We start from the raw sequence: 55,484 nt of genomic DNA, 5'->3' as shown, positions 1-55,484 counted from the left end.
CCCTGGGGGCGATCTACAGCGTGTTCCTCCTGGCGCTGGTGGTGATTCCGATTGCCGGGCGCCTGAGCAAGTCCCGACCCCAGGCCGAGCTGCTGGTCGCCGCGGCCCTGCTCGGGGTCAGCGGTTCGGCCCTGACCCTGTTGCCCTCGCTGTGGCTGATCGTGCTGGGCCTGGCCCTGAGTTCCACCGGGGTGTTCCTGGCCCAGGCCGCGGCTAACGCCTTCACCACCGCCACCGCTGGCCACAACAAGGCCGGCGCGGTGGGCCTGTACCTGACGTTCTATTACCTGGGAGGCAGTTTCGGCGCCGTGATCCCGGCCTTGCTCTGGAGTCGCTGGGGCTGGCAGGGCTGCGTGGCGTTGATCGTGGTCTTCCAGTTGCTGTCGCTGTTGATCGCGTGGGGCGGCTGGAAGCCCCTCAAACCCGAAACGCCAGCCGCCATTGGGCCGCTGAACCCGCTTGATTCATCATCCAACAAGGAATACGTGAGGTGACCATGAATAACGTACTGACCCGGCAGAGCGAATTGCTGAAGATCGTCGAACCTGTGTTGAACGACATGCCGGCCAGTGTCTTGAAGCATGCGCTGTTCGAAGCCTTCTGGAGCGAGGAAAACGCTCTGCTGGACATCGAGAATGCTTTCGAGAAGCTCACCTCGCGCCGCCACGAACCGGCGGTGCTGCGCAAGTTCTTCGCCAGCTGGTCGAAGACCAACAACTCCGCCACCAGCGTCTCCGGCCTGGCCAATCGCATCACCTTGCTGGCCCGTTCCGAGCAGGGTTCGCAAGCCGCCGAGGGCCTCTATCGGGCCTGCGGCAGCCTGCAGCGGATCACCGACGAAGACCTGGGCGCGCTGGGCAACACCCTGCACTCGGACCTGTTCTACAACATGGCCACGCCCATCTGTGGCGACGATCGGTGGCTGCTCAAGGAAAACTGCCTGCCTTCGGCCCAGGCGTTCAAGGACTGGACCGACTTCCGCCGCCTGCGCGACCGGGACCTGCTGCAAGGCCTGCTGACCACTCTGGTCCACGAGGTCTATACCCACGGCGAGGTGGAGTACATCCATCCGCTGTACAAGCAGTGGTTCGTCCGCGACATGGGCGTGCCGGCGGAAAAGGCCCGCACCACTGTGGCCTGGGTCACCGTCCACACTGGCGGCACCGAGAGCAACCACTTCGCCCATGCGGTGGCAGCGGTCAACGAGTTCGTCGAGGCCATGCAGGTGCAGGTCGACCCGCAGGCCGCGCGGGAAATCTTCGCCGAATACCTGCAGCGCAAGGCGCGGGTGATGCGCGACTGCGCCCAGGCACTGCGCTGAGGGGGCGCCGGCCCGGCCCCGCAAGCGGGGTTGTGGCCGGCTCCGGCTTGCCTATCCTGTGACTGACCCGCTTCCTTTCCCACCTCGCAACCTGGCCGACAATGAATGATCTGAAACACAGCGCCTCCCTGGAGGCCGCGCCAATGAGCGATGCCAGCGTGCGTCGTCGCTCCCTGTTCGCCGGTTGCAGCGCCCATGCGGTGCATGACGGCCTGACCGACGTGATCTATGTGCTGCTGCCGATCTGGCAGGCGCAGTTCGCCATGAGCTATGCCCAGATCGGCCTGCTGCGTGGGGTCTATTCCGGAATGATGGCCGGCTTCCAGTTGCTGGCCAGTCGCGCCGCCCGGCGCTGGGGGCGCGAGCGCCTGCTGGTGGGTGGCACCGCTCTGGCCGGGCTAGCCTACCTGCTGGCGGGGCAGGCCGCAGGCCTGGGCATGCTGCTGCTGGCACTGCTGCTCGGTGGCCTGGGGGCCAGTACCCAGCACCCGCTGGCCTCCTCGCTGATCACCGATACCCATGAAGCCGGTGGCGGGGTCAAGGAGGCCCTGTCCCAGTACAACTTCGCCGGGGATATCGGCAAGACCCTGGTCCCGGGCCTGGTGGGCCTGTTGCTGACCCTGATCAGCTGGCGCGCCAGCGTCACCCTGATCGGTCTTCTGGGGCTGGCCGCCGCGCTGCTGCTGTGGTGGCTGATTCCCTCCCGGGCCAGCACCCTGGCCATCAGCGAGAAAGCGCCCAAGACGGTCAAGGGCCAGGGCTCGGCCAGCGGGATGCGCGCGCTGATCCTCACCGGCACCCTGGACAGCGCGGTGCGCATGGGCTTTCTGACCTTCCTGCCGTTCCTGCTCAAGGCCAAGGGCGCCGGCACCGCCGGTATCGGCCTGGCCTTGACCCTGCTGTTCGTCGGCGGTGCCTTCGGCAAGTTGCTGTGCGGTTACCTCGGCGCGCGCATCGGCATGATGAAAACCGTGTGGATCACCGAGTTCACCACCGCCAGCCTGATCGTGCTGGCGGTGTTCCTGCCCTATGGCGGGCTGATGCTGATGTTGCCGCTGCTGGGCCTGGCCCTGAACGGCACGTCCTCGGTGCTGTATGGCGCGGTGCCGGACCTGGCCGGCGCCGGCAAGCGCGAACAGGCGTTCTCGCTGTTCTACACCGGCACCATCGGCGGTGGGGCCCTGGCTCCGGTGCTGTTCGGCGGCCTGGGGGATGTCACCGGGATACCCCTGGCGGTGATGGCCCTGTCCGCCACGCTGCTGCTGACGCTGCCCCTGTCCTGGTACGTGCAACGGGGCATGGACGCCGACGCGAGATCCGTTTCCAGCGCCTCCTGAACCCGCTGTCGCGCCAGAAAACATCAGGCCCGGGGCTGTTCTGCCCGGGCCTGATGCGTTCTGCGTAAGGGCGCGTGGCAGGGGCCTCGCAGCCATCAGATATTTCTTACTTTTGCAGTATCAATCACGACGCAATCGGTATTGGCCGGTGTTTGCGACTGTCATCAGAATGTAAGAAGACCTGGCTGGGGGCCTTGGCCGGGTTGGCTGCGCAAGGTGTTTTCCCGACTCCGGGGCGCCTTGCTTCCAGATCGTTTTCGCAGGTAACAACATGAATAAAAGCGAAGCCACTGCAAGCCGCTTGTCTTTGTCCAACCGTGCCCTGGGCCTCAGCGCGCCGGGCACATCCAGCATGCGCAGCAAAGCCAACGCCCTGAAGGAAAGCGGGGTCAAGGTGATCAATTTCGCCGCCGGTGAACTGTCCTTCGATGCCTGCCAGGACATGCGTACCGGGGCCATCGAAGCCATTGAGAACGCACGCAATCGCTACACCCCGCCCATCGGCCTGCCGGCCCTGCGGGAGAAGCTCGCCCAGCGGGTCAGCCAGCGCACCGGCGTGACCTTCGCCGCCAATGAAGTGGCGGTCACCGCCGGGGCCAAGCAGGCCCTGTACAACGCCTGCATGGTGCTGCTCAACCCCGGTGACGAGGTGATAGTGCCGAGCCCGTACTGGGAAACCTTTCCCACCCAGATCCGTCTGGCGGGCGCCACCCCGGTACTGGTGCCGACCCGCGACGACGACTACCGGCTGACCCTGGAAGCGGTGCAGGGGGCGCTGAGCGAACGCACGCGGATGATCGTCATCAACACCCCGAACAACCCCACCGGCACCGTCTATCAGCGGCAGCAACTGCTGGCGATCGCCCAGCTGGCCTTCGAGCGCGGGCTGTGGGTGATGTTCGACGAGTGCTATCGCGGCCTGGTGCGCGAACCCCACGAACACCACAACATCCTGGCGCTGTTCCCGGCGCTCAAGGCCCAGACCGTGCTGATCGACTCGTTCTCCAAGAGCCAGGCGGTGACTGGCTGGCGGGTCGGCTACGCCTGCGCCCCGGCGCCGGTGATCGCGGCCATGCACAACCTTCAGGGCCACACCACCTCCAACCCCAGCAGCCTGTCGCAATACGCCGCGCTCAATACCTTGAATGCCGACTCGACGCAGTTCGCCGACCAGGTCAATCCGTTCCTGCAGCGCCAACTGCACGCCGCGCGCACCTACCTGGATCGTCTGGAAGGCATCCGCTATGCGCCGCCGGAGGGAGCGTTCTACCTGTACATCGACATCGCTTCGCGCCTGGGCGGCTACTACCGCGGCCAGCCGATCCGCGACGTCGACCACCTCGCCGACCTGCTGCTGACCGAGGCACACATTGCCGTGGTCCCCGGCTCCGGTTGTGGCGACCCTCACTGCATCCGCATTTCCTACGCCGTCGAGTACCAGGAACTGATCGAAGGCCTGAGCCGCTTCGCCCAGTTCATGTCGGCGATCGTCATGGATTAGCGCCGCCGTCACCCGCATCTGCCACCGCGTTATCGCGCTTCCCGAGCCCGTCCAGAGGCCCGGGGCGGCGACGCCTGGCTTGTTGTCCGTGAACCCAAGAGTCAATACAGGAGAGAAACATGGAGAGTTCCCGCGAGGCGTTCATCGGCTATGTGCATCAGGCACTGGTGGATGTCGAGGACCGCAATCTGGTGGAAGCCCTGCTTACCGGCTTTGAAAACAACCCCGGCCTGTTGGACGGTTATTGCCTGACCTACCAGCGCATGACCTCCCGCCCGTGGTCCGAGGATTCGCTGTGCACCTTCTTCTGCGGCTGGCGCAGCCCCGACGGCGCCGCCCATGCGGTGTCGAGCATCATCGTGCGGTTGCTGCAGGAATCCGCGGAGCTGCCCGGCGACGACAACCAGCTCAAGCTGCTGGCGGCGGCCCGGCATTGCGGCGAGATCATCGTCGAGGACGTCGGCCTCGGTGAAATGCACGGCCATCCCCACCATTCCAAGCTCTACCAGCGCATGGCCTCGGCCATCTGCGGCTCGGACAACTGGCGCCTGCAGGACAAGTACCTGAACCCCATCACCAAGGAGTTCTCCACCTGGGTCGGGGCGAAGCGCCCGCTGGCGCCGAACCTGGTGGAAGCCCTGGAGATGATGGCCCTGACCGAGCTGTTCAATACCGGCGAATACAACCTGATGACCCCGCTGTGGAAGAACTGGCTGCGCGAGTCCTGCGGGTATCCGGCGGGGGAGGCCAACCGCATCGCCGGCTTCCTCAGCGTTCACTGCGGCGCCGTCGAGGCCCGGCACTTCCGCCACGCCACCGAGGCCCTGCGGCTCTATACCCAGGCCACCGGCCAGCAGATCGACTACCGGCGCATCGCCGCGCTGTCCGACGAGTACGTGGTGCGGGCCTGCGCGCACCTGGAAAAAATGGCTTCCGTACTCAAGGAGTAGGGCGCCCGTGCACCCCGCCGGGCAGGGCGCCTGCCCGGCAACCCTGAACTGATCGCGCTTTGCGCCAACCACTGGAGCACCTTGAACATGCGTCATGAATCCGACTCGATGGGGACCATCGCTGTACCGTCCAACCGCTACTGGGGCGCTCAGACCGAGCGCTCCATCCACAACTTCCCCATCGGCCGTGCGCGCTTCCAGTGGGGCGCGCCGATGATCCGCTCCCTGGGCATCCTGAAGAAGGCCGCGGCCCTGGCCAACCTCAAGCTTGGCGAGCTGCCGCAAGCCATCGCCCAGCCCATCGTCAAGGCCGCGGACGAAGTCATCAGCGGGCAACTGGACGAACACTTCCCGCTGGTGGTGTTCCAGACCGGCTCCGGCACCCAGTCCAACATGAACGCCAACGAAGTGATCGCCAACCGGGCGATCGAGATGCTCGGCGGCGAGCTGGGCAGCAAGCAACCCATCCACCCCAATGACCATGTCAACCGCGGGCAGTCGTCCAACGACACCTTTCCCACGGCCATGTACATGGTGGTGGTCAGCGAGATCCACGAAACCCTGCTGCCGGGCGTGTCGCTCCTGCGCGACACCCTGGCCGACAAGGCCGAGCAGTTTGCCGACGTGGTCAAGGTCGGCCGCACCCACCTGCAGGACGCCACCCCGATCACCCTCGGCCAGGAGATCGGCGGCTGGGTCGAGCAGATCGACTACGCCCTGGGCGCTATCCAGCTCAACCTCGACGGCCTCTACGACCTGGCCATCGGCGGCACGGCGGTGGGCACCGGACTCAATTCCCATCCGCAGTTCGGCGACGAATGCGCCAGGGTCATCGCCGAGCTCACCGGCTACCCGTTCAGGTCGTGCAGCAACAAGTTCTTCGCCCTCTCGGCCCATGACGCGCTGGTCAACACCTCGGCGGCGATCCGCACCCTGGCCATGGCCCTGATGAAGATCGCCAACGATGTGCGCTGGCTGGCCAGCGGCCCGCGCTGCGGCATCGGCGAGATCGATATTCCCGAGAACGAGCCGGGCTCCTCGATCATGCCGGGCAAGGTCAACCCGACCCAGTGCGAGGCGCTGACCATGGTCTGCACCCAGGTCTTCGGCAACGACGCCTGCGTGGCCTTCGCCGGCAGCCAGGGCAACTTCCAGCTCAACGTCTACAAGCCGGTGATGGTGCACAACGTGCTGGAAAGCATCACCTTGCTGGCCGAATCCTGCCGCGCCTTCAACGACCACTGCGCGCTGGGCATCGAGCCGAACCGGGCGCGGATCGAGGCCAACATCGAGAAGAACCTGATGCTGGTGACCGCCCTCAACCGCCACATCGGCTACGACAAGGCGGCCATCATCGCCAAGACCGCCCACCAGCAGGGCAAGTCCCTGCGGGAAGTGGCGCAACAGCTGGGCTACGTCTCGGCCGCGGATTTCGACCGGTACGTGGTGGCCCTGGACATGACCCACCCCTGAGGCGGCCCGGCCGCCGCGACCCCGGAGTTCCCCAACCACAAGAGGCGTGTGAATCCCATGCAGGACGCTGATATTCGCCGAACCAACCTCAGCCAGTTGCTGCGCCGCAAGCGCTGTCTGCGGGTGCTTGAAGCCCACAGCCCGATCTCCGCGCTGCTGGCCGAACAATCCCGGCTGGAGCGCGGGGCCGGGCCCAGCCTGAGCTACGACGCCATCTGGTCCAGCTCCCTGACCGACTCGACCCACAAGGGCCTGCCGGACATCGAGATCCTCTCGCCGAGCAACCGCTTGCACGGCATTCGCGAGATCTTCGATGTCTGCTCGCTGCCGATGATTTTCGACGGCGACACCGGCGGCAAGGCCGAGCATTTCGCGATCCACGTGAAGATGCTCGATCGGGCCGGGGTGTCGGCCGTGGTCATCGAGGACAAGTGCGGGCTGAAGAAGAACTCGCTGTTCGGCAACGCGGTGAGCCAGCTTCAGGACTCCATCGAGGAGTTCTGCGACAAGATCCGCGTCGGCTGCAGCAGCCGCAGCCACGAGGACCTGCTGATCATCGCCCGCTGTGAAAGCCTGATCCTCGACAAGGGCATGGACGACGCCATCGAGCGCTGCCTGGCCTATGTCGCCGCCGGCGCCGACGGGATCATGATTCACAGCCGGAAAAAGGACGGTCTGGAAATCCTCGAATTCGCCCGGCTGTTCCGCCGCCACTGCCCGCGGGTGCCGCTGATCTGCGTGCCGACCAGCTATGCCCACTTGAGTTTCGACGAGCTGGAAGGGGCCGGCTTCAACGCGGTGATCTACGCCAACCACATGTTGCGCAGTGCCTACATGGCCATGCGCGATGTGGCGGTGGGCATCCTCGAACACGGCCGGACCCTGGAGGTGGAACCCCGTTGCCTGGGCATCGACGAGATTCTCGATCTGGTGCCGGGCACCCGTTGACTGCGCAGTTCTTGGAAATGGCCTGTTTCGTCTTGGTGGGGCAGAGGATTCAGGCGGTTTAGGAATAAGAATTTTCTTACATACGCTGTCTGGACGGATGCCTAGAATGGGCCCCGTTCGCCCGGCCAGGTATCACAGTGAACCGCAACATGGCGGTGCCTGGTCAGGGCGGGCTGCAACACGCGGTACCCGCCCGCCCGGCCTTCGTTGTACTGCCTACTGCCCTTGGCTGGCCGGGTTGGCCCTATCTCCTCATCACGCATTCCCTCCTCAAGCATCTCCCCTCAAGCATTGCTCCCGGCATCCGCCAGGCTTGCGCCTAACCCTGTTCGTTTCCCCTATGCATTCCTGCACTATTTTTCACACAGATTTACAGCTCTCGGAAAACCCTCGCGCTAGCCTGTGATCGCGGCATGTACCGGCACCCGAGCGCGATTACAGCGTCGGCCAGTGAGCGGACTGCGGCCCAATACTAGATCGATCAGTCAGTCTATGAATCGCGCCGGCAAGGCCGGTGGCGCCAGGGTGGGCAATGAGAACGGTAGATCCCTACAAGGTGGAAGCACGGCGCCAGCAGATACTCGGCGCGGCGCTGACCTGCTTCGCCCAGAACGGCTTTCACGCCACCCGTACCGCGCAGATCTGCGCGGCCGCCGGCATGAGTCCGGGCAACCTGTTCCATTACTTTCCCAGCAAGGCGGCGATCATCGCGGCGATTGCCGAGGAAGACTGCAAGGCCATGACGCGCCTGTTCTCCCAGTGGGACACCGCCGAGAACGTCCTGGACGCCGTCGAGCACATCGCCCTGGCGATGATGCAGGCGTCCAGTGATCCGCAGCAGGCGCGAATCAGTATCGAGGTGGCGGCCGAGGCCTCCCGCAACCCGCAGATGAGGGCGTTGTTCGCCGCCAACGATGCGCAGGTCAAGGCAGACCTGGCGGCCTTGCTCCGGCGCGGCATGGCCGCCGGCCAGATCGACCCGCACCTGGACCCGGCGATGGCCGCGGTGTGGCTGGTGGCGCTGACCGAAGGCGCCATCGCCCGGGTGGTGCTGGAGGCGGATTTCCAGGCCCGGGCCCACCAGCCGATGCTGCGCTTGATCATTCGCCGCTTCCTGTGTCCACCGCAGCCCGAGTCTGGTTGAGCGCCACCTTGCAACGGCTCTGTCGGCCGTTGCCCCGCTTGCGTCATGGCGTCTCGGACCGCTTTCAGGTCACGGGGCAGGGTGCCCGCGTTCCGGGCGCAGATGAATCCTTGAGTAGCCGACACATGAACCCGACCGACCCCACTGCCGAGCAATGTCGCAGCCAGCGCTTGCGGCGCCTGGCCAAACATACCCCCAGGTTGTTGCTGGTGACGTTGCTGACCCTGGCGGGCACGCTGCTGGCCCTGTGGTTACCGCAGACCCAACTGCCGGCCAGCCACAGCCAGGAACCACCGCCCGGGCTGAAAGTCAGCAGCGTGCAGGTCCGTACCGGCAGCGTCGGGCAGCGCATCTTCATCAGCGGCACCCTGGTGCCCCAGGAAGAGATTGCCGTCGGCACCGCCCTGCAGGATCAGCGCCTGGCCTCGATCCGGGTGGAGGAGGGCGACCGGGTCAGTGCCGGGCAGGTTCTCGCCGAGCTGGAAACCACCACCCTGGATGCCCAGGTGCAGCAGGCCGAGGCCGCGCTGGAGCGGGCGACGGCGTTGATTCGTCAGCAGCAGGCGTTGAGCGTCGAGGCCCGGACCAGTCACCAGCGTCTGGAACAACTGGGCGGCATCGGCGCCGCCAGCGCCCAGCAAGTGGATCAGCAACGGGCCCAGGCGCATACCACCCAGGCCGCCCTGGCGGCGGCCCGGGCCGAACAGGCCCAGGCCCGGGCGCAACTGGCGGACGTCCGGGCGCAACGCCAGAAGGCCACGCTGCGAGCGCCGGTGGCCGGCGTGGTGTCGGAACGGCATGCCCGGGTTGGCGCCCTCGCCGGCGCCGAGCCGCTGTTCCGGCTGATCCGCGACAACCGTCTGGAGCTGGATGGCGAGGTGACCGAAAGTGCCTTGCGCGCCCTGCAGGTCGGCACCCGGGTGGTGGTCCAGGTGACGGGACTGCCGACCCCGGTGGCAGGCCAGGTGCGCCTGCTGGCGGCGAAAGTCGACCCCGTCAGCCGTCGCGGTCGGGTGCGCATCACCCTGGCGGCCGACCCCGAGCTGCGCGCCGGCAGTTTTGCCAGCAGCAGCCTGGAGCTGCCGGCCCAGAGCCTTGAATTGCCGGCCCAGAGCCTGGTGCTGCCGCAACGGGCGCTGACGTTTGCCAGTGACGAGCAGGCCACGGTGGTGGTGCTGGACCCGGAGGGCAGGGCCAGCCTGCGGCAGATTCGCGTCGGCCGGCGTGATGGCATCCAGGTGCAGGTGCTGTCCGGGCTGGTGGAGGGCGAGCGGGTGGTGGCCCGGGCCTCGGCCTTCGTGCGTGACGGCGACCAGGTCCGGCCAGCCGACGACGAGGAGCTGGAACCATGAGCCTGCGCCTTTCCTCCTGGGCGATCCGCCGGCCGATTCCGACCCTGGTGCTGTTCCTGGTGCTCAGCGTGGGCGGCTGGTTGTCCTTCCTGCAGTTGCCGATCAACGCCAACCCGCGGGTCGAGTTCCCGGTGATCACTGTGCTGATATCCCAGGTCGGCGCCGCGCCCACCGAGCTCGAACACTCGGTGACCCTGCGGGTGGAACGCGCGGTGTCGGGCCTGGCCGGCATCCGTCATATCACCTCGACGGTGGCCGACGGCATTTCGGTGACCACCGTGGAGTTCCAGCTCGGAACCGATCCCGGGCGCGCCGCCAACGACATTCGCGATGCCATCGCGCTGATCCGCGCCGACCTGCCGCAGACCATCGAGGAGCCGATGATCACCCGCATCGACGTCGAGGGCGGGGCCATCCTCAACTACGCCGTGAAGGGCAGCGCGCGAAGCCTGGTGGAGCTGTCCTGGTTCGTCGACGACCAGCTCGGCCGCGAACTGCTGGCGGTACCCGGGGTGCAGAAAGTGCAGCGCCTGGGCGGGGTCGAGCGCGAGGTCAAGGTCGAGCTCATGGCCGAGCGCCTGCAAGCCCTGGGCATTACCGCCGAGCAGGTCAACGGACAACTGGTGCAGAGCAACATCAATGTGCCCGGCGGGCGGACTCAGCTGGCCAGCCGCGAACAGTCGATCCGCACCCTGGGCAGCGCGCTCACGGTGCAGGCCCTGAGCGATACCCCGATAGCCCTGGGCGAGGGGCGCTGGGCGCGCCTGGGGGAGTTGGCCAGGGTCCACGACGGCGCCAGCCAGGCCCGTTCCCTGGCGCGCCTGGACGGCGAGGAAGTGGTGGGCTTCGCGGTGTTCCGCGCCAAGGGCTCCAGCGACACCCGGGTCGCGGCCGGGGTCGAAACGGTCATCCAGCGCCTGCAGCAACAGCACCCGGAGCTGGAGATCCGCCAGATCTCGTCCTCGGTGGACTACACCCTGGCCAGCTACGACGCGGCGCTCATGACCCTGGTCGAAGGTGCGCTGCTGACCGTCCTGGTGGTCCTGGTGTTCCTCAGGAGCTGGCGTGCCACCCTGGTGGCCGCCATTGCCCTGCCGCTGTCGATCCTGCCGACCTTCGCCGTCATGGCCGGATTCGGTTATTCGCTGAACAGCATCACCCTGCTGGCCCTGACCCTGGTGATCGGCATCCTGGTGGACGATGCCATCGTCGAGATCGAGAACATCGAACGGCATCTGGACCAGGGCAAGCGTCCCTACCAGGCGGCCATCGATGCCAGCGACGCCATCGGCTTTGCCGTGGTGGCGATCACCGCGACCCTGGTCGCGGTGTTCCTGCCGGTGAGTTTCATCGGTGGCTTCATCGGCCAGTACTTCACCCCGTTTGGCATCACCGTCTCGGCAGCGGTACTGGCGTCGCTGCTGGTGGCGCGCCTGGTCACCCCGTTGCTCGCCGCCTACCTGCTCAAGCCCAAGACCTCGGGCCATGGCCCGCGGCCGGTGGCGCCCGGTGGCCTGCTGGGGCGCTACCTGAAACTGCTGGAGTGGGCGCTGCAACACCGGCGCCAGAGCCTGGGGCTGGCCGGGCTGTTCCTCGTCGGCTCGTTCGCCCTGGTGCCGCTCCTGCCCTCGGGATTCATGCCGGTGAATGATCTGAGCCTGTCGCGCATCGACGTCTCGCTGCCGCCCGGCACGCCCCTGGCGCAGACCGACAAGGCGCTGGCCGACATGGCCCGGCAGATTCGCCAGCGCCCCGAGGTGCTCTCGGTGTTCGTCACCGCCGGCGGCGAGGACGCCTCCGGAGCCACGGACGTGGCCAGCGGCCAGTTGCTCGTGCGCTTGCTCCCGGCGGACCAGCGCGAGCTCGGCCAGAAGGCCTTCGAACAGTCCCTGCGGCCGCTGCTCAACGGCTTTGCCGACCTGCGCTACGCCTTCCGTGGCGAAACCGCGGCGCGGGATCTCTCGATCATCCTGGTGGGCCCCGACGGGGCGGCGCTGAGCCAGGCGGCCCATGCCGTGCAGCGCGACATGCGGGCGATTCAAGGCATCGCCAACGTCCAGGTCAACGAGCCGCTGCCGCGTCCGGAACTGCTGATCCAGCCGCGGGCGGACGAAGCGGCGCGGGCCGGGGTCAGTGCCCAGGCCATCGGCAGCGTGGCGCGGATCGCCACCGTGGGCGAGATCAACGCCGGTTCCGCGCGCTTCAATTTCCCTGACCGCCAGGTGCCGATCCGGGTGCTGCTGCCGGCCATCGAGCAGGGCGACCTGAATGCCCTGGGCAACCTCGGCGTCAGCACGGACCGGGGCACGGTGCTGCCCCTCAGCGCGGTGGCGGATATCGGCTATGGCAGCGGGCCGGCGCGGATCGAGCGCTTCGCGAGGCTGCGCCGGGTGTCGGTGGATGCCGATCTGGCCGGGCTGACCCTGGGCGCGGCCCTGGACGCCGTCGGCCAGCTGCCGGCGCTGCAGCAGCTGCCCGACGGCGTGCGCAACGTCGAGTACGGCGATGCCGAATACATGAATGAGATGTTCGACAAATTCAGCATGGTCATGGGGCTGGGCATCATGATGGTGTTCGCCGTGCTGGTGCTGCTGTTTCGCGATTTCCTGCAACCCTTGACCATCCTCACCGCGCTGCCGCTGTCGGTCGGTGGGGCGCTTGGCGGGTTGTTGCTGTATGGCGCCGCGATCGACTTGCCGGTGGTCATCGGCTTGCTGATGCTGATGGGCATCGTCACCAAGAACTCGATCCTGATGGTGGAGTTCACCCTTGAGAAGCGCCGCCTCGGCGTACCCCGGCAGCAGGCCCTGATCCAGTCGGGGGCCGAGCGCGCGCGGCCGATCGTGATGACCACCATCGCCATGGTCGCCGGCATGCTCCCGGCGGCACTCGGCAGCGGCGCCGATGCCGGGTTCCGCGCGCCGATGGCGGTGGCGGTGATCGGCGGGCTGATCACCTCGACCCTGCTGAGCCTGGTGCTGGTGCCGGTGGTCTTCAGTTGCATGGACGACCTCAGGCAATGGCTGGCGCCGCGCCTGGCGCGGCTGACCTCGGTCACCGCGCAGGACCGCGCGCAAGCGCAGCCACAAAAGCCATGAGGCGCGCTCTGCGGCAATCGGCCCGACGGCAACCCGGTGGGCAGCGACGCGCCCACCGGCAGGTCAGGTTGTTCGGATCCTGGGCATCTGGCGCTGGTGCGGGCCTGGGCCACGTCCAGCGCCGACACTTTGCCGGCGCTGCCGTTGCGCATGCTCTGTTCGTCCGCCGCCAGGGTCCGTGGGGAGCTACGCATTGATCAGCTTCGTGACAGCAGATCCTGATGCGGACGGGGCGACTTCAGGCGCCGACCATCCACTTGGCCAATCCGTGACGACCGCTAACCCCGAGCTTGGCGGCGGCGCGCTTGAGATAGGTTTCCACGGAGCTGTTCTTGACGCTCAGGCGCTGGGCCATTTCCGGCACGGTGCCGCCAGTGAGCAGCCCCAGGCACACCTCTTTTTCCCGAGCCGAGAGGCTGATGTCGCCCAGCGACAGACGCTCGTCGAACTCCCGTTGCAACGGATTCTGCTGCGTCGCAGCGACGGGCCTGGCACTCCAGCTGCACAGGTTCTTCAGGGCCTGTTGCCGGTGCAGTTGAGCGTGGCGCTCCAGCAGCGGCAGCAGGGTTTGCGACAGGCTCTTGAGGAACGACAGCTCGGAGAGGGAAAAGCCGCCCTGCTCGGCGTCGCGGTAGAGGCCGATGACACAGCGGCGATTGGCTTTGCGCGAGACCAAGTGGCATTGATGTGCGGTGGTGCGGGAGTGGCCACTGCGGGCCTGGGCATTCATTTGAATCAGCAGCGAGTCGTCCATTTCCAGCATCTTGTGCAGCAGCGGGTCATGACGTCGCGGCGGCTCCGGCAGCGGCAGATCCTTCTGCAGCCCGGCACGCCCCAACAGGGTAATGGACAGGGAACTGGCCTGGCGCTCGTCCAGGGTCCATTCACTGAGCACCAGATGGCCCGCCGGCACTCGCTTGTCCACCAGTTGCAGCATCTCGCTGGCGAACTGTGGGTGGCCGGTGTGGGAAATCAATTGTCCCAGTTCGAAGTAGAAGTGCGGCATTTCCATGTTCGCAATACTGCTGGTCAGACTCATATCCTTAATCATCCTTGATTGAGACAAATCGCTGATCTAAGCGCGCTTGCCACGCTGTGCGTGGCAGATTCCCGATGAACCTGAACCGCTCTTCGGAGCTGAATTTAAGCCTATGGCTTTGCCCGGCGTCTGTAGGGGGAAACGGGGACAGGCAAGCCATGCCAGAGCCTTGTCCAGGTATTGCGCCAAGCCTCTGCAACAACCCTTTGGCGCCAGCCGGCGGGGTTTTCGGCGGGTTCGCGCGGGCCCGGGTGGCTCGTCCGGGGCAAGGGGGCGAAGACCCACGCCAGGCCATGAGCGTCGTCGACGGATAGCCAATTTCCTACAGCTGAATCAGCCGATCCGCAAGGCGTGCCAGGGTGACTCGCCGCTGTACACCATCGGTGGCTATGCGGTGCTCAAGGGGCCGTTCCGGCCCGGGCTGATGCAGCGCGCCTGCAGTCGATCGACGCGTTGGCCCGGGACTGATCCGCGCCCGGACAACCCCGCCGGCGCTGGGGCCGGCAGGGTCGGGTCAGCGGGTCAGGACCGGTGGCGGATCAGGCCGGTGCACCATCGTTGCTGCCCGGCGCGTCTTCCTGGGGCGAGTACATCCAGCGCAGCAGCGAGTGGCGGCCACTGATCCCGAGCTTGATGGCGGCGCGCTTCAGGTAGCTCTCCACGGTATTGACCTTGAGCTTGAGCTGCTCGGCCAGCTGCGGCGCGGTACGCCCGGCCAGCAGCCCGACACAGACCTCCAGCTCGCGGTTGGACAGGTGCAGCCCGGACTGCTCCAGGCGCTCGGCAAAACGCAGGCGCAGGGTCGTCAGGCCCTCGATGGCGGCACCGTTCTGCTCGGCGCTGTCGCCGTGGGGCTGCAGGGCGCTGATGTGCTTTTCCACCATGGGCAGCAGCAGCGGCGAGATGTCTTCCAGCAACAGCCGCTCCTGGGGGGAGAAGCTCTGGGCCTGGCTGCTGCGGTACACCGAGAGCACGTAGTGGTACGAGTCCTTGCGGCCGGTCAGGTGCAGTTGCGCCGGATTCAGGTTGCCGCGTTGGCGATGCAGCAGCGGGCCCTGGACCGGCTGCTCGGGCTGCTCGGGAAAAGCGGCGCACAGCAGCGGATCGTTACTGGCATGAAGCGGATGGCGGGTCTGCATGAGGGGCTTGCCGGGTCTGTCGGCGCCCGCCTGCGGGTCGGCCCGCAGTTGGGTGATATGGGTGGCGTCTACAGCCAGTTGGGTGAGTATCAGGTCGTGCAGCATGCGCGGAAAACTGCGGCTTCCGGTGCTGGCGATGACCTTGCCAATGTGTGGAAACAGTATTTGTGAGTTCATCATTTCATCCATGAATGAGGAGGTGTGGAAGGGCTGCCTTATAGCAACGAGTTTGGATAGCGGTTGATTTAGCTCCTGTTTACGCTGAGCGACGAAGGGTCGCCTCGTATCCTAGTACAGGGTGCTGATGGCTGTTTGATGAAGTGCGCAAAATCTTTCACAGCAGGCGTGGCGGTGGGTGCCGCAGGGCACGGCACCCGAGGAGTGGGACGCAGTGGGCCGGGCTATTGGCGCTTCTCGCAGTTGACCATCCATGGCACGCCAAAACGGTCTACCAGCATGCCGAAGCGCTCGGCCCAGAAGGTGGCTTCCAGTGGCATCTGCACCTTGCCTTCCTCGGCGAGGGCGGCGAACACCCGTTCGGCTTCGGCAGGATTGTCGATGTTCAACGAGATCGAACAGCCGTGGATGCCCAGGTAGGGCCGTTCCGGGGTAGTGTCCGAGCCCATCAGCCACTGGTCACCGACGCTCAGGCGGGTGTGCATGATGCGTTCGTGGCAGTCGGCGCTGATGTGCTCGCGAGCCGGGCTTTCGCCGAAGGTCATCATCATTTCCAGGGTGCCGTTCAGGCATTTTGCATAGAAGGTGAAGGCGGCCTTGCAGTCGCCGTTGAACACCAGGTAGGGATTTACTTTCATGCTGTGCTCCAGTCGCAGGGGGCGCGCGGGCCTGTGGACGAACTTCTTTAGCAAAGCCCTTATCCGCCTGGTTCGGAGGTTTTTTATAGATGGTTTTTCGATGCTTGCCCGGGCTGCTATAACCGCCGCCGCGCCAGGATCGGGCGCGGCGGCGGGACTGGCGGCGATTACAGGCGCGGCTGCTCCGGGGGCAGGCCCAGCAACTGGTGCAGGGTGTTGATCAGGGCCTGCTGGCGCAGCCGGTCCTCCTGGTGCCGGGCTTCGGCGGCGGCGACATCGGCGTGGCAGTGCGGGCAGGTGCTCTCGACGGCGTGGATGTACTCCAGGCAATTGCGACACAGGGCCAGGCGCGGCGGGATGCGGCCTTCGGCGGGGGAGGCCAGGCCCTGATTGACCCAGGCCAGCTTGATCACCTGACCGCTGTCGCTGACGCTGGCCACGGCTTCGCCGGTGTCGATGCGCTCGGTGATCAGGTCGAAGCGGCCCACGGAGAAGGGCGCCGGGCCCGCATCTTCGAGCTTGACGATGCGCTCGCGCAGGCCCTTTTTCTGCAGGTCCAGGGCCCGGTAGTGGCAATAGGGGTTGTTCCCCGGCTTGCCCAGCAGCGAGTGCGAAGTCCAGGTGCAGCCGCCGCGACAGACGTCGTTGTAGTAGCAGCTGCGGCAATAGCCCCATAGGTCGTCCACCGAGCGCAGGCGGCCGAAATGAATGCCTTCGCTGTAGTGCCAGATGTCGTGCAGGCTCATGTTGCGTACGTTGCCGCCGGAGAAGCCCACGGTGGCCAGGGACGGGCAGCCCTTGACCGTGCCGTCGGCCTCCAGGGCCAGCACCGTCTGCCCGGCGGCGCAGCCGGTCCAGTGCACCCGGTCGTCGCCGAAGCCGCGCCACATGTGTTCGTAGGGGCCGTAGTAGCCGATGTTGTTGCCGATGTTCATCAGCAGGCCGCGCTCGTTGCCTTCGCGGTACAGGCGTGCCAGCAGCGGCATGACTTCCAGCAGCTGGTAGGGCTGCATCAAGAGTTCGGGGTGATCCACGGCGTTGCCCATGGCCACCGTCAGCTGGATCTGCCAGTGCTTGGCGCCGGCGTCGATGATCAGGTCCATCAGGGCCGGCAGATCGGGCAGGGTGGCGGCGCCGATCTGCGTGTTGACGCTGATCTTCAGCCCGGCCTGCCTGGCCCGGCGCAGCGTGTCCAGGGCCTTGTCGAAGGAGCCCGGCACATTGCGCACCGCGTCGTGCAGCGGCGCCAGACCGTCCAGGGACACGCCGACGCCATCGAGCCCGGCGTCCACCGCGGCCTGCATCTTGGCCGGCGTCAGGTTGCGTCCGCCGGTCTGGATCGCCACGTACATGCCGTGGTCGTGGATGGCCTGGATCAGTCGCGTCCAGTCCTTGCGCAAATAGGCTTCGCCCCCGATCAGGGTGATTTCCCGGGTGCCCAGGGCGGCCAGTGAATCGATCACCGCCAGGCATTCCTCGGTGCTCAGTTCACCGGGGCGCCGGTGCCCGGCGCGGGAACCGCAGTGCAGGCACTTGAGGTCGCAGGCGAGGGTGATTTCCCAGACCACATGCACCGGCACATAGCGCTTGAGGTCGTTTTCGCTGAGGTAGCGGGCGGGGAGACGGTCTGACATGAGAGATCCTTGCGCACCCAGCGGTGCGCGGCAGCAACCCATCGAAACAGGCGCACCTTCCGTGGGTGGCGAGGGCGCGATCGGTTTGGCGCAAGTCGGGGCCGGCCGATGACGGCCGGCCCCGCTGGCCTGGACTCAGCGGCGCTCCAGGCGGCTGATTTCCGCCTGCAGCTGCTGCACCGCCTGGCTCAGGTTTTCACTGTTGGCCAGTTGCTGCTCGCCCTGGGCCACCAGCGCCTTGAGCCGCGCCAGGTCGCCGCTGGTCTGGGCCTCCTGCAGCGCCACCGCGTACAGCGGGTGGGGATGCATATGCGGCAGGCCGATCTGGGCCGTGCGTTCGCTTTGTTTCTGCTCCACCGGTGCCTGGCTCACGGCGGCGTGTTGCACCACATGCCAATGACCCTGGTACTGGTACTTGTAGCTGGCAAAGCCGCTGGCCCAGTCGAGGCCGAGGATGCCCTGCAGATGGAACGTCTCGGCGATCTGGCTGTTGGGACCGCTGGGGTTGCCGGCCAGGCTGAGGATGATATGGCCCTCGCTGGACGGATCGAGCTTGACCTGGGAGTAGTCGCCCCAGACGTCCGCCCGGAACTGCAGCGGTGGCGAGGTGCTCTGGGTGATCCGGGCCACGCCGCTGACTCTTTTCTGCGGGGTGTTGACCAGCAGGTCGAGGGTCAGCACCGGCGCTCCGATCACAGGATTGGCGACGATGATGCGGGTATGGAACAGTCCGATTGTCATGCTGCAACTCCTTATCTGGATAGAAAGCATCAGGTGTGATGGATGGCCTTGATCAGCGGCGTTCCTGCTTCTTGATCTCGGCCTTGGCTGCATCCAGCGCGGTGCGGATCAGCGGTAGCTGCTCCAGTTGCTGGGTGGCCACCCGATGCAGGCTCTTCATCTGGGCCAGATCGCCGCTGGCGATGGCGCCGTGGATCGGTCCGCCGTACAACGCGGCGCTGGTGCTGTTCACGGCGCTGTACTGGCCCGAGAGCTCTGGCGTCGACAGGGAGCTGGACTGCACCGACTCCTGCAGGCGGGCCGGCACCTGATTGACCGAAACCCAGTCGTGGCCGTTGAAGTACTGGTAGTTGGCGATGCCTTCCTTCCAGTTTTCGCCGACTACCAGGTGCAGCTTGAAGGTGATGATGGAATTGGAGCCGGGGCCGCCCTGATTGCCCTGGGCGGTGATGAGGATCTTGCTGGCGCTGGGGGGCATGACCGTGAGGTAGGTGTACTGACCCCAGACATCGCTGTGCAGGTTCAGGGGCGGGTTGACCGCCTGGGTGATGGTCGAACCGCCGCGCACACTTTGGTCGGGGGTGTAGACCAGCAGGTTGAGGATCAGACTGGGCGCCCCGTCCTGAGCAGTACCGATGCGATAGCTCAGGGGGAACAGACCTTCGGCTTGGGAATTGGAACCGGACATATGCTTTGCCTCCATTCAATGACGGGGAAACAGCGATCAGTGCTGCTCCAGCCGGGCGACTTCCCTGGCCAGTTGTTCGTAGGCGTTTTTCAGATCTTTGGGTTCGTCGCCCTTCTGATTGCGCTTGGCCAGCAGGGCTTTCATCTGGGGTAGCTTGCCTTCGGCGATTGCCGACTGGATCGCTACCCCATAGGGAACAACCGTGTGTTGCGAGGTGGGGCTCATGGTGTGTGCCTTCCGTGGGGTTTAGGGGGGCTGCGGTACTTGGCAGCCTTTGCAGTTAAGCAGCGCGGATGGAAATAGCCGGGTAATGGCACATTGATTTTGTGGGTTTCCGACAGGTGGATTCACAGGGGTAAGGGATTGATTTTGTGGAAATTCCAAAGGGCGATATGCAGGGGGCAGGTGATTGCGGATGGCGATAGTAGGGGGGATTTGGAGGGAGGGTTGGGGGCCTATCCGGCCCGGCAAAAAGGAACTCAAAACGCTTGCCCCTCCATAGGGCCTGCTGGAAAGGGGCCGGAAGATCAAGATCAGAAGCCAAGCGTTACGCGCTGTTCGTAGGAGCCGGCTTGCCGGCGAAGAGGCCCGCGAGGCATGCAGCGCTTGGGTGGACGCCTTCGCTGGCAAGCCAGCTCCTACCGGGGAGGCGTTCGCTCAATGCATCCTCAGGCCGGCATGTCGCTGTCAGAGCGAAACCCTAAGTGGCCATGACCGCAGCAATGGATATGTACCCCATCTCCCCAGCCCCTCAAACCACCCCCAACTCCCCCAACTGCCTCCGCGTCTCCCCCGCGGCCACATGATGAATCGCCCGCCAGCCCAGCGCCCTGGCCGCGACGATATTCGGCGCATGGTCATCGATGAACACCAGCTCCTCAGGCGCCACTCCCGGCAAATGCGCGCGAATCCGTCCCAGGGTGGTGTGGTAGATCTCGGCATCCGGCTTGATCTGCCGTTCCTGCCCCGACACCACGATGTCGCGAAATTTCTGCAAGAACGGGTAGTGCTCCCAGGCATAGGGAAAGGTTTCCTGGGACCAGTTGGTCAAGCCGAACAGCGGCACCTGCGCCTGGTGCAGTTCCTCCAGCAGGGCCACGCCTTCGTCCAGTGGCCCCTTGAGCATCTCCGGCCAGCGCCCGTAATAGGCCTCGATCAACGGCGCATGCTCGGGATACTCTGCCACCAGGCTGCGGGTGGCTTCGGCCAGGGGCCGGCCGGCGTCTTGCAGGGTGTTCCAGGCCTGGGTACAGACGGTGTCGAGGAACCACTGGCGACGCTCATCGTCGGTGATCAGTTGGCGGTACAGGTGATGCGGGCTCCAGTCGAACAGCACGCCACCAAAATCGAAAACCACGGCACGAATCGTCATCAGCACTTCCTTTTGAGCGGTTGTGGGCCAGGGCGTCATCCTGCGACGCTGCTCGCTGCAATGCAATTTGCCGGTGGCCATTGGTCCGCTGGCCGGCACCCTGGGAACGGATCGCGATCCAACGGCTGTCCCCGCCTTTTTGCGGGCTAGCACAGGAGCTGACCATGGCTGCCAAGACCCCCACGGGGCCGCGCTCGTCCGAGCACGCCTCGAATCACCACGACCCGGGCTTCGACCCTGATTCGCCAGACCTCGCCGATCCCCAGGTCGATCCGGTGGGCCCGGCCAGGGCGCCCCTGGATCAGCCGGAACCTGAGCACCAGCGCAAGCGCTCGCGCGCCTACGACCCTCTGGCGAACCTGAGGAAATGACCGCGTCGCGCCGACATGCGGCCGTCGCCGGAGGGTGCTGCGGGTGTAAGGTAAAGCGCCCAAGCCCCAGCCACGCTGACAAAAGGGAGGTGTCCATGAGTACGCCGCTGCTGAACAAGTTGCAGATCAACGGTTATCAGGTATTGAGCGTCAACCACGGGCCCTGGAAGGTCTGTACGGCGGGTGATCGGCTCGCTAGTTTCGGCACCCGGGAAGAGGCCATGGCTTTCGCCGCCGCCTTGCCGGTGCGCAGAGCGTCACCGGCCACCAGGCATCGATAGTACCGCACAGAAAAAAGCCCCGATCGCTCCGGGGCTTTTTTCTGTGCGGGCTGCTGCCAGCGTCGGTTCAGTCGACAATGACCGGCTCGTTCGGATCATCGCTCAGGCATACGGTCAATTGCTCCCCGGCCTTGTTGAACGCACAGCGGGGCAGGGATTGCTGCTTGATGAAGCTCAGCGGTGGCAGGATGAACGCCGCCGCCAGGACCAGCGCCCACACGGTTTGCAGAAACAGCACATCGGCGCTGGTGGCGGCGGGCCGTGAGACGAGGCGTCGGCGCCAGTAGAAGTACAGGCCGCTGATAACGAACAGGCACAGGATGCCCAGCATGTAGTCCAGCTCCCAGTCCTGGGGGCTGAACGCGCGGCTGCCATCTTCATCATCCGGGTAGGTGAGCCGCCACCAGGCTCCGAGCAGCAATGGCACCAGCCCGGCCAGCAGCCATGCCATGCGCGCGCCGGGCATCCGAGTCAGCAGGGCCAGGACCAGGCCGATCAGGCACAGCACCCAGGCAAACAGGTACAACTGAAAACCCATGGCCCCGCCGAACAAGGTGCCGCTGACATCCCGCGGTTGCATCATCTGCACGTCGCACAACAGCATCACCGACAGCGGGATGGCGACGACGATCCAGCACAGGGGGCGGTACAGCCACAACCACAGGGTAAACAGGCGAGACATGGGCACACTCATCAAGGTCGAGAAAAGGAGGAACGAAGTCGGGGGGACGCTCAGTCGACAATTACCCGGCTGCCAGGGCCCAGGCATACGCTCAACTGATTGCCGGCCCGGTCGAAGGCGCAGTAGGGCAGGGGCTTGCGGGTGATGGCCAGCAGCGGCGGGAGGATGAAGGTCGCCGCCAGCACCAGGGCCCACAGGGTGCGCAGCAACAGCCCATTGCGAGTGGCGGGTGGGCGCGGCTTGAGCCGCTGCTGACGCAACAGGTGGACGCCGCCGTAGACCAGGGTAAAGCCGAAGACCATCACATAGTCCAGCTCCCGGGGCTGGATGCTGAAGATCAGGTTGCCGTCGAAATCATCCGGGTAGTTGATCCGCCACCACAGGCCCAGCAGCCCTTGCACCAGCCCGGCGACGATCAGGGCCAGACGTGCACTGGGCATCCGGGTCAGCAGCGCCAGCACCAGGCCCAGCACGCTGAGGGCCCAGCCGCCCAGGTACATCAGAAACCCCATGGAACCGCCGAACAGCGTGCCGCCGACCTCCCGGGGCACGATCAGGTGCAGGTTGCAATGGATCATGCTGGCCGCCGGCGCGGCCACGGCGATCCAGCACAGCGGGTAGTAGAGCCGGGACCAGAAGGTGTACAGGGGCGACATGCAGGGACTCGAAAATGACAGGGCCGATGATGGTTGGATTCAGATGAACAGCAAACCGCAGGCAACCGCGAACAGCATCAGGGCGAGGCTGATGCCCGCCAGGGGAATGCGAAACCAGTAACGGATCGCCAGCAGCCACAGGCCGGCGAGAAAGCCCAGGCCGATCAGCAGCAGGCCGCGGGCTTCCAGCAGCAGGGCCGGGTGCAGCCAGGCCAGGTAGCCGTAGACCAGGCCGAACAGCATCGTCCCCAGGCTATGGCTGGCATTGAAGCCGACCCAGGCGCGCCACAGGCTGGTCTGGCGGGTGATCAGCGGCGACACCTGGCGCATGCGTTCGGCCAGGGCCGGATCACGGGGCTGGAATTTGTCGGTGGCGAAGGTGTAGATCAGGTGCAGGCTGCCAAGCAGCAGCATGATGGCTGAGCTGGCGATGATCAGGGCGGGGGCCAACACGTTTCTTCCTTGGGCGGTGTCCGGGTGCGAAGTATGCCGGGCCGGTTGAGGTTTTGCATCCGTGGGGTGTGCTGTTGCCTGAGCTTGGAGCTTGGAGCTTGGAGCTTGGAGCTTGGAGCTTGGAGCTTGGCGCTTGGCGCTTGGCGCTGAAGCTGGGGCAGGGCGGCGGGCGCCCTGCCCAGGCACTCAGAACTGCTCGGCCTCCAGGCCGAACAGCGGGGAACTGCCGGCGCGGATGCTCTGCTCCAGGCTGAGGATGCGCGGCAACAGGCGGCTGAAGTAGAAGCGCGCGGTGGCCAGCTTGGCGCCATAGAAGCCGTCGTCCTCGGCGCGCCGGTGCTCGGCCACCTGGGCCATGCGCGCCCACAGGTAGGCGTAGGCCACGTAGCCGAACAGCTGCAGGTATTCGACGCAGGCGCTGCCCACCGCGTTGGGGTTCTGCGCGGCCTGCTCGCGCAGCCAGTCGCTGAGGTCTTCCAGGCGCTGCACTGCGTCCAGCAGCTCGGCGGCGTAGGCGGCGCCGGGCAGGTAGGCATAGTCGCGGATCTCGCCGGTGAACAGGCGCAGGGCCACGCCGCCGTTGCCCACCACCTTGCGCCCCAAGAGGTCCAGGGCCTGGATGCCATTGGTGCCTTCGTAGATTTGGGCGATGCGCACGTCGCGCACCAGTTGCTCCTGGCCCCATTCGCGAATGTAGCCGTGGCCGCCGAAGATCTGCTGGCCGAGCACGCAGCTGTCCAGCCCGGTGTCGGTGAAGAAGGCCTTGGCCACCGGGGTCAGCAGCGCCACCAGGGCTTCGGCGTTGTGCCGCTCGTGGGGCTGGTCGGCGAACTTGGCCAGGTCCAGTTGCTGGCCGACGTAGCTGGCAAACGCCCGGCCGCCCTCGGTCATGGCCTTCATGCTTAGCAGCATGCGCCGCACATCGGGGTGGACGATGATCGGGTCGGCGATCTGGTCCTTGGCCACCGGACCTGCCGGGGAGCGGCTCTGGATGCGCTGGCGGGCATAGGTACGGGCGTTCTGGTAGGAGTTCTCGGCGCAGCCGATGCCCTGGATGCCGATCGACAGGCGCTCGTAGTTCATCATGGTGAACATCGCCGCCAGGCCCTTGTTGGCCTCGCCGATCAGCCAGCCGCTGGCGCCGTCGAAGTTCAGCACGCAGGTGGCCGAGGCCTTGATGCCCATCTTGTGTTCGATGGAGCCGCAGCTCACCGCGTTGGCCGCACCGAGATTGCCATTGGCGTCGACATGGATCTTCGGCACCAGGAACAGCGAGATCCCCTTGGGCCCGGCCGGGGCGTCCGGCAGCTTGGCCAGCACCAGGTGGACGATGTTCTCGGTCAGGTCCTGTTCGCCGCCGGTGATGAAGATCTTGCTGCCGCTGATGCGGTAGCTGCCGTCGGCCTGGGGTTCGGCGCGGGTGCGGATGATCCCCAGGTCGGTGCCGGCATGGGCTTCGGTCAGGCACATGGAGCCGGCCCAGCGGCCTTCGTACATCGGCGGCAGGTAGCGCTGCTTGAGTTCCTCGCTGGCGTGGGCGTCGATGGCCAGGCAGGCCCCGGAACTCAGGGCCGAATACAGGGCGAAACTGGAATTGGCGGCGTAGAGCATCTCTTCGAACTGCACCGCGAGCATCTTCGGCATGCCCATGCCGCCGTAGGCCGGGTTGCCGCTCAGGCCGACCCAGCCGCCCTCGATGTAGGTGCGGTAGGCCTCCTTGAAACCGGCCGGGGTGCGCACCTGCCCGGCGTGCCAGCTGGCGCCTTCCTCGTCGCCGCTGCGGTTGAGCGGGGCGATCAGGTTGGCGGTGACCTTGGCCGCTTCTTCGAGAATCGCGTCGGCGGTGTCGGCGTCCACGGTGTCGGCCAGGGCCGGCAGGCGCGCCCAGAGCTTTGGCGCGTTGAACACTTCATGCAGGACAAAGCGCATGTCGCGCAGCGGAGCATTGAATTCGGGCATTGCAGGAACCTCGGGCAAAAGGGGAGGTTGAACGGCCGTGGCCGCATGAATCGAAAACCCAGACCCCGCCACCTGGTAGGAGCCGGCTTGCCGGCGAACAGGCCCGCGAGCCAGGCATCGCCCTGGCCAAGGCCTTCGCTGGCAAGCGGAGCGCCGCCCGGCCAGCTCCTGCGAGGGATGGGCCGGTGAGAGCGCCTTCGCTGGCAAGCCAGCTCCTACAAGGGCTGGGTCGGTGTATTCAGGCTAGAGGTTTTTCGCCAGGTCGCGCAGGACGAACTTCTGGATCTTGCCGGTGGAGGTCTTGGGCAAGGTGCTGAAGACCACGGTGCGCGGCACCTTGAAGCCCGCCAGGTGTTCGCGGCAGAAGGCGATGATCTCGGCTTCGCTCACGTCCTGGTGGTCGGCCTTGAGGGTGACGAAGGCGCAGGGCGTTTCCCCCCATTTTTCGTCGGGCCGGGCCACCACCGCCGCTTCCAGCACCGCCGGGTGGCGATAGAGCACGCCTTCCAGCTCAATGGTGGAGATGTTCTCGCCGCCGGAAATGATGATGTCCTTGAGCCGGTCGCGGATCTCGATATAGCCGTCCGGGTGGGTCACCCCCAGGTCGCCGGTGTGGAACCAGCCGCCCTCGAAGGCCTCGGCGGTGGCGCTGGGGTTCTTCAGGTAGCCCTTCATCACGGTGTTGCCGCGCATGAAGATCTCGCCGATGGTCTGGCCGTCTCGGGGCGTGGGTTCGAGGCTTTTCGGGTCGGCCACCATCAGCCCTTCCAGGGTCGGATAGCGCACCCCCTGGCGTGACTTGATCTGCGCCCGCTGTTCCAGGGGCAGCTCATCCCAGGCGGCGTGCCATGCACACAGCGTCACCGGGCCATAGACCTCGGTCAGGCCGTAGACGTGAGTGACCTTGATGCCCATTTCCTCCACCGCGCCGATCACCTTGGCCGGTGGCGCGGCCCCGGCGACCATGGCGTTGACCGGGTGGTCGATGGCCGCCTTGGCCGATTCCGGCATGTTCACCAGGGCATTGAGCACAATCGGCGCGCCGCACAGGTGAGTGACCTGATGCTCGCGGATCAGGTTGAGGATCTTCTGCGGATCGACCCGGCGCAGGAACACATGCACGCCGCCCAGGGCGGTGACGATCCACGGGTAGCACCAGCCGTTGCAGTGGAACATCGGCAGGGTCCAGAGGTACACCGGGTGGTTGCCCATGGCCCAGATCATCTGGTTGCCCAGGGAATTGAGGTAGGCGCCGCGGTGGTGATAGACCACGCCCTTGGGGTTGCCGGTGGTGCCCGAGGTGTAGTTCAGGGCGATGGCTTGCCATTCGTCCTGCGGCCACTGCCAGGGATACACCGGGTCGCCCTCGGCGAGAAAGGCCTCGTAGTCCAGATCGCTGACCGCCTGGCCTTCGCCATATTCCGGGTCGTCGACATCGATCACCAGCGGTGGGTGATCGAGCATCGCCACCGCGGCGTGGATCACCCCGTGGAATTCGCGATCGGCGATCAGCACCTTGGCTTCGCCGTGGGCCAGCATGAAGGCGATGGCCTCGGCATCCAGGCGCACGTTGAGGGCATTGAGCACGGCGCCGATCATCGGCACGCCAAAATGCGCCTCGAGCATCGCCGGGATGTTCGGCAGCATCACCGCCACCGTGTCGTTCTGGCCGATGCCACGGCCGGCCAGGGCCGAAGCCAGGCGCCGGCAGCGGCTGTAGGTCTGGGCCCAGGTGCGGCGGATCGAACCGTGGATCACCGCCGGATATTCGGGGTAAACCGCAGCGGTGCGCTCGATGAAGCTCAAGGGGGAGAGGGCGATATGGTTGACGGCAGACGGCGCGAGGCCTTGCTCGTAGATGGACATGGTTCGGGTACCCGGTGGCTGATTATTAGCTCTATTGGCCGATGCTTGCGGTGCGCGTGCTGTGTACCCGGAGCCCTGATCTCACCGACACCTTCACCTGCAGGAGCCGGCTTGCCGGCGAAGGCGATCTCAAGAACACCACCACTCGTAGGAGCCGGCTTGCCGGCGAAGGCGATCTCAAGAACACCTTCACTCGTAGGAGCCGGCTTGCCGGCGAAAGCGATCTCACGGGCCCCTTCGCTGGCAAGCCAGCTCCTACGATCAGGCGATTCCTATCAGGCGTTCCTTGCAGGTACGCAACACACCCAGCGAAAGCTCGGTGACTTATCCGGGGTCTTTTATATACTGTTTGTCGATTGATATGGAAGTACTACCTGGGTTGTATAGTAATTGTACTATATTAAAAAGCCGCTATTGCCTCCCACAGGTTGATCGACGATGCCCACCTCCACCCACCTGAGCCGCTGGTTGCAGCTACAGCGCGAAGGCCAGCTGCCGGACTCGCCCTGGCTGGGCCACGACCCGCAGCCCAGCCTGCTGCTGGACGCCCAGGCGCAGCCGCTGGACCTCAACCCGGCGTTGCGCCAGTGGCTGGACGATGCGGCCACTGGCGATCTCGCGGCCCTGCTGCCGATCAACCACCCGGCCCTGGTGCGCGCCTGCCTGGAGCAGCAGCGCGCCATCGAACAGGTGGAAGCCCAGTGCGGCGAACGCATCCTGCTCTGGAGCTTCATCCCCGACCCCCTGCGCCAGCGGGTGCTGGCGCGCTGTCAGGAGGCCACCGCCCAGGTCCAGGCCGAGCGCGACTCGGCCCGGGCCCGGCGCCTGTACCGGTTGATCACCGAGAACACCACCGACCTGATTTCCCGGCACACCCCGGACGGCACCTTCCTCGACGCTTCGCCGGCGTCCTGGACCCTGCTCGGCTACTGGCCCGAACAACTGCGCGGCCTGCTGGCCCGCAGCCTGTTCCACAGCAAGGGCCTGGCCGGGCTGATGCAGCGTACCCGCGACGCCCTGGAGCAGGACGGCTACCACACCATGACCTACCGCATCCGCCACCGCGACGGCCATTACCTGTGGTTCGAAACCGCCTGCAGGGGCATCCGCGATACCTACACCGGCACCGTGGTGGAAGTGGTGGCGGTGTCCCGGGACATCACTGCCCGGGTCCAGGCCGAAGAGAACAAGCGGCGCCTGGCGGAAGTGGTGGAAGCCAACCCCGACCCGGTGCTGTTCATCCAGCCCGGTGGCGCCGTGACCTACCTCAACCCGGCGGCGCGGCGCACCCTGGGGCTCGCGGCTGATCAGGCGATGCCCGGTCTGGCCTCGATACTCAGCGCTCAAGTGCTGGACAGCCTGCAGCGCGAGGGCTGGGAGCGCGCCGAGCGCAGCGGCCGCTGGAGCATCGAGGCGCGCCTGCAACCGCCGGCCGGCGGCGCCTCGGTGCCGGTGTCGCTGATGCTCCTGGCCCACCGCGCGGCCAGTGGCGAGCGCTTCTATTCCCTGGTGGCCCACGACCAGAGCGAGCGCGAACTGCGCGAGGCCCAGCAGCGCCATCACCAGGACGAGCTGGCCCACAGCGCGCGGCTGGTGACCCTGGGCGAACTGGCCTCGGGCATCGCCCACGAGATCAACCAGCCACTGGCGGCGGTGGTCAACTACGCCAATGCCAGCCAACGCTATTTGCAGGCCCTGGACACTCAGCCCGAGGCCGCCGGCAAGGTCGCCCAGGGCCTGGAGCGGATCGCCGAACAGGCGACCCACGCCGCCGAAGTGATCAAGCGCCTGCGGGCCTTTTTGCGCAAGGGCGGGCGCCGGGTGCAGGCCCTGGATATCGCCGAGGTGGCCCGGGAAACCGTGCGCCTGTGTGCCTGGGAAGCCCAGTCCTGTGAGGTGGCGATCGAGTTGCGCCTGGCGGATAATCTGCCGCCGGTGTACGCCGACCGGGTGCTGCTGGAGCAGGTGCTGCTGAACCTGTTGCGCAACGCCATCGAGGCCAACCGCGAAGTGCATCCACAGCAAGGCTCGAACATTGTGCTGGGCGCCGAAGCAGCGGCCGAGGGCGGGGTGCGGATCAGCGTCAGCGACCAGGGGCCGGGCGTCTCGGCCGAGCAACTGCCGCAACTGTTCACCCCGTTCTACACCAGCAAGGCCAACGGCCTGGGGCTCGGATTGTCCATGAGCCGCAGCATCGTCGAAGGCTTTGGCGGCGACTTGCAGGCCAAGCCCCAGGACCGTGGCTTGACGATGTGCTGCTACCTGCCGGCCACGGCCCCGGCCGATCCCGGTGCAACTTCCCACCCAACCACAGGAGCAAGGCAATGACCCGTGAGGCGCAGCAGTTGGTGTATGTGGTCGACGACGACCCGGGCATGCTCGACTCCACCGTCTGGCTCCTGGAGTCGGTGGGCCTCAAGGCCGTGCCCTTCACCAGCGGCCGCGAGTTTCTCGAACACTGCGACCCCAGCCTCAATGCCTGCGTGCTGCTGGATGTGCGCATGCCCGGCATGGGCGGGCTGAATGTCCAGGAAGAACTGCGCCAGCGCGATATCCACCTGCCGCTGATCTTTGTCAGCGGCCACGCCGACGTGCCCATCGTGGTGCGCGCGTTCAAGGCCGGAGCGGTGGATTTCATCGAAAAGCCCTACAACCAACAGCTGCTGCTGGACAGCGTGCAGCAGGCCCTGAGCCGCGCCGACCGCCATCAGAGCCAGAGCGCCGGGCAGGCCCGGGTGCAGGCGTTGCTGCAGAGCCTGACGCCACGGGAGCAGGACGTGTTGCTGCCCCTGGTGCAGGGCTACACCAACCGCGAGATCGCCGAACAGCTGGGGGTCAGCATCAAGACCATCGACCTGTATCGCTCACGGGTGATGAAGCGCATGCAGGCCGAGCACCTGCCCGCGCTGGTGGGCATGGCGATTGCCGCTGGCCTGGTGGACCCGCTGCAGCTGCGCTGAGGCTCAGGCCACGTTGCTGTGCAGCGGTGCGCCCCCCATTAGCCGCTCGATGGCGCCGCTGAGCAGGTTTTCCAGCAGGACCTCGCGTTCACGCTCGGGCAGCGGTTGCTCACTCAACCAGCCGGGGGCGCTGTTGAGCAGGTTGGCCAGGGCATGGGCAGCGGCGCGCTGGGCCGCCGCACCGAGGCCGGGCGGGGTACCCAGCAGTTGCAGCAACTGCTGCTCGTAACGCTCGCGCAATTGCCCGACCCGCACCTGCTGGTCGGGATTGAGGCAGCCGCTGTCACGCTCCACCAGGCGAAAATGCCGTGGCAATTCCCGGTGCAGCTTCAGGTGGGCGCGGATCAGCGCTGGCAGGCAGTCACCCTGCAGCTTGCGTCGCTGCAGGCGCTTGAGGGTGCTGTGCAGCTCATCGAAGAACTCCTCGATCAGGTCCAGCAGCAGGTGCTGCTTGCTCGGGTAATGGTGGTACAGCGAGCCCGGGGTCAGCCCCAGGTGGCTCGCCAGCTCACGCATGCCGACCTGGCCGAAGCCCTTGCTGGCGAACAGCTCCAGGGCCTTGTCGCGGCTTTCGGCAAAGCGTGAGCAGCGCTCAGCCATAGTGATGGAAACCCCGACCGGTCTTGCGCCCCAGGTAACCGGCGGCAACCATTTCCTTGAGCAGCGGCGCGGGGCGGTACTTGCTGTCGTTGAAGCCATCGTAGAAGGCCTCAAGGATCGCCAGCAGGGTGTCCAGGCCGATCAGGTCGGCCAGGGCCAGCGGGCCGATCGGCTGGTTGCAGCCCAGGCGCATGCCGGCGTCGATGTCCTCGGCGCTGGCCAGGCCTTCCTGGAACACCAGGATCGCCTCGTTGATCATCGGCACCAGGATGCGGTTGACCACAAAACCCGGGCGGTTGCCGGCGGTGATCGCGGTCTTGCCCAGGCGCTGGGCCATGTCCATGGCCAGGGCATGGGTCGCGTCGCTGGTCTGCAGGCCGCGGATCACCTCGATCAGGCCCATCACCGGCACCGGGTTGAAAAAATGCAGGCCGATAAAGCGCTCCGGCGCGCCGACGCTGGCCGCCAGTTGGGTGATCGACAGCGACGAGGTGTTGGAGGCGATCACGCACTCGGCGCCGACCTGGGCTGCGATCTGCTGCAGCACCTTGAGCTTGAGGTCCAGGTTCTCGGTGGCGGCTTCGATCACCAGTTGCGCGTCCTTGAGCACGCTGTAGTCGGTGCTGATGCGGATCCGGCCGAGGGCGGCGCGCTTGTCGTCTTCGCCGAGGGTGCCCTTGCTCACCTGGCGGTCGAGGTTCTTGCCGATGGTGGCCAGGGCCTTGTCCAGGGCGCCCTGGGCGATGTCCAGCAGGGTCACGTCAAAGCCCGCCTGGGCGCAGACCTGGGCGATGCCGTTGCCCATGGTGCCGGCGCCGATCACCCCGATAGTCGCAAGATTCATCTTCAGCTCTTCCTTTGTTCATGGCCTTCGCGGAGCATGGCGCGGTTGCCTTGCCCTGCGGGTTATCCAGCGCGAGTCTAGAGCCGCACACGGTGGCCGGCCTATGCCGAAAGCGGTCAAGGGTGCTGGCGTTTTTTGCCATAGGTCCTGCTACGGGAGTACAGCCTCTACATGCGTGAAACGGATTCGGTCGCGGTCTACTTTGTCCGGGTGATGACCCACGCCCTGCGCCAGCAGCCGGCGCGGCTGGCGGCGGTATTGAGCGAGGCCGGCATCGACCCGGCGTTGCTCGACCAGCCCCGGGCGCGGGTGTCCGGCAGTGCCTTCGCGGCCTTGTGGCTGATCCAGATCCGCGAGTTGCAGGACGAATTCTTCCAGCTCGACTCCCGCGGCATGCCGCCGGGGGCCTTTGCCCTGATCTGCCGCGGGCTGATCCAGGAGCCCAACCTGGAGAAGGCCCTGCGCCAGTGCCTGAACAACTTTGGCCTGTTTTTGCGGGACGTCGGCGCCAGCCTCGGCGTGCGCGGCAAGCGCGCGGTGATCAGCGTTGAAAGCCGCTGCACCGACCCGCTGCGCAGCCACTACGCCGAAGAAACCCTGCTGGTGCTGATCATCAGCCTGCTTTGCTGGCTGGGCGGGCGGCGGATCCCCATCGATCGCGCCGATTTTCGCCATTCGCGCCTGAGCCTCAGCGACGATGCGCTGCTGTGGGGCAGCAACCTGAGCTGGAGTGCCGGGCGCACCGAGATCGAATTCGCCAGCCGCTTCCTGCGCCTGCCGGTGGTCCAGGACCTGGCCTCGCTCAAGGTGTTCCTGCGCAGCGCCCCGCAATGGCTGGTGATCCGTTTTCGCAACCAGCACGGTCTGACCCGCCAGGTGCATCAGCGCCTGCGGGGCAGCCACTACAGCCAGTGGCCGACCCTGGAAGCCTTCGCCCGCGAGGTGCAGATGAGCGCCAGCACCCTGCGCCGGCGCCTGGAGCGCGAGGGCGGCTCCTATCAAGAGATCAAGGACGAAGTGCGCCGCGGCGTTGCGGTCGAACTGCTGCGCCGCACCGGCGTCAGCATCAGCGAGATTGCCGAACTGACCGGCTTCCAGGAACCCAGCGCCTTCCACCGCGCGTTCAAGAAATGGACCGGCGAAAGCCCCGGACGCTACCGCGCCCGTTTCCAGCCCGCCCTGCCTGATTCCACGACATCACGGCAACCGTAGGAGCTGGCTTGCCAGCGAAGGCGCCCGCAAGATCGGCGCGCAATCGGAGGGCCTGTTCGCCGGCAAGCCGGCTCCTACAGAAACGCCGCAACACTCCGAAGCACCGTGTAGGAGCTGGCTTGCCAGCGAAGGCGCCCGCAAGATCGGCGCTCAATCGGAGGGCCTGTTCGCCGGCAAGCCGGCTCCTACAGAAACGCCGCAACGCTCCGGAGCACCGTGTAGGAGCTGGCTTGCCAGCGAAGGCGTCCGCAAGATCGGCGCGCAATTCGAGGGCCTGTTCGCCGGCAAGCCGGCGCTCGCGGCTGGTGTGGTTCAGACCGGGCTTCTGCCGGGCATCTGGATGCCGTGCTGCTGCACGCGGCGGTACAGGGTGGCGCGGGAAATGCCCAGGGCCTTGGCCGCCGCCAGCGGTTTCCAGCGGTGGCGCACCAGGGCGTCGAGCAGGACCTGGCGCTCGGGGCTGGTGGCGCTTTCCTGGGCGGGCAGGGCGCCTTCGGCTGTGGTGCCGCGCAGTTGCTCGGGCAAATCCTGCAACTGGATCAGCGGCCCTTCGCACACCGCGCAGGCGTAGCGCAGTACATGCCGCAGTTGCCGCACGTTGCCCGGCCAGCGGTAGCCCAGCAGGCACTCCAGCGCCGCATTGCCCAGTTGCACCGGCGCGCCGCAGCGCTGGGATTCCTCTTCGACTATCTGTGTGATCAATGCCAGCCGGTCGCTGCGTTCGCGCAGCGGCGGCAGTTGAAAGCGCGCGCCACCGAGGCGGAAATACAGGTCCTCGCGAAAACTGCCCGCGGCCACCAGGGCTTCCAGGTCGCGGTGGGTGGCGCAGATCACCTGGATATCCACCGCCTTGCGTTGCGCGGCCCCCAGCGGCGCCACTTCACCCTCGGCCAGCACCCGCAGCAGGCGGGTCTGCAAGGCCAGGGGCATGTCGCCGATCTCGTCGAGGAACAGGGTGCCGCCATCGGCCTGTTGCAGCAGGCCCTGCATGCCCTTGTTCGAGGCCCCGGTAAAGGCCCCGGCGACATAGCCGAACAGCTCGCTCTCGATCAGGTTCTCGGGAATCGCCGCGCAGTTCAGCGCAACGAAGGGCCGCTCCCGACGCTGGCTGGCCTGGTGCAACTGGCGGGCGAAGACTTCCTTGCCGGAGCCGGTTTCGCCCTGGATCAACACCGGCAGATGCCGGTCCTTGACTCGCACCGCCAGGCGCAGGCTCTGTTCCACTCGCGGGTCCAGCTGTTCACCGGCCAGGCTCCGGCGCGGGCGGCTCTGGGGCCGGCGCGGCGCCTGCAAGCGGCCATGCAGCTCGGCGGACAGCGGGCACAGGATCTCGTCCCGGGCGCGCTGCAACAGCTGCGGATCGAACACCTGGGCGATGTGTTGCGGCAGCCGCCCGAAGCGTTGCAACAGGTAGTGACGCGCCGCCGGGTTCAGGGCCCGCAGGCAGCCGTCGTCATCCCAGGCCAGTAGGTAGTCCGGCTGGCTATCGACATAACCCGGGCTGGCATGGGCCCGCAGCACCCAGTAGCCCTGGGCGCTGTTCATGAAGAACGCCTGTTCGATCTCCCGGGCGCTCTGCACCACCATCTGGCGGATCAGGTGCTGGGAGCGGCGGTCGTCCGGGGAGCGCACCGCCGACACGTCCAGCACCCCCAGCAGCTCGCCCTGGGGATCGAACACCGGAGCGGCGGAGCAGGTCAGGCCGATGAACGCGGCGCGAAAATGGTCGCGCTTGTGCACGGTGATCGGGGTGCGCGCGGTGAGCACCGCAGCCACGCCGCAGGTGCCTTCTTCACCTTCCGACCAGCAGGTGCCCAGGTACAGCCCGGCCTTGCGGCAATCGTTGCGCAGGGTGGATTCCACTTTGTAGTCGATGGTCTGGCCCTGGGCGTCGGTGAGCAGCACGCAGTAGTCGGCGTCGCGCACCCGGCCATGCAGGCGGGCCACTTCTTCGCTGGCGATGCGCAGGAACAGCTCGGAGCGCTCGCGGCATTCCTTGAGCAGGTTTTCCGAGAGGATGCGCGGCCCCTGCAGCGAGCCGGGGTCCAGCCGGTGCTGCTCCATGGAGCGCCGCCAGGAATCGAGAATCAGGCTCGGCACCGGCGCCTGGGGCAGGTGCGCGGCGTTTTTCAGGACCCGGCTGACACAGTCCACATGGGCTTTGGAATGTGCGGAAAGCATGAAGGCCTCCGGTTGCAGCTTCTTATCGTTGTCGGCGCATTAAGCGCCGATCCACGGCCCTCGACAAGCACCGGACGGCGCCATGGGGGCGGTGAGACGCAACGTCTCAGGATCTCGCCAAGGCCCCGTGCAGCCTGACATGCGACGTCTCAGGGACGGCGTTCCCCAATGCGATGGGGCAAGCACGCCAGCCGCTCTGGAACGGCCTTCTGCAGAGTTTTTCCGACAACTGGCACCGGCCTTGCTCTAGCCCTTGGCAACTAGTCCTTGGCTACCGGCTCCTGACCACCGGCGCCGACTGGCCCATCGAAGAATAAGAACGAGGTGCCCGATGTTTTCTCCTGCCTGTGATCCATCCGCGGTGCGCTCATGAGCCGCCGTCCCCTGAGCGTCGGCATCATCGCCAACCCGGCCTCGGGCCGTGATGTGCGCCGCCTCACTGCCAACGCCGGGCTGTTCTCCAGCACCGACAAGGTGTCGGTGATCCAGCGTCTGCTAGCGGCCTTTGGCGCCACCGGCATCGAGCAGGTGCTGATGCCCACCGACATGACCGGCATCGCCGCCGCAGTGCACAAGAACAGCCGCAGCCGCCAGGCCCGGGAGCAGCACTGGCCGGCCCTGGAGTTCCTCGACCTGGCCCTGCGCCAGAGCGTCGAGGACACCCGCCAGGCGGCGCGCTGGATGGCCGAGCGCGGGGTGGCGCTTATCGCCGTGCTCGGTGGCGACGGCACCCACAAGGCGGTGGCCGCCGAGGTGGGCGACATTCCGCTGCTGACCCTGTCCACCGGCACCAACAACGCTTTTCCGGAACTGCGCGAAGCCACCAGCGCCGGGCTGGCCGGTGGGCTCTACGCCAGCGGCCGGGTGCCCGCCGAGATCGCCCTGCGGCGCAACAAGCGCCTGCTGGTGCGCGAACCGGCCCGGGGCCTGTGCGAAGTGGCCCTGGTGGACGTGGCGGTGTCGCCCCTGGCCTTTATCGGGGCCCGGGCCATCAGTCGCGCCAGTGATCTGGCCGAGGTCTTCGTGACCTTCGCCGAGCCCCAGTCCATCGGCATTTCCGCGCTCTGCGGGTTGTGGCTGCCGGTCACTCGCCAGGAACCCCACGGCGCCTGGATGCGCCTGGACCGGCAATCCCCCGAAGCGCTGCTGGTGCCCCTGGCCCCCGGCCTGCTGCAGGGCTGCGGCGTGCGGGAGGCCGGCTACCTGCAACCCGACGTCCCCCAGCCCCTGTGCCTGAGCGCCGGCACCCTGGCCCTGGATGGCGAGCGTGAGATCGAATTCAACCCCCACGACCGGCCCACGGTCACCCTGGATGCCGGCGGTCCGCTGAGCATCGACGTCAACGCGGTCCTGGAACACGCGGCGCGCCAGCGCCTGCTGGCCATTGACCGCGATCACCGGCAACACCCCGTGAACCTTCAGTCCCAAGACACCCTGGAGAATAAAAATGTCGACACCCCTGACCACTGATCAACTGCTCCACGCCTACCGGGTGATGCGCACCATCCGCGCATTCGAAGAACGCCTGCACGTGGAATTCGCCACCGGCGAGATCCCCGGTTTCGTCCACCTCTACGCCGGGGAAGAAGCCTCGGCCGCCGGGGTCATGGCCCACCTGCGGGACGATGACTGCATCGCCTCCAACCACCGTGGCCACGGCCATTGCATCGCCAAGGGCGTGGACGTCTACGGGATGATGGCGGAGATCTACGGCAAGAAGACCGGGGTCTGCCAGGGCAAGGGCGGCTCCATGCACATCGCCGATTTCGAAAAGGGCATGCTCGGCGCCAATGGCATCGTCGGTGCCGGCGCGCCGCTGGTGGTGGGCGCGGCCCTGGCCGCCCGGCTGCAGGGCACCGACGGCGTGTCGGTGGTGTTCTTCGGCGATGGTGGCTCCAACGAAGGTGCGGTGTTCGAGGCCATGAACATGGCCTCGGTGTGGAACCTGCCGTGCCTGTTCATCGCCGAGAACAATGGCTACGCCGAGGCCACGGCCTCCAACTGGTCGGTGGCCTGCGACCACATCGCCGACCGCGCCGCCGGTTTCGGCATGCCCGGGGTGACGGTGGACGGTTTCGATTTCTTCGCCGTGCATGAAGCCGCCGGCGCCGCCGTGGAGCGGGCCCGGGCCGGGGAGGGGCCGTCGCTGATCGAGGTCAAGCTGACTCGCTACTACGGCCACTTCGAGGGCGACGCCCAGACCTACCGCGCGCCCGATGAGGTCAAGCATTACCGCGAGCACAACGACTGCCTGATGCAGTTCCGCGAGCGCACCACCCGTTCGGGCCTGGTGCAGGCCAGCCAGCTGGAGCAGATCGATGCCGACGTGGAAGCGCTGATCGAGGACGCGGTGCGCAAGGCCAAGACCGATCCCAAGCCGAGCCCGGCCGACCTGCTCAGCGACGTGTACGTCGCTTATCCCTGAGCGGCCCCTTAATCGCCCCCTACAACAAAAATCGAGAGAACCATCATGGCGAGAAAAATCAGTTACCAGCAGGCCATCAACGAAGCCCTGGCCCAGGAAATGCGTCGCGACCCCAGCGTGTTCATCATGGGTGAAGACGTGGCGGGCGGTGCCGGTGCCCCCGGCGACAACGACGCCTGGGGCGGCGTGCTCGGGGTGACCAAGGGCCTCTACCATCAATTTCCCGGGCGGGTGCTGGACACCCCACTGTCGGAAATCGGCTACGTCGGTGCCGCGGTCGGCGCCGCCACCCGTGGCGTGCGCCCGGTGTGCGAATTGATGTTCGTCGACTTCGCCGGCTGCTGCCTGGACCAGATCCTCAATCAGGCGGCGAAGTTTCGCTACATGTTCGGCGGCAAGGCCCAGACCCCGCTGGTGATCCGCACCATGGTCGGCGCCGGCTTGCGCGCCGCGGCCCAGCACTCGCAAATGTTGACCTCGCTGTGGACCCACATCCCCGGCCTGAAAGTGGTCTGCCCGTCGTCGCCCTACGACGCCAAGGGCCTGCTGATCCAGGCGATTCGCGACAACGACCCGGTGATCTTCTGCGAGCACAAAATGCTCTACAGCCTGCAGGGCGAAGTGCCGGAAGAGTCCTACGCGATTCCCTTCGGCGAGGCCAACTTCCTGCGCGACGGCAAGGACGTGACCCTGGTGTCCTACGGGCGCACGGTGAACACCGCCCTGGATGCGGCGCGCAACCTGGCCGGACGCGGCATCGACTGCGAAGTCATCGACCTGCGCACCACCAGCCCGCTGGACGAAGACAGCATCCTGGAAAGCGTGGAGAAGACCGGGCGTCTTGTGGTCATTGACGAAGCCAACCCACGCTGCTCCATGGCCACCGACATCTCGGCCCTGGTGGCGCAGAAAGCCTTCGCATCGCTCAAGGCGCCGATCGAATTGGTCACCGCGCCCCATACGCCGGTGCCGTTCTCCGACGCCCTGGAAGACCTGTACATCCCCGACGCGGCGAAGATCGAAAACGCCGTGCTCACTGTGATCGAGTGGAGCCGCCGATGAGCCAGATCCATACCCTGACCATGCCCAAGTGGGGCCTGTCGATGACCGAGGGCCGGGTCGATGCCTGGCTCAAGGAAGAAGGGCAGAGCATCAGCAAGGGCGATGAAGTGCTGGACGTGGAGACCGACAAGATCTCCAGCAGCGTCGAGGCGCCGTTCTCCGGCGTCCTGCGCCGGCAGATCGCCCGCCAGGACGAAACCCTGGCGGTGGGCGCGCTGCTGGGCATCGTGGTCGACGGCGAGGCCAGCGACGCCGAGATCGACGCGGTGATCGCGCAGTTCCAGGCCAGCTTCGTGCCCGGCGACAGCGCCGACGAAGACCACGGCCCGGCGCCGCAGAAGGTCGAACTGGGCGGCCGGCTGATCCGCTATTTCGAACGCGGCGAAGGCGGCACGCCGCTGCTGCTGGTGCACGGCTTCGGCGGCGACCTCAACAACTGGCTGTTCAACCACGAAGCCCTGGCCGCCGGGCGCCGGGTGATCGCCCTCGACCTGCCGGGCCACGGCGAATCGGCCAAGGCCCTGCAACGGGGCGACCTGGATGAATTGAGCCAAGTGCTGCTGGCACTGCTGGATCACCTGGAGATTCCCGTGGCCCATCTGGTGGGCCACTCCATGGGCGGCGCGGTGTCCCTCAATACCGCGCGGCTGGCGCCGCAACGGGTGCGCTCGCTGACCCTGATCGGCAGCGCCGGGCTGGGCCGCGAGATCAACGGCGACTACCTGCAAGGCTTCGTCGAGGCCAGCAACCGCAATGCGCTCAAGCCGCAACTGGTGCAGCTGTTCTCCAACGCCGAACTGGTGAACCGGCAGATGCTCGACGACATGCTCAAGTACAAGCGCCTGGAAGGGGTGCAAGCCGCCCTCGGGCAGTTGGCCGGCAACCTGTTCGCCGACGGCCGCCAGCAGGCCGATCTGCGCCCGGTGGTGCAGGACGGCGCGCAGCCGGTGCTGGTGATCTGGGGCAGCGACGACCGGATCATCCCGGCGAGCCACAGCGCCGACCTCAAGGCGCAGATCGAAGTGCTGCCGGGGCAGGGGCACATGCTGCAGATGGAAGCGGCGGAGCAGGTCAACCGCCTGATCCTCGACTTCATTCGCCAGCACTGAGGTTTTTTGCGGCGACGGCCAGGGGGCCGTCGTCGCCCTATGACAACCAGGAGAAGCCAAGATGAGTGTTGCCCTCAAATCCGTTCCGAGCATGCGCGCCGCGGTCTGGCACGGCCGCCACGATATCCGCGTCGAAGACGTGCCGCTGCCCGACGCGCCGCCTGCCGGCTGGGTGCAGATCCGCGTCGACTGGTGCGGCATCTGCGGCTCCGACCTGCACGAATACGTGGCCGGGCCGGTGTTCATTCCGGTGGACGCGCCGCACCCGCTGACCGGGATCAAGGGCCAGTGCATTCTCGGCCACGAGTTCTGCGGCGAGATCGTCGCCCTGGGCGAAGGAGTCCAGGGGTTCAGTGTCGGCCAGCCGGTGGCCGCCGACGCCTGCCAGCACTGCGGCACCTGCTACTACTGCACCCACGGCCTGTACAACATCTGCGAGAACCTGGCCTTTACCGGGCTGATGAACAACGGCGCCTTTGCTGAACTGGTGAACGTGCCGGCCAACCTGCTCTACGCCTTGCCGGACAACTTTCCTGCCGAGGCCGGGGCGCTGATCGAGCCGTTGGCGGTGGGCATGCACGCGGTGAAAAAGGCCGGCAGTTTGCTCGGACAGAACGTGGTGGTGGTCGGTGCCGGCACCATCGGCCTGTGCACCATCATGTGCGCCAAGGCCGCCGGCGCGGCCCAGGTGATCGCCCTGGAAATGTCCGGCGCGCGCAAGGCCAAGGCCCTGGAGGTGGGCGCCACCCATGTGCTCGACCCCAAGGAATGCGACGCCCTGGCCGAGGTCAAGCGCCTGACCGGCGGGCTGGGCGCCGATGTCAGCTTCGAATGCATCGGCAACAAGCACACCGCCAAGCTGGCCATCGACCTGATCCGCAAGGCCGGTAAATGCGTGCTGGTGGGGATCTTCGAGGAGCCCAGCGAGTTCAACTTCTTCGAACTGGTGGCCACCGAGAAACAGGTGCTCGGGGCCCTGGCCTACAACGGTGAGTTCGCCGATGTGATTGCCTTTATCGCCGATGGCCGCCTGGATATTTCGCCCCTGGTGACCGGGCGCATCCAGCTGGAACAGATCGTTGGCCAGGGCTTCGAGGAGCTGGTCAACAACAAGGAACACAACGTCAAGATCATCGTGTCTCCCGGTCAGTTGCGACGCCCTTAAGGGGCGCTCTTTGGCGATGGCCGGCGGCGGCCATCGCACTTTTTTACAGTTTTGCGTTCTATCACCAGGCCTGGCCGCGCCGATCCCCGCCGCAGCCCGTGAATTTTGACCCGGTGCCGATGGCCTACGCTCCCTCTTCTTGCATGATGCAAACCCGCTTTGCGCGCCTGTTTCTGGTGGCGCTGCTGATGTTGGGCGCCACGGCCTGCAGCCAGCAACAAGGCCGCGATCTGGCCAAACAGTTTCGTGAAGGCAAGCCTGACGAATTCTTCCAGACCAGTGTCGACCGCATGGCCACCATCGGCATGCGCGACAACCTGCAGAGCCTGTACCTGCTGATGGGCAAGCTCTATCTGCGCAATCCCAGCCAATGGCGCAAATCGGGGTTCCCCGATGGCACCAGCGCCCAGCGCGAGATCCGCAACGCCATCGAAAAACGCCAGCCACTGCCGGCCCTGGGCGATCGCCGCGACCTGGCGGCCCTGAGTTATTCCCTGAGCCCGGAGTTCCAGGGGGATCGGGTCGGCGCCTTCATCTATGCCATCGGCAGCATGCTGGTGACCGCCCATGGCGGGCGCACCGAGTTCTACATGACCGACAGCATCGACCCGCAGTTCATCAGCAACGCCGCGCGCAATATCGAAAAGGCCACCTGGCTTCTGAGCCAGCGCCAGGATGCCAATGGCGTGTTGTTGCTGTTTTCCAACGAGATTTCCGAGGAGGGCAGTAACCTGAGTTTTGCCGTGGAGTTCGGCAAGATTGTGGCGCGCCTGGATCTGCTGACGCAGATTCTGGATGAGCGTTATCGACGGGTGGGGTTCAACTATGCGCAGAGTTTGCTGCTGATGAATTTTTTGCCGGTGCAGTAGACGACAAGTGCCGATGCCGACGGCTGCTGAAAAGTCCGGCGTCGAAGGGTTGGTGCCGTGCGGCGCGTACCGCGCAAAATATGAAGCCTTGGCCAGGGCGATTACTGGCAGTGTCAGGAGCGCTGCGGATAGGGTCTTGGCGTTACGAAAAATGCGTCGGCACTGTGCTGGCGAAACAATCAACGTGTTGCCAACAAGGAATAGCATCATGGTTGTTTTTGATGCCGCTGAATTTCACCGCCGAGTTGTCGCGGCCTCTCGTCAGGCGATAGCGAAATTCATAATGCAAATGCCCGAGTCTGAAGTATGTGGTTTTGCGTTGTACTCCGACTCGGACGCAACCTCCCTGTCTGCATCGTTCAACTGCAAAACCCACCTGGCGAAGATGCAGGCCGAGTTCCCTGAAGATCCTGTCTATTTCAAGTGGAGTCCCGGCGAATGGAGTCATGAGGGCTTTGGCGAGGAGTTTTTTACGGACATATCCGAGGATATGCGGCGCTCCTGTCAGTCGGTCCCGGAAGGGCCCGACTTCAAACAGTATCGCGATGCTGTTTTTGGCCTCTGCGTCGACGCCCTTAAAGAGTTGCGCCAGACAGAGTTGGCTGGCGCCATTTTCGCCTTCTCGGTGACAGACAGTCTCGACCCTGAGACGGAAATCCATTGGATCAGGGACATCAATTGCCCTTCGCAGGCTGCCGAGTTTGAGCGTTGGATTGTCCAGCAGTAATGTCAGTGATGGTCTTTCAGGGTTTCTCACGGGTCTCTATAAACAAGCTATCGGTAAAGCTGATCGAGAGCCGGTTCAAGGAGATGGGCTGAGATGATGGGGCTAAGTGAAATGCTCTCCAGGATAAATGACGGTGTTTTTCTTGAGCAGGTTTTCCAGAACAACACTGACTGGGATGCCAGGTTGGATTCACGGGATTGCATCGAGTTTGCCAGCGCGTGGAGCGATAGCTACGAAGAAGTGCTTGCGTCATGTCCACCTGAAGATGAATCCATCAGGCAAGTCAAAGAGGCTGCCTTCAAGAGGGTCTATCAGATCACTGGCAATCCGGATCTTGCAGGCTATGTGTCGGATGATTTTGGCCTGATCGCGCAGGCATTCAAGCACCAGGTCGATAGCGGTTTTATACATCGCCTTTGGCAGGCTTACGCTCAAGGCGCATTTCCCCATTGAAGAGCGAACGCACTCTTTCATCCGTCTGCGTGTTGGGCGGCAGCGGCAAGGCGACCGACAATGCCTTGAGCGACGCCGCGTAATGGTCTGGCAGTCATAACCGGCGACGGCCCGTTACCGCCAGCGGGAGCGAGCGCAAGAACGACGAAAGGCGCAACCGTTCCGAGAGAGTGCGCAGCGCGTTGGCTCGCTTGCGGTACGCTTGCCAGGCAGCATGCTTGTCCTTGTCGCGCGTGCCATGGCTGGTAAACAGTGGCACCCAAACTGCGCGCTGGAAATGATCCACAACGAGGCCACTGCTCCATGAACTCTCTGGATCTGACACGTTTCGATCTCAACCTGCTGGTGGTGCTCGAAGCTCTGTGGGCCGAACGGCATGTGGGCCGCGCGGCTGAACGCTTGCATTTGTCCCAGTCGGCAACCAGCCATGCTCTGGCGCGGTTGCGCACGGCTTTTGCCGACCAGCTGTTCATTCGACACCCCCGGGGGATCGCACCCACGCCGCTGGCCACGGAGTTGATGCCGAAAGTGGCGGCGGTGCTCGATTCGGTCCGGCTGATCGCCAGCCCGCGAGGTGCGTTCGACCCGGGTCGCCTGCAGACCACGCTGGCGCTGGCGGCCACCGATCACGCCTTGTTGACGGTTGTCGCCCCCGCTCTGGCCAGAGTGCAGGCCGCGGCGCCCGAACTGGTCCTGAATTTCAGGCCGGCAGATGCCGAATCGGCGCTGCGCATGCTCGATGGCGGTGAGCTCGATCTGGTGCTGGGGTCGGGCTCGTTCGCGCAGATTCCGCAGCGTTTTGCCTGTCAGCTGGCGCATACGGAGCGCTTTGTCGGCATCGCCTGCCAGGGCCACCCGGCGCTGATCAAGCGCGGCAAGAAACTGCACATGGAACTGGATGACTTCGTGCGCCTGCCGCACATCCTGGTGTCGCCACGCGGTGATACCCGGGGCACGGTGGACGATGCTCTGGAGCACCTCGGGCGCAGCCGCAAGGTGAGCCTCACGTGCCCGGGCTTTCTGGCCGTGGCCTTTATGGTGGGTGCTTCACAGTCCATTGCGGTGGTGGCCGAGCGGGTTGCATTGCGCATGCAGGAGGCTGCGCAACTGAGCCTTTTCGAGTTGCCCCTGGCGCTGCCCAGCTGGGAGGTGCTGATCATTCGCGCACGAGGGCGCGCCCACGAGCCGGCCATTGAGTGGTTGACCGGCATGCTGGTTGTCGATTGACCGTTGGCGTGCTGTGCTCAACGCCTCCGGGGATCATCGATCCCGTGCATCGAGATGCTGCGCAAATGCCATTGGATTGCCTGTCTCGGCGCTCCTAGAGTTCGCCCGTAGTTAACCGACTCGCCAGGAGCACCTTATGCAAGCGACACCCACTCTGGTCATGATCCCTTGCTTTGCCGGGGCCCCCTGGCAGCTGGACCAGCTGACCCATTTGCAGCACCGGCGCCTGCGCACCCTGCGCTTGCCGGACGGGGTGTGCGAGCTGGAAACCCTGGCCGATTACATCCTCGATCAGGTGCAGGACCTGCAGAGCTATGTGCTGGTTGGCGATTCCTATGGTGCGGTGGCCTCGATTGCGTTTGCCACGCGCCAGCCCGAGGGCCTTGCAGGCCTGGTACTCTCCGGTGGTTTTGCCCGGAGCCCGATTACCTCACCGCTGCTCAAGAGCCTGGCGGCCCTGGCGCCCTGGTTTCCCGGGCCATTTTATCGACAGCTGACCTTGCGGATTCATGCGGCGCAGTTGGCTTCGTCCTTTGACCGGGAGGGGGAGATTCCCTGGTCGGTGGCCAAGAGCCGCGCCTTCTTCATCAAAGAGACGCCCCACCGGGCTTACGTCAATCGCATGCGTTCGATTGAGAAGGTGGACTACCGTAGTCGGTTGGGGAGGATTGATGTTCCTACGCTGATTTTGACGCCGGGGGAGGATCGGTTGATTGGTGAAGAGGCGGCTGGAATTCTGCTGAAGGGCATCAGGGGTTCGCAGGAGGTCATCATGTCGCGCACTGGGCATATGTTCAGGTTCTCCCACCCTGGTGCCTACTCGCTTGAAATCCAGAAGTTTCTGCAACGGCTGGGTGTTTGAAAAGGAGGGATATCCGGTGTGGTTACTGCCGGTTTCGCCCTTAGGGCGACTCACTTTTTTCAAACGCCGGAGTGCCGGCCCAGCAAAAAAGTAAGCAAAAGCGCTTGCCTCTCCACTCGGTGCCTCGCATGGGGCCGTCGTGGTTAACGGGGCCATTGGGATCAACAGCAAGATCAAAAGCCAGAGCTTGAGCAATCGGCAGCCTTGCGGCCGGACTGATTCTGCTTGGTAGGAGCTGGCTTGCCAGCGAAGGCGTCGGCCAGGGCGATGCATGCCTTGGGGGCCTCTTCGCCAGCAAGCTGGCTCCTACGCCGGGATCTTGCGCCTCCTGCCTCTTGGCATCACTTCTTCAGCGCTTTGCCCTGACCAGGAATATGCAAATACGACATCACGCTTTCTGTCAGCTCAGTGGCCAATTTCACCGCTTTTTCATTGCGCGCCATCACCCCGGCGACCAGCCCTTCGATCAAGGCCAGCACGGCGATGTTGGAGCTGGTCAGCACCGGGTGATCGCAAGGCGCGAACAGGGTGTGCTCGGCTATCGCGGTGAGCGGCGAGGCGGGGGAGTCGGTGATGGCCAGCACCGTTGCCCCGCGTTCACTGGCAAAGCGCGCCAGTTGCAGGGTGTCCTGGGAGTAGCGTGGCAGGGAGATCGCCAGCAGCACGTCCTGATCCGTGATCGCGGCCAGCCGGTAGGCGGCGTTTTCATTGCCGCCTTCCATGCTGATGGCCGTGGCGTCGGCGCAGAACGGCATCAGGGTGGCGGCGGCAAGCCCGGCCAGGTAGACGCTGTTGCCGAACCCCAGGATGTAGACCTTGCGCGCGCTGGTCAGGCGGGTGATGAAGGCGTCGAAGCTGTCGGCATGGTTGCTGGTGGCGGCGGTGGCCAGGTTGCTGCCGGCGCTCTGCAGTTGTTCGTGCAGGCCAAAGGCGCCACCCGGGCGCTGGGCCAGTTCGTTGCGCAGCTTGTCCACCGGCGACACCATCTGCTGCAAGGTGGTGACCAGCTCGGCCTTCATGCCGCTGTAGCCCCCCAGGTCCAGGGCCTTGGCCAGGCGGTTGACGGCGGCGGGCGAGGTCAGGGTGGCTTGAGCCATCTCCTCGATGGTCAGGGTCGCGGCCTTGAGGGGGTGGCGCAGGATGAAGTCCGCCACCTTGCGCAGCGACGGCGGCAGTTCGGCGACGATTTCCGACAGTTTGCGCATCACCGGCGCGGCGTAGACCGAGGTGTCTTTCGATGGGCTTGGCATATCCGGCTCGACAGTGGTTGAAGGGGGAGGAGGGCGCTGCCTGACGCCCTGGCGAGATGGCCCGGAGTGTATCCGAAGCCGGTCGCGCCAGGGCCGCGCCAAGCGCTGGAGTGGCGACTTTACTTCAAACTCCCGGCGAGGAACTGTTGCAGGCGCTCGGACTGCGGGTTGGCCAGCACTTCACGGGGCGCGCCGCGTTCTTCCACCAGGCCCTGGTGGAGGAACACCAGTTGGTTGGACACCTCCCGGGCAAAGCCCATTTCGTGGGTCACCACCACCATGGTGCGGCCTTCCTGCGCCAGGTCCTGCATGACTTTCAGCACCTCGCCCACCAGCTCGGGGTCGAGCGCCGAGGTCGGTTCGTCAAACAGCATCACCTGCGGTTCCATCGCCAGGGCGCGGGCAATCGCCACCCGTTGCTGCTCGCCACCGGACATGTGCCCCGGCCAGGCATGCCGGCGCTGCGCCACGCCGACTTTCTCCAGGTAGTGCTCGGCGCGCTGCCGTGCCTCCTGCCTGCTCAGGCCCAGTACCTGCACCGGGGCTTCCATCACGTTGTCCAGGGCACTCATGTGGGACCAGAGGTTGAAGTGTTGAAACACCATCGACAGCTGCGAACGCATGCGTTGCAGCTGCTTGGGCTCGGCCGCCTGCAACCCGCCGTGCTTGCCGGCCACCAGCTTGAGGGGGTCGCCATTGAGCAGGATGGTGCCGGCATTGGGTTGCTCCAGAAGGTTGATACAGCGCAGGAAGGTGCTCTTGCCCGAGCCGCTGGAGCCGATCAGGCTGATCACGTCGCCGGCCCGGGCCTGCAGGGACACGCCCTTGAGCACCTGATGCGCGCCGTAGCTTTTGTGCAGTTCCTGAACTTCAAGTTTGTACATGCTGTGAACTCTCCGGAATCAGTCGCTGAGCAAGCGACCCTGGCGAATGGGGGTAGCGCCGGCGACTTTGGCCAGCCACAGCCCGGGTTGGGCGAAGCGCAGGCGTTCGCGGGCATAGACAATGCCGTCGGTGCTGGCACGTACCACGCTGTGCCGGTCGGTGAGCGGGTCGATGACCTCGAACAGCGGATCGCCGACCTTCACTTGTGCGCCCACGGGTTGCAGAAAACTCACCACCCCGGGATGGGGCGCATAGGCGTACTGCGCTCCGGCAAAGGGCAGTGCCTGGCACTGGCTGGGCGGCGCCGCGGGCCAGTCGCCGCTGATCAGGCCCTGCTCGGCGAGGTAGCCGAGAATGGCGTGGGCGCTGGCGAGGCAGGGTTCGCGTTCGGTGTCGGCCATGCCGCGCAATTCGATGGTGGTGGCCGCGCAGGCCAGGGGAATATTGGCTTCGGGAAAGCGTTCCGCCAGGTGCAACCAGGTAATTCCACAGGCTTCGTCGAAGGCGCTGCCGCCCGCATCCTCGGCCAGCAGGGCCACCTCGGCGCCGAGGCGGGCGGCCAGTGGTTGCAGGCGCGGCCAGTGTTGCGGCATGGCGTACAGCAACATGACCGACTCGAAATCGCAGTGCAGGTCCAGCACCAGGTCGGCGTCACAGGCGTGCTGCAGCAGCAGGCGGCGCAGGCCGTCGAGTTCCGAGGCGGGGGCCGGCATGGTCGCGAGCACCTCGGCCATGGCGCGGCGGATCAGCGCGACGTTGGCCTCGGCGTCATCGCCCAGTTGTCCTAGCAGCTCTGCTGCAACTGGCTCGAACAGCTCTGGGAAGTCGCGGTTGAAGTTCTTGCCGCTGGAGAACTCGAAGCGCCCCTGATGGGTGGCCTGGAACATCTGGGCGATACCCAGCGGGTTGGCCATGGGGACCAGTTCGATCACCCCGCTCAGACGGCCCTGGCTTTCCAGTTCCAGGAGCCGGCGCTTGAGCTCGACGGCGACGCGCATCCCCGGCAGTTCATCAGCGTGCAATGACGCCTGGATATAGGCCTTGCGTGTGCCGCTGCCAAAGCGAAACAGCGTCAGCGTGCGTTCGGTGCCGGTGGCGCTCCACGGCAACGGGTATTGAATATGCTCCATGGCAGCTCCTCAGTGCTTGCGCGGTGCCAGGTACGCAAGCCAGCGGCGCTCGGCCAGCTTGAACAGACGCACCAGAATGAAAGTCAGGACCAGGTAGATCAGCCCGGCGGTGATGAATGCCTCGAACGGCAGGTAGAAGCGTGAGCTGACCGTGCGCGCCGCCCCGGTGATATCGACCAGGGTGACGATCGAGGCCAGGCTGGTGGTTTGCAGCATCATCAGCACTTCGTTGCTGTATTGCGGCAAGGCCCGGCGCAGGGCCGACGGCAGCAGGATGCGCCGGTACAGGGTCAGGCGTGACATGCCCATGGCCCTGGCGGCCTCGATCTCGCCGGCAGGCGTGGCGCGCAGGCTGCCGGCCAGCAGCTCGGCGCTGTAGGCACTGGTGTTGATGGCAAAAGCCAGGCAGGCGCAAAAGGTCGCGCTGGACAGGTACGGCCAGAGCAGGCTCTGGCGCACGGCCTCGAACTGCGCCAGGCCGTAGTAGATCAGGAACAGTTGCACCAGCATCGGCGTGCCGCGAATCACATAGGTGTAGAGCCAGGCCGGAGCGTTGAGCAGCGCTGAGCGCGATACCCGCATCAGCGCCAGGGGCAGTGCCAGGAGCAAGCCCAGGGCCAGGGAAATCAGCAGCACCTTGAGGGTCACCAGGGCGCCATTGAGGTACAGCGGCAGGTTGTCCCAGATCAGTTGATAGTCGAGCATCATCGTCGGTTCCTCTCACAGTTCGGCGGCTTTGAGGCCGACCGAGTAGTGTTTTTCCAGGCAGCGCAACAGCACCAGGGACAGGCTGGTGAGCAGCAGGTACAGCGCCGCCACGGCGATGAAAAAAGTAAAGGGCTGGTGGGTGGCGTCCGCGGCGTTCTTGGCCTTGAACATCATGTCCTGCAGGCCGATCACCGAGATCAGCGCGGTGGACTTGGTCAGCACCAGCCAATTGTTGGTGAAGCCGGGAATGGCGAAACGCACCATCTGCGGCACCAGGATTCGCCAGAACACCTTGCCTGCGCTCATGCCGTAAGCCAGGCCGGCCTCGGCCTGCCCCTTGGGGATGGCCATGAAGGCGCCGCGAAAGGTTTCCGAGAGGTAGGCGCCAAAGATGAAGCCCATGGTGCAGACCCCGGCGACAAAGGGGTTGATGTCGATGTAGCGGCTGTAGCCCAGTGCCAGGGCGATGCGGTTTACCAGGTCCTGGCCGCCGTAGAAGATCAGCAGGATCAGTACCAGGTCGGGAATGCCGCGAATCAGGGTGGTGTAGCTTTCCCCGAGCAACGCCAGCCCTTTGAGCGAAGACAAGCGCAGGGCCGCGCCGATCAGCCCCAGGACAATCGCCAGGGACATGGACGTCAGGGCCAGGTTGATGGTCAGCCAGGCGCCATCGAGAATGCTCGATCCGTAGCCGTGGAGCATGATGAAGTTCCTCAAGCGAGCGCCGCAAGGCGCGCAACACAAGCCCCCGGCGACGCCTGTGGGCGGCCGGCGCCGGGGTTCAGGAAAGGCTTACTCGCCGTAGATATCGAACGCGAAGTAGCGGGCCATCACTTGCTGGTACTTGCCGTTGGCGCGGATCGCGTCGAGTGCCGCATTCAGGCGCGTCAGGTTGGCGCTGTCGCCTTTGCGCACGGCGATCCCGGCGCCCCGGCCGAAGTATTTCGGGTCGTTGATATCAGGTCCGGTCAGGGCGAAACCCTGGCCCGCAGCGGTCTTGATAAAGCTCTCGTTGGTGTTGACGATATCGGCCAGGGTGGCGTCCAGGCGGCCCGCGGCCAGATCGAGGAAGGCTTCGTTCTGCGAGCCATAGCGCACCACCATGACGCCGGCCGGCTCCAGTTGCTCGGTGGCAAAACGATCGTAGGTCGAGGAGCGTTGCACGCCGAGTTTCTTGCCCTTGAGGTCCAGCAGCGGGTCATGGATCAGGCTGCCGGCCTTCATCGCGAACTTGCCCGGCGTGTGGTAGTACTTTTTGCTGAAATCCACGGATTTCATCCGGTCTTCGGTGATCGACATCGACGACAGCACGGCATCGATCTTGCGCACCTTGAGCGACGGGATCATGCCGTCGAACTCTTGAATGACCCACTCGCACTTGACCTGCATTTCCTCGCACAGCGCGTTGCCGATGTCGTAGTCGAAGCCACTGACCTTGCCCTCCGGGGTCTTGAAGGAAAAGGGCGGGTAGGCGGCTTCGATGCCGATGCGCAGGCTGTCTTCGTCGGCATGGGCGAGGAAGCTGGACGCGCACAGCAGCAGAGCACCTAGAAGTTCTGTCTTGTTCATTTTGTTGACTCCTGGGAGGGCATTGGGAATACGGGTGCCCGCCATCCGGGTTGGCGCGCTGGATCTGTCCCGTGATCGGCGGAGCTATAAATGACACAATAAAAATCAATGTGCAATCATATTGAAAAAAATCATATCAGATGATGGTGTGGAAAATCGCCCCCATGCCGCTCCGTAGCCGGTAGCCAGGGCTGTTGCGGTCAAGTCGCCGGGCACAAGTGACCCGCGGGCAGGAGTTCGACTCGCCCGAGGCGCATGTGCATTTCATTGTGCTGAACCGGGCGCTGATCCTGCCGGCATAGGGGATTCCTGCGCGCTGCTCGATCGCCAGTCGCGCAGGTGGCGGGCTACATGTTGCGAATTCTCTCGATCACTTTCAGCTCGAACTCGAAGCCAATGCCCACGTCATTCAGGGTTTCGGTCACGCGGGCCATGAAGTACTCGGCCTGCTCGGGAAGTTCATACAAACCCACCACCCGGATGATCGGGTACTTGCCGTAGGCGCCGGGAATCTCGGTGTAGATCTCGCCACTTTCGATAAAGGCGATGTAGGCGTTGATCTTCTCCTGCAGCATGAGCAGGTGTTCGCCCTGGGCCGCCTTGTCGCCCCATTCCAGGTGGTCGGTCATGACCAGCAGCAGGTTGTTGGGCTCTTCCTTGGAGCGAACCCAGAAATCGATGACTTTGGGATTGGTGATGGACATGTCTGATCCTTCAGGAGGTCGGCTTGCAAGCGTTTCATTTACCGGGTCACTGAGCGCCATGTCACCAGTCCATCCAGGCCATGCTCGGACTTCAGGTAGTTGAGGGTGTTTTGTGCCTCGGCCTTTTCTTCGAACGGGCCGGCAAAGAGGTGGGGCGGCTCATCGAGAACGCTGGGTATGTCGATTCGTCCCATCTGTTCGGCCATGCGTGCAAATTCTTCATCGGTTTGAGCGCTAATGCGTGCGACCCAACCGCTGCGATCTCTCAAGGCGATAGGCTCCACGTCGGCTGCGCAGTACTTGCATCGTGAGGCGTTGGCCTGGATGTCCTGGCCGCAGGCAGGACAAGGGCGCAGATCTTCATGCACCAGCGCGTCAACCCCGGTCTTTGCCAGCCGCGGCATCAATAGCACGGCAATCAGGGCCATGCAGGGAAAGAACAGCCCGATTGCAAACCATCTTGGCCCCGAGCGCCCGCGGGTACTTGCAGCGTAAGCGGTCATCGCCGTGAGAATGAGCCAGAGGGGGAGCGAGACGCCCATTGCAATTCCTTGTGTCGAGGTGTGAGTAATGCTCCCGCTGAACGGGGGGTGCAAAATATCCGTTCTTTGGCGGCGACGCCATAGACCATCATGGGTGCTCCTGCTTGAAGAGTCACAAGCTCAAAGACGCCATTGGTTTCGCAGACACCCCTCACGGTGCAGGGTGACTCAAGGCTTTTTTCCGGACGGCGGCCACGAACCACCCGGGTGTACCTTGAGCAAGAGCGGCTAGGCGCGCGCCTGCCGGGATAGCCGATCCTTTGCCTACCGTATTTCCCGGAGCCTTTGCCCAGTGCCTGACTTGCCGATCAACGCCGCCTATGCGAAACGCTTCAACGCGGTACTCGCCTACATCGATGAAAACCTTGAAGGCGATCTGTCGGTGAGGACCTTGAGCCGGATGGCGAACTTCTCGGAGTTTCACTTCCATCGGCAATTCAGCGCATTCGTGGGCGTGCCGGTTGCACGTTATGTGCAATTGATGCGCTTGCGCGGTGCGGCCCATCGCCTGCTGTACCTGGCGGACTACTCGGTGCTGGAAGCCGCGCTTGGCGCCGGTTTCGAAAGCCCCGAGGCCTTTTCCAGGGCGTTCAGGCGGGCGTTCGGCATGAGCCCGAGTGCGTTCAGGAAGCAGCCGAACTGGCAGGTCTGGAATGCGGTATTTGCTATCCCTCATTTTTCCAGGAGCATCATCATGCAGGTACGAATCGTGAACTTTGCCGACACCCGGGTTGCAGCGCTGGAGCACTGCGGGCCTGCCGGGCTGGTCAATGAAAGCGTGCGCAGGTTTATCGATTGGCGGATGCAGAGCGGGCAGTCGCCGGTGGCGTCGAGTCGCAGTTTTGGCATTCCCTTCAACAACCCCGATACCACGGCGCCGCAGGAATTTCGCTTTGCCATCTGCGGCGAGATTCATGAGGCGGTGGCCGCCAATGAGGCGGGCATTCGCGAGATGCAGATTGCCGGTGGCCGCTATGCGGTGGTGCGGCATGTGGGCTCGCCGGATCATATAGGTGAAAGCATCTACCCGATCTACCGCGATTGGCTGCCGGGCAGTGGCGAGGAACTGCGGGATCAGCCGCTGTTCTTTGAATACCTGAGTATTTATCCGCAGACGCCGCAGGAGCAGTGGCTGACGGATATTTATGTGCCCTTGCAGTAGCGTGGGTGGGTCAAACCTTGCACATGACCTCGATTTGCACATCACCTACGGTTGCAGGAGCTCGACCTTTGGAAAAGTTGAAACACTTTAGCGTTCAGGGAACCGCGGTGGGCAGTGATCAGAGCATCCAGCTGGATGAGATCTCGATTCTCGCCGAGCCGGAAACGCTCAGGGCGCTGGGTGTTTTCTTGATCAATGCAGCAAGCGAAATGGCGCTCAATGGACGGGAGCATGTGCATCTGCAAGAGGTGATCGAGGACTTTTCCCATGAGCAGCATGTGGATTTCATTGCGCTTAATCGAGCGCTGATTCTGCCTGCATGAGGTATTGCTGCGCGCTGCTCAACCGGGGGCAGCGCGCAGGTGGCGGGCTACAGGCTGGGAGCCTCTTCGTTCACGTTCAGCTCGAAATCGAAGCCAATGCCGCGCTCGTTGAGAATCTCGGCAATGCGTTTGAAAAACCAATCGACTTGCTCTGGCAACGCGTGCAAACCCAGTACCCGGATAATCAGGTGCTTGCCGCAGGCATCGGGAATTTCGCTGTAGATCTCCTCTCTTTCGATAAAGGCGATGCAGGTGTTGATCTTCTCCTGCAGCAGATGATTGCAGGGCGCGAGCGAAGACACTGAGCGATACGCCAGCCTTCAGCAACTTGAAACACAACAAAAATTTCACCTCGGCGGCATATTTTTATGACATCTCCGAATTTAAGGTGATGACTAAATGCCATTATCTTTTCAGGCTTATTGAGCCTGTGCCTGGCTTGATGCCGTGCTTCAAGCCTCAGGCCAAGAAAAGTCCGGGTGGCAGTGGGGCGGTGTGGATCGAATCGACTGATGCTGTCGCGCCGAGGTGGCTGCAGGTCGATCCACCGGACGTCGGGTTGCTTGCAGCTTTATGACCGGCAGTCGATAGCCTGGGATGACAGCGGCCAAGTACCGAAAACTCTACTCAGAGAGATAAAAAATGAACGTCAGGACAATGAACCTCGCTCCAAGGTCTGCCACCTTTTTCTCACTGATTGTCCTGGTGGTTTTTGCCCTGGGTATTGTTGCCGTGCTGCAAATGGGCAAGCTGCGAGACTCCGAGCAGGATGTCGAAACCAACTGGATGGCCAGCATCCGCGAGATCGGCAAGATGAAGGCCGGTATCTTGCGCCTGCGTCTGGAAAGCATCCGCATCACCGTGACCACCGACGAACAACAGCGCCAGACCCGCATCGCCTCCTTGAGCGACTATCGAAGCACCCTGCAGAACACCATCAGCCAGTACGAGCCCCTGATCAGCGGGCCGGCGGAGCGTGCGCTGTACCAGGCGGTGGCGACCGATGTGCAGGCCTATTTCAAGCTGGTGGACGAGCTGGTGCCGCTGTTGCGCAGCGGTGACAACGCCGCGGCCATCACCTTGATCAACACCCGCATCAGCCCCATGACCAACGCCATGCAAGACAAGATGGACAAGCTCTCGGACTTCAATGACGAGGGTGCCAGGCAGGCGGGTATCACCGCCTCGTCGGTGTACAGCAGCGGCCTGACCCTGGTGCTGGTGTTGATGGGGGTGACGGTGGTGCTCACCGTGGTGCTGGCCACCGTACTGACCCGCAGCATCACCGCGCCCATCGGCGACGCCCTGGCGGTGGCCGAGCGCATCGCCGGCAGCGACCTGTCCCGGGAGATCGCGGTCAGTGGCCGCGATGAAGCCGGCCGCCTGCTGGCCGCCCTGGCGAAGATGCAGAGCAACCTGCGGGAAACCATCGCCCACATCGCCGACTCCTCCACCCAGCTGGCTTCGGCCTCGGAAGAAATGACCGCGGTGACCGAAGACGCCAGCCGTGCCCTGGTGCGCCAGAACGACGAAGTCAGCCAGGCGGCCACCGCCGTGACCGAAATGAGCGCCGCGGTGGACGAGGTGGCCCGCAACGCCGAAGCGGCTGCACAGTCGTCCCGCGAGTCGATGGAGTTCACCCGTTCCGGCATCGACAATGTGGCCCAGACCCTGAACGCCATCGAAGGCCTGGCCGGCAACGTGGCCAGCACCGGTGAGCAGGTCAAGGCGCTGTCAGGCCGGGCCCAGGACATCAGCAAAGTGGTGGAAGTGATTCGCGCGATTGCCGAGCAGACCAACCTGCTGGCCCTCAACGCCGCCATCGAAGCCGCCCGTGCCGGCGAGCAGGGCCGGGGCTTTGCGGTGGTGGCCGATGAAGTGCGGGCCCTGGCCCACCGCACCCAGCAGTCGACCCGGGAAATCGAACAGATGATCAGCGCGATCCAGGCCGATTCGACCCAGGCGGTGAGTGCCATGAACGTCAGCGCGGAGATGGCCAGCAGCTCGATTTCGGTGGCGCAGAACGCCGATGTGTCGCTCAAGCAGATTGCCCAGGCCATCACCCAGATCAACGAACGCAACCTGCTGATTGCCACCGCCTCGGAAGAGCAGGCCCAGGTGGCGCGCGAGGCGGACCAGAACCTGACCAGTATTCGTGAACTGTCGATCCAGAGTTCGGCGGGGGCCAGCCAGACGGCCAGCGCCTGCGGGGAGATGGCCAATCTGGCGATCGAGCTGAATCGGTTGGTGGCGCGGTTCAAGGTTTGAGCGCGGTTTTGTTGCCCGACGGTGCGTAGGAGCTGGCTTGCCAGCGAAGCTCGCCAACGATGCCGAGCTGCCTCCTACGCACTGCCTGCACAAGGCCAAAGCAAAGCCAACACTGTCGACAGTGACCTCGCTCTCAGAGCTTCATGCCCACCGCCAGCCGGTTAAAGGCATTCATCAAGGACACGGCCAAGGTCAGGTCGGAAATCTCGACATCGCTAAAGTGCGCTTTCAGTGGTTCGTAGAGCTCGTCCGGCGCGCCCTTGTCGTGGACGTAGGTGAGGGTTTCGGTCCAGGCCAGGGCCGCGCGCTCGCGTTCGCTGAACAGTTCGCTGACGCGCCAGCCGGCGAGGCAATCCAGCTTGTTTTGGGCGACTCCAGATTCACGCAGGGTCTGCGAGTGTTTGCCCAGGCAGAACGAGCAGCCGTT

54 protein-coding genes and 2 pseudogenes (2 of these 56 only partly in view) are annotated in these 55,484 nt (G+C 65.1%); 30 read left to right on the top strand and 26 right to left on the bottom strand.

Annotation, left to right across the window (positions count from 1 at the left end):
• The 10 genes from BLV47_RS19235 to BLV47_RS19190 form a co-directional block, all read left to right on the top strand.
• A protein-coding gene (locus tag BLV47_RS19235; protein ID WP_092316204.1) for an MFS transporter crosses the window boundary here: on the top strand, positions 1-494 show its 3' end. 730 nt of this gene lie to the left of the window's left edge; the window shows 494 of its 1,224 coding nt (coding positions 731-1,224); its start codon lies off the left edge, out of view; it ends in the stop codon at positions 492-494.
• Positions 495-496: 2 nt separating this feature from the next.
• Positions 497-1,321: a hypothetical protein gene (locus BLV47_RS19230; protein ID WP_092316202.1), complete on the top strand. Its 825-nt coding sequence runs from the start codon at positions 497-499 to the stop codon at positions 1,319-1,321.
• Between the two features lie 101 nt (positions 1,322-1,422).
• Positions 1,423-2,658, top strand: coding sequence for an MFS transporter (locus BLV47_RS19225; protein WP_092316200.1), 1,236 nt, complete (start codon positions 1,423-1,425; stop codon positions 2,656-2,658).
• Positions 2,659-2,929: 271 nt separating this feature from the next.
• Complete coding sequence (locus BLV47_RS19220) at positions 2,930-4,159, top strand: pyridoxal phosphate-dependent aminotransferase (protein WP_092316198.1); 1,230 nt, start codon at positions 2,930-2,932, stop codon at positions 4,157-4,159.
• Positions 4,160-4,278: 119 nt separating this feature from the next.
• Positions 4,279-5,109 (top strand): hypothetical protein, encoded by an 831-nt coding sequence (locus BLV47_RS19215; RefSeq protein WP_092316196.1) that lies wholly within the window; start codon positions 4,279-4,281, stop codon positions 5,107-5,109.
• Positions 5,110-5,196: 87 nt separating this feature from the next.
• A complete protein-coding gene (gene fumC, locus BLV47_RS19210) occupies positions 5,197-6,582 on the top strand; it encodes a class II fumarate hydratase (RefSeq protein WP_092316194.1) in 1,386 nt (461 codons plus the stop codon).
• A 57-nt stretch (positions 6,583-6,639) separates the two neighbouring features.
• On the top strand, positions 6,640-7,530 hold the full coding sequence (gene aepX / locus BLV47_RS19205; RefSeq protein WP_092316192.1) for a phosphoenolpyruvate mutase: 891 nt from the start codon (positions 6,640-6,642) through the stop codon (positions 7,528-7,530).
• A 532-nt stretch (positions 7,531-8,062) separates the two neighbouring features.
• On the top strand, positions 8,063-8,674 hold the full coding sequence (locus BLV47_RS19200; RefSeq protein WP_092316190.1) for a TetR/AcrR family transcriptional regulator: 612 nt from the start codon (positions 8,063-8,065) through the stop codon (positions 8,672-8,674).
• A gap of 125 nt (positions 8,675-8,799) precedes the next feature.
• Entirely contained in the window at positions 8,800-10,026 is a 1,227-nt protein-coding gene (locus BLV47_RS19195) for an efflux RND transporter periplasmic adaptor subunit (protein WP_092316188.1), read from the top strand.
• The gene (locus tag BLV47_RS19190; protein WP_092316186.1) at positions 10,023-13,124 is read left to right on the top strand and encodes an efflux RND transporter permease subunit; all 3,102 of its coding nucleotides are present in this window, start codon (positions 10,023-10,025) and stop codon (positions 13,122-13,124) included. Before BLV47_RS19195 ends, BLV47_RS19190 begins: the two co-directional genes overlap by 4 nt.
• 238 nt (positions 13,125-13,362) lie before the next feature.
• On the opposite strand, the gene BLV47_RS19185 is transcribed toward BLV47_RS19190, so the two are convergent.
• The 8 genes from BLV47_RS19185 to BLV47_RS19150 all read right to left on the bottom strand — a co-directional run bounded on the left by BLV47_RS19185 (position 13,363) and on the right by BLV47_RS19150 (position 20,552).
• Complete coding sequence (locus tag BLV47_RS19185; protein WP_092316184.1) at positions 13,363-14,163, bottom strand: helix-turn-helix transcriptional regulator; 801 nt, start codon at positions 14,161-14,163, stop codon at positions 13,363-13,365.
• Between the two features lie 539 nt (positions 14,164-14,702).
• A complete protein-coding gene (locus BLV47_RS19180; RefSeq protein ID WP_092316182.1) occupies positions 14,703-15,479 on the bottom strand; it encodes a helix-turn-helix transcriptional regulator in 777 nt (258 codons plus the stop codon).
• 224 nt (positions 15,480-15,703) lie between these two features.
• Positions 15,704-16,117, bottom strand: a complete 414-nt coding sequence (locus BLV47_RS19175) for a VOC family protein (RefSeq protein ID WP_092316180.1) — start codon at positions 16,115-16,117, stop codon at positions 15,704-15,706.
• Between the two features lie 167 nt (positions 16,118-16,284).
• Positions 16,285-17,751: a GDL motif peptide-associated radical SAM/SPASM maturase gene (locus BLV47_RS19170; protein WP_092316178.1), complete on the bottom strand. Its 1,467-nt coding sequence runs from the start codon at positions 17,749-17,751 to the stop codon at positions 16,285-16,287.
• A gap of 135 nt (positions 17,752-17,886) precedes the next feature.
• Positions 17,887-18,492, bottom strand: a complete 606-nt coding sequence (locus BLV47_RS19165) for a DUF1842 domain-containing protein (protein ID WP_092316176.1) — start codon at positions 18,490-18,492, stop codon at positions 17,887-17,889.
• Between the two features lie 52 nt (positions 18,493-18,544).
• Positions 18,545-19,180: a DUF1842 domain-containing protein gene (locus tag BLV47_RS19160; protein WP_092316174.1), complete on the bottom strand. Its 636-nt coding sequence runs from the start codon at positions 19,178-19,180 to the stop codon at positions 18,545-18,547.
• Between the two features lie 36 nt (positions 19,181-19,216).
• The gene (locus tag BLV47_RS19155) at positions 19,217-19,405 is read right to left on the bottom strand and encodes a DUF1843 domain-containing protein (protein WP_092316172.1); all 189 of its coding nucleotides are present in this window, start codon (positions 19,403-19,405) and stop codon (positions 19,217-19,219) included.
• A gap of 526 nt (positions 19,406-19,931) precedes the next feature.
• Positions 19,932-20,552 carry an HAD family hydrolase gene (locus BLV47_RS19150; RefSeq protein WP_092316170.1) on the bottom strand — a complete coding sequence of 207 codons (621 nt, stop codon included), beginning with the start codon at positions 20,550-20,552 and terminating at the stop codon, positions 19,932-19,934.
• Between the two features lie 164 nt (positions 20,553-20,716).
• On the opposite strand from BLV47_RS19150, the gene BLV47_RS36250 reads away from it, so the two are divergent.
• Complete coding sequence (locus BLV47_RS36250) at positions 20,717-20,923, top strand: DUF6021 family protein (RefSeq protein WP_162884127.1); 207 nt, start codon at positions 20,717-20,719, stop codon at positions 20,921-20,923.
• Between the two features lie 95 nt (positions 20,924-21,018).
• Positions 21,019-21,204, top strand: coding sequence for a DUF2188 domain-containing protein (locus tag BLV47_RS19140; RefSeq protein WP_092316166.1), 186 nt, complete (start codon positions 21,019-21,021; stop codon positions 21,202-21,204).
• 67 nt (positions 21,205-21,271) lie between these two features.
• Here BLV47_RS19140 and BLV47_RS19135 read toward each other — a convergent pair whose 3' ends face one another.
• The 5 genes from BLV47_RS19135 to BLV47_RS19115 all read right to left on the bottom strand — a co-directional run bounded on the left by BLV47_RS19135 (position 21,272) and on the right by BLV47_RS19115 (position 26,820).
• The gene (locus tag BLV47_RS19135) at positions 21,272-21,886 is read right to left on the bottom strand and encodes a hypothetical protein (RefSeq protein WP_092316164.1); all 615 of its coding nucleotides are present in this window, start codon (positions 21,884-21,886) and stop codon (positions 21,272-21,274) included.
• Between the two features lie 50 nt (positions 21,887-21,936).
• Entirely contained in the window at positions 21,937-22,542 is a 606-nt protein-coding gene (locus BLV47_RS19130) for a hypothetical protein (protein WP_092316162.1), read from the bottom strand.
• A gap of 39 nt (positions 22,543-22,581) precedes the next feature.
• Positions 22,582-22,995, bottom strand: coding sequence for an LIC_13387 family protein (locus BLV47_RS19125; RefSeq protein WP_092316160.1), 414 nt, complete (start codon positions 22,993-22,995; stop codon positions 22,582-22,584).
• Positions 22,996-23,181: 186 nt separating this feature from the next.
• The gene (locus BLV47_RS19120) at positions 23,182-24,954 is read right to left on the bottom strand and encodes an acyl-CoA dehydrogenase C-terminal domain-containing protein (RefSeq protein WP_092316158.1); all 1,773 of its coding nucleotides are present in this window, start codon (positions 24,952-24,954) and stop codon (positions 23,182-23,184) included.
• A 243-nt stretch (positions 24,955-25,197) separates the two neighbouring features.
• Positions 25,198-26,820, bottom strand: a complete 1,623-nt coding sequence (locus BLV47_RS19115) for an acyl-CoA synthetase (RefSeq protein ID WP_092316156.1) — start codon at positions 26,818-26,820, stop codon at positions 25,198-25,200.
• A gap of 438 nt (positions 26,821-27,258) precedes the next feature.
• Here BLV47_RS19115 and BLV47_RS19110 point away from each other — a divergent pair, with 438 nt between their 5' ends.
• Positions 27,259-29,148: a PAS domain-containing sensor histidine kinase gene (locus BLV47_RS19110; RefSeq protein WP_092316154.1), complete on the top strand. Its 1,890-nt coding sequence runs from the start codon at positions 27,259-27,261 to the stop codon at positions 29,146-29,148.
• Entirely contained in the window at positions 29,145-29,780 is a 636-nt protein-coding gene (locus tag BLV47_RS19105) for a response regulator transcription factor (protein WP_092316152.1), read from the top strand. The genes BLV47_RS19110 and BLV47_RS19105 overlap by 4 nt, the downstream gene beginning before the upstream one ends.
• 3 nt (positions 29,781-29,783) lie before the next feature.
• Here BLV47_RS19105 and BLV47_RS19100 read toward each other — a convergent pair whose 3' ends face one another.
• Positions 29,784-30,380 (bottom strand): TetR/AcrR family transcriptional regulator, encoded by a 597-nt coding sequence (locus BLV47_RS19100; protein WP_092316150.1) that lies wholly within the window; start codon positions 30,378-30,380, stop codon positions 29,784-29,786.
• Positions 30,373-31,224, bottom strand: coding sequence for a 3-hydroxybutyryl-CoA dehydrogenase (locus BLV47_RS19095; protein WP_092316148.1), 852 nt, complete (start codon positions 31,222-31,224; stop codon positions 30,373-30,375). Before BLV47_RS19095 ends, BLV47_RS19100 begins: the two co-directional genes overlap by 8 nt.
• A gap of 171 nt (positions 31,225-31,395) precedes the next feature.
• Between BLV47_RS19095 and BLV47_RS19090 the strand changes: the two genes are divergently transcribed.
• The gene (locus tag BLV47_RS19090; RefSeq protein ID WP_092316146.1) at positions 31,396-32,436 is read left to right on the top strand and encodes an AraC family transcriptional regulator; all 1,041 of its coding nucleotides are present in this window, start codon (positions 31,396-31,398) and stop codon (positions 32,434-32,436) included.
• Positions 32,437-32,748: 312 nt separating this feature from the next.
• On the opposite strand, the gene BLV47_RS19085 is transcribed toward BLV47_RS19090, so the two are convergent.
• Positions 32,749-34,617: a sigma-54-dependent Fis family transcriptional regulator gene (locus tag BLV47_RS19085; protein WP_092316144.1), complete on the bottom strand. Its 1,869-nt coding sequence runs from the start codon at positions 34,615-34,617 to the stop codon at positions 32,749-32,751.
• Positions 34,618-34,967: 350 nt separating this feature from the next.
• On the opposite strand from BLV47_RS19085, the pseudogene BLV47_RS19080 reads away from it, so the two are divergent.
• The 10 genes and pseudogenes from BLV47_RS19080 (at position 34,968) to BLV47_RS19035 (ending at position 44,516) form a co-directional block, all read left to right on the top strand.
• A pseudogene (locus BLV47_RS19080) lies at positions 34,968-36,062 on the top strand (ATP-NAD kinase family protein).
• Positions 36,063-36,064: 2 nt separating this feature from the next.
• Positions 36,065-37,042 (top strand): thiamine pyrophosphate-dependent dehydrogenase E1 component subunit alpha, encoded by a 978-nt coding sequence (locus tag BLV47_RS19075; RefSeq protein ID WP_092316140.1) that lies wholly within the window; start codon positions 36,065-36,067, stop codon positions 37,040-37,042.
• A gap of 45 nt (positions 37,043-37,087) precedes the next feature.
• Positions 37,088-38,104: an alpha-ketoacid dehydrogenase subunit beta gene (locus BLV47_RS19070; RefSeq protein ID WP_092316138.1), complete on the top strand. Its 1,017-nt coding sequence runs from the start codon at positions 37,088-37,090 to the stop codon at positions 38,102-38,104.
• Positions 38,101-39,213 carry an acetoin dehydrogenase dihydrolipoyllysine-residue acetyltransferase subunit gene (locus BLV47_RS19065; protein WP_092316136.1) on the top strand — a complete coding sequence of 371 codons (1,113 nt, stop codon included), beginning with the start codon at positions 38,101-38,103 and terminating at the stop codon, positions 39,211-39,213. Before BLV47_RS19070 ends, BLV47_RS19065 begins: the two co-directional genes overlap by 4 nt.
• A 91-nt stretch (positions 39,214-39,304) precedes the next feature.
• The gene (locus BLV47_RS19060) at positions 39,305-40,378 is read left to right on the top strand and encodes a 2,3-butanediol dehydrogenase (protein WP_244168942.1); all 1,074 of its coding nucleotides are present in this window, start codon (positions 39,305-39,307) and stop codon (positions 40,376-40,378) included.
• A gap of 143 nt (positions 40,379-40,521) precedes the next feature.
• Entirely contained in the window at positions 40,522-41,247 is a 726-nt protein-coding gene (locus tag BLV47_RS19055; protein WP_092316132.1) for a hypothetical protein, read from the top strand.
• Positions 41,248-41,455: 208 nt separating this feature from the next.
• Positions 41,456-41,974 (top strand): DUF4303 domain-containing protein, encoded by a 519-nt coding sequence (locus tag BLV47_RS19050; RefSeq protein WP_167365674.1) that lies wholly within the window; start codon positions 41,456-41,458, stop codon positions 41,972-41,974.
• Positions 41,975-42,067: 93 nt separating this feature from the next.
• Positions 42,068-42,427, top strand: a complete 360-nt coding sequence (locus BLV47_RS19045) for a hypothetical protein (protein WP_092316128.1) — start codon at positions 42,068-42,070, stop codon at positions 42,425-42,427.
• Positions 42,428-42,730: 303 nt separating this feature from the next.
• Complete coding sequence (locus BLV47_RS19040) at positions 42,731-43,654, top strand: LysR family transcriptional regulator (protein ID WP_092316126.1); 924 nt, start codon at positions 42,731-42,733, stop codon at positions 43,652-43,654.
• 136 nt (positions 43,655-43,790) lie between these two features.
• On the top strand, positions 43,791-44,516 hold the full coding sequence (locus tag BLV47_RS19035) for an alpha/beta fold hydrolase (RefSeq protein ID WP_092316124.1): 726 nt from the start codon (positions 43,791-43,793) through the stop codon (positions 44,514-44,516).
• 341 nt (positions 44,517-44,857) lie between these two features.
• Here BLV47_RS19035 and BLV47_RS19030 read toward each other — a convergent pair whose 3' ends face one another.
• The 8 genes from BLV47_RS19030 to BLV47_RS18995 form a co-directional block, all read right to left on the bottom strand.
• Positions 44,858-45,766, bottom strand: coding sequence for a MurR/RpiR family transcriptional regulator (locus tag BLV47_RS19030; RefSeq protein ID WP_092316122.1), 909 nt, complete (start codon positions 45,764-45,766; stop codon positions 44,858-44,860).
• Between the two features lie 119 nt (positions 45,767-45,885).
• Positions 45,886-46,650 (bottom strand): ABC transporter ATP-binding protein, encoded by a 765-nt coding sequence (locus tag BLV47_RS19025; protein ID WP_092316120.1) that lies wholly within the window; start codon positions 46,648-46,650, stop codon positions 45,886-45,888.
• An 18-nt stretch (positions 46,651-46,668) separates the two neighbouring features.
• On the bottom strand, positions 46,669-47,781 hold the full coding sequence (locus tag BLV47_RS19020) for a succinylglutamate desuccinylase/aspartoacylase family protein (protein WP_092316118.1): 1,113 nt from the start codon (positions 47,779-47,781) through the stop codon (positions 46,669-46,671).
• Between the two features lie 9 nt (positions 47,782-47,790).
• Positions 47,791-48,489 (bottom strand): ABC transporter permease, encoded by a 699-nt coding sequence (locus BLV47_RS19015; RefSeq protein WP_092316116.1) that lies wholly within the window; start codon positions 48,487-48,489, stop codon positions 47,791-47,793.
• A 12-nt stretch (positions 48,490-48,501) separates the two neighbouring features.
• Complete coding sequence (locus BLV47_RS19010) at positions 48,502-49,191, bottom strand: ABC transporter permease (RefSeq protein WP_092316114.1); 690 nt, start codon at positions 49,189-49,191, stop codon at positions 48,502-48,504.
• A gap of 90 nt (positions 49,192-49,281) precedes the next feature.
• Positions 49,282-50,058, bottom strand: coding sequence for an ABC transporter substrate-binding protein (locus tag BLV47_RS19005; protein ID WP_092316112.1), 777 nt, complete (start codon positions 50,056-50,058; stop codon positions 49,282-49,284).
• A gap of 347 nt (positions 50,059-50,405) precedes the next feature.
• On the bottom strand, positions 50,406-50,762 hold the full coding sequence (locus BLV47_RS19000) for a DUF6572 domain-containing protein (protein WP_092316110.1): 357 nt from the start codon (positions 50,760-50,762) through the stop codon (positions 50,406-50,408).
• Positions 50,763-50,800: 38 nt separating this feature from the next.
• Positions 50,801-51,304, bottom strand: a complete 504-nt coding sequence (locus tag BLV47_RS18995) for an SPOR domain-containing protein (RefSeq protein ID WP_092316108.1) — start codon at positions 51,302-51,304, stop codon at positions 50,801-50,803.
• A gap of 292 nt (positions 51,305-51,596) precedes the next feature.
• Here BLV47_RS18995 and BLV47_RS18990 point away from each other — a divergent pair, with 292 nt between their 5' ends.
• Both BLV47_RS18990 and BLV47_RS18985 read left to right on the top strand, forming a co-directional pair.
• Positions 51,597-52,466 carry an AraC family transcriptional regulator gene (locus tag BLV47_RS18990; protein ID WP_092316106.1) on the top strand — a complete coding sequence of 290 codons (870 nt, stop codon included), beginning with the start codon at positions 51,597-51,599 and terminating at the stop codon, positions 52,464-52,466.
• Between the two features lie 68 nt (positions 52,467-52,534).
• On the top strand, positions 52,535-52,789 hold the full coding sequence (locus tag BLV47_RS18985; RefSeq protein ID WP_092316104.1) for an Imm32 family immunity protein: 255 nt from the start codon (positions 52,535-52,537) through the stop codon (positions 52,787-52,789).
• A gap of 47 nt (positions 52,790-52,836) precedes the next feature.
• Here the strand turns inward: BLV47_RS18985 and BLV47_RS18980 are convergent, their stop codons facing one another.
• Complete coding sequence (locus BLV47_RS18980) at positions 52,837-53,091, bottom strand: DUF6572 domain-containing protein (RefSeq protein ID WP_244168910.1); 255 nt, start codon at positions 53,089-53,091, stop codon at positions 52,837-52,839.
• A gap of 26 nt (positions 53,092-53,117) precedes the next feature.
• On the opposite strand from BLV47_RS18980, the gene BLV47_RS35575 reads away from it, so the two are divergent.
• The 3 genes and pseudogenes from BLV47_RS35575 (at position 53,118) to BLV47_RS37085 (ending at position 55,057) form a co-directional block, all read left to right on the top strand.
• Positions 53,118-53,366, top strand: a complete 249-nt coding sequence (locus BLV47_RS35575) for a hypothetical protein (RefSeq protein ID WP_143038289.1) — start codon at positions 53,118-53,120, stop codon at positions 53,364-53,366.
• A 65-nt stretch (positions 53,367-53,431) separates the two neighbouring features.
• Positions 53,432-54,202, top strand: a pseudogene (locus BLV47_RS37090) (MCP four helix bundle domain-containing protein); the annotation flags it as partial.
• The gene (locus BLV47_RS37085) at positions 54,194-55,057 is read left to right on the top strand and encodes a methyl-accepting chemotaxis protein (protein WP_425272178.1); all 864 of its coding nucleotides are present in this window, start codon (positions 54,194-54,196) and stop codon (positions 55,055-55,057) included. The pseudogene BLV47_RS37090 and the gene BLV47_RS37085, both read left to right, overlap by 9 nt.
• A 133-nt stretch (positions 55,058-55,190) precedes the next feature.
• Here the strand turns inward: BLV47_RS37085 and BLV47_RS18970 are convergent, their stop codons facing one another.
• Positions 55,191-55,484: the 3' portion of a carboxymuconolactone decarboxylase family protein gene (locus BLV47_RS18970; protein WP_092316100.1), read on the bottom strand. 138 nt of this gene lie beyond the right edge of the window; only the last 294 of its 432 coding nucleotides appear in the window; the start codon falls outside the window, past its right edge — the gene reads right to left on this strand; it ends in the stop codon at positions 55,191-55,193.

It is taken from the genome of Pseudomonas saponiphila, assembly GCF_900105185.1.
GTDB classification, from domain to species: domain Bacteria; phylum Pseudomonadota; class Gammaproteobacteria; order Pseudomonadales; family Pseudomonadaceae; genus Aquipseudomonas; species Aquipseudomonas saponiphila.
This window is presented reverse-complemented; position numbering and strand designations above follow the sequence as displayed.

Coding starts and splice junctions, on each gene's coding strand:
- BLV47_RS19130 (WP_092316162.1), bottom strand. CDS start 22,542: ATGTCGCCCCTGTACACCTTCTGGTCCCGGCTCTACTACCCGCTGTGC.
- BLV47_RS19180 (WP_092316182.1), bottom strand. CDS start 15,479: ATGAACTCACAAATACTGTTTCCACACATTGGCAAGGTCATCGCCAGC.
- BLV47_RS19155 (WP_092316172.1), bottom strand. CDS start 19,405: ATGAGCCCCACCTCGCAACACACGGTTGTTCCCTATGGGGTAGCGATC.
- BLV47_RS19025 (WP_092316120.1), bottom strand. CDS start 46,650: ATGTACAAACTTGAAGTTCAGGAACTGCACAAAAGCTACGGCGCGCAT.
- BLV47_RS19225 (WP_092316200.1), top strand. CDS start 1,423: ATGAATGATCTGAAACACAGCGCCTCCCTGGAGGCCGCGCCAATGAGC.
- BLV47_RS19060 (WP_244168942.1), top strand. CDS start 39,305: ATGCGCGCCGCGGTCTGGCACGGCCGCCACGATATCCGCGTCGAAGAC.
- BLV47_RS37085 (WP_425272178.1), top strand. CDS start 54,194: ATGCAGAGCAACCTGCGGGAAACCATCGCCCACATCGCCGACTCCTCC.
- BLV47_RS19055 (WP_092316132.1), top strand. CDS start 40,522: ATGATGCAAACCCGCTTTGCGCGCCTGTTTCTGGTGGCGCTGCTGATG.
- BLV47_RS19075 (WP_092316140.1), top strand. CDS start 36,065: ATGTCGACACCCCTGACCACTGATCAACTGCTCCACGCCTACCGGGTG.
- BLV47_RS19065 (WP_092316136.1), top strand. CDS start 38,101: ATGAGCCAGATCCATACCCTGACCATGCCCAAGTGGGGCCTGTCGATG.
- aepX (WP_092316192.1), top strand. CDS start 6,640: ATGCAGGACGCTGATATTCGCCGAACCAACCTCAGCCAGTTGCTGCGC.
- fumC (WP_092316194.1), top strand. CDS start 5,197: ATGCGTCATGAATCCGACTCGATGGGGACCATCGCTGTACCGTCCAAC.
- BLV47_RS18995 (WP_092316108.1), bottom strand. CDS start 51,304: ATGGGCGTCTCGCTCCCCCTCTGGCTCATTCTCACGGCGATGACCGCT.
- BLV47_RS19015 (WP_092316116.1), bottom strand. CDS start 48,489: ATGATGCTCGACTATCAACTGATCTGGGACAACCTGCCGCTGTACCTC.
- BLV47_RS19040 (WP_092316126.1), top strand. CDS start 42,731: ATGAACTCTCTGGATCTGACACGTTTCGATCTCAACCTGCTGGTGGTG.
- BLV47_RS19135 (WP_092316164.1), bottom strand. CDS start 21,886: ATGTCTCGCCTGTTTACCCTGTGGTTGTGGCTGTACCGCCCCCTGTGC.
- BLV47_RS19105 (WP_092316152.1), top strand. CDS start 29,145: ATGACCCGTGAGGCGCAGCAGTTGGTGTATGTGGTCGACGACGACCCG.
- BLV47_RS19085 (WP_092316144.1), bottom strand. CDS start 34,617: ATGCTTTCCGCACATTCCAAAGCCCATGTGGACTGTGTCAGCCGGGTC.
- BLV47_RS19200 (WP_092316190.1), top strand. CDS start 8,063: ATGAGAACGGTAGATCCCTACAAGGTGGAAGCACGGCGCCAGCAGATA.
- BLV47_RS19010 (WP_092316114.1), bottom strand. CDS start 49,191: ATGCTCCACGGCTACGGATCGAGCATTCTCGATGGCGCCTGGCTGACC.
- BLV47_RS19005 (WP_092316112.1), bottom strand. CDS start 50,058: ATGAACAAGACAGAACTTCTAGGTGCTCTGCTGCTGTGCGCGTCCAGC.
- BLV47_RS19035 (WP_092316124.1), top strand. CDS start 43,791: ATGCAAGCGACACCCACTCTGGTCATGATCCCTTGCTTTGCCGGGGCC.
- BLV47_RS19000 (WP_092316110.1), bottom strand. CDS start 50,762: ATGTCCATCACCAATCCCAAAGTCATCGATTTCTGGGTTCGCTCCAAG.
- BLV47_RS19020 (WP_092316118.1), bottom strand. CDS start 47,781: ATGGAGCATATTCAATACCCGTTGCCGTGGAGCGCCACCGGCACCGAA.
- BLV47_RS19190 (WP_092316186.1), top strand. CDS start 10,023: ATGAGCCTGCGCCTTTCCTCCTGGGCGATCCGCCGGCCGATTCCGACC.
- BLV47_RS19185 (WP_092316184.1), bottom strand. CDS start 14,163: ATGAGTCTGACCAGCAGTATTGCGAACATGGAAATGCCGCACTTCTAC.
- BLV47_RS19150 (WP_092316170.1), bottom strand. CDS start 20,552: ATGACGATTCGTGCCGTGGTTTTCGATTTTGGTGGCGTGCTGTTCGAC.
- BLV47_RS19030 (WP_092316122.1), bottom strand. CDS start 45,766: ATGCCAAGCCCATCGAAAGACACCTCGGTCTACGCCGCGCCGGTGATG.
- BLV47_RS19120 (WP_092316158.1), bottom strand. CDS start 24,954: ATGCCCGAATTCAATGCTCCGCTGCGCGACATGCGCTTTGTCCTGCAT.
- BLV47_RS19165 (WP_092316176.1), bottom strand. CDS start 18,492: ATGACAATCGGACTGTTCCATACCCGCATCATCGTCGCCAATCCTGTG.
- BLV47_RS19220 (WP_092316198.1), top strand. CDS start 2,930: ATGAATAAAAGCGAAGCCACTGCAAGCCGCTTGTCTTTGTCCAACCGT.
- BLV47_RS19170 (WP_092316178.1), bottom strand. CDS start 17,751: ATGTCAGACCGTCTCCCCGCCCGCTACCTCAGCGAAAACGACCTCAAG.
- BLV47_RS19215 (WP_092316196.1), top strand. CDS start 4,279: ATGGAGAGTTCCCGCGAGGCGTTCATCGGCTATGTGCATCAGGCACTG.
- BLV47_RS19095 (WP_092316148.1), bottom strand. CDS start 31,224: ATGAATCTTGCGACTATCGGGGTGATCGGCGCCGGCACCATGGGCAAC.
- BLV47_RS19230 (WP_092316202.1), top strand. CDS start 497: ATGAATAACGTACTGACCCGGCAGAGCGAATTGCTGAAGATCGTCGAA.
- BLV47_RS19160 (WP_092316174.1), bottom strand. CDS start 19,180: ATGTCCGGTTCCAATTCCCAAGCCGAAGGTCTGTTCCCCCTGAGCTAT.
- BLV47_RS19100 (WP_092316150.1), bottom strand. CDS start 30,380: ATGGCTGAGCGCTGCTCACGCTTTGCCGAAAGCCGCGACAAGGCCCTG.
- BLV47_RS19175 (WP_092316180.1), bottom strand. CDS start 16,117: ATGAAAGTAAATCCCTACCTGGTGTTCAACGGCGACTGCAAGGCCGCC.
- BLV47_RS19115 (WP_092316156.1), bottom strand. CDS start 26,820: ATGTCCATCTACGAGCAAGGCCTCGCGCCGTCTGCCGTCAACCATATC.
- BLV47_RS19090 (WP_092316146.1), top strand. CDS start 31,396: ATGCGTGAAACGGATTCGGTCGCGGTCTACTTTGTCCGGGTGATGACC.
- BLV47_RS36250 (WP_162884127.1), top strand. CDS start 20,717: ATGGCTGCCAAGACCCCCACGGGGCCGCGCTCGTCCGAGCACGCCTCG.
- BLV47_RS19110 (WP_092316154.1), top strand. CDS start 27,259: ATGCCCACCTCCACCCACCTGAGCCGCTGGTTGCAGCTACAGCGCGAA.
- BLV47_RS19050 (WP_167365674.1), top strand. CDS start 41,456: ATGGTTGTTTTTGATGCCGCTGAATTTCACCGCCGAGTTGTCGCGGCC.
- BLV47_RS19070 (WP_092316138.1), top strand. CDS start 37,088: ATGGCGAGAAAAATCAGTTACCAGCAGGCCATCAACGAAGCCCTGGCC.
- BLV47_RS19045 (WP_092316128.1), top strand. CDS start 42,068: ATGATGGGGCTAAGTGAAATGCTCTCCAGGATAAATGACGGTGTTTTT.
- BLV47_RS19140 (WP_092316166.1), top strand. CDS start 21,019: ATGAGTACGCCGCTGCTGAACAAGTTGCAGATCAACGGTTATCAGGTA.
- BLV47_RS19195 (WP_092316188.1), top strand. CDS start 8,800: ATGAACCCGACCGACCCCACTGCCGAGCAATGTCGCAGCCAGCGCTTG.